Here is a 55,657-nt window from a genome sequence, read left to right on the forward strand (position 1 = left end):
TCTACGCCGCGATGAAACAAAGCTCCAGCAAGGTGCTGGGCATGGCGCCGCCGCTGAAGGAACTGGCCAGCAAGGTCGAGGAACATGTCAAAGGTTTCCTCACGCCGGGCACGCTGTTTGAAGAGTTCGGCTTCAACTACATCGGCCCGATCGACGGCCACGACCTGAACGTGCTGGTGGATACGCTCAAGAACATCAAGAGCCTCAAGGGTCCGCAGTTCCTGCACATCGTCACCAAGAAGGGCCACGGCTACAAGTTGGCCGAAAACGACCCGGTCAAATACCACGGCGTCACCAAGTTCGACCCGGCCAGCGGCCTCTCCGGCAGCAAGGGCAGCGGCAAACCGCAATACACCCGGTGTTTGGCGACTGGATCTGTGACATGGCCAAGCTCGACCCGCGACTGGTAGGCATTACCCCGGCCATGCGCGAAGGCTCTGGCCTGGTGCGTTTCGAGCAGGAACACCCGGACCGCTACTTCGACGTGGCGATTGCCGAACAGCACGCGGTGACCTTCGCCGTAAGCCTCGCCTGCGACGGTGCCAAACCGGTGGTGGCGATCTACTCCACCTTTCTGCAACGCGCCTACGACCAGCTGATTCACGACGTGGCGCTGCAAAACCTGCCGGTGGTGTTTGCCATCGACCGCGCCGGGCTGGTGGGCGCCGACGGCCCAACCCACGCTGGCGCCTTCGACCTGAGCTTCTTGCGTTGCATCCCCAACATGACCGTAATGGCGCCATCGGATGAAAACGAATGCCGCCAGATGCTCTACACCGCCTTCACGCTGGATAGCCCCACGGCCGTACGCTACCCGCGCGGCGTAGGCCCCGGCGCCAGCATCGAAGCCAACATGACTGCCCTGCCGGTGGGCAAGGGTGTGGTACGACGTCAGGGCAGCAAAATCGCCATTCTGGCCTTTGGCAGCATGGTGGCGCCCGCCCTGCAAGCAGCCGAAGCGCTGGATGCCACGGTGGCCGACATGCGTTTTGTCAAACCGCTGGACGTGGAACTGGTGCAAAGGTTGGCCGAAAGCCATGAGTTCATCGTCACGGTAGAAGAAAACGTCATCATGGGCGGTGCCGGTTCGGCCTGTCTGGAAGCCTTGCAAGCACTGCGTCTGCGCACGCCGGTATTGCAACTGGGGCTGCCGGACAGCTACGTCGAACATGGCGACCCGGCGCAATTGCTGGCCGACTGCGGACTCAACGCTGCTTAGGCATCCAGCAGAGCATCACCGCCTACCTCGCGCCACCGCGCCAAGCCTAAAGGACTGCGCATGAACGGCATCGACCTCGCTAACTGGCTCAATCTTCGAGGCACTCCATTCGAGGCCTTGCCGTTATTCATTACCAGCCTTGCCATCGGCTTGCTGATGGGGGTGGAACGCGAGCGCAAACACCACACGCTGGCCGGTATCCGTACCTTTCCGCTGACCGCGCTGTTTGGCACCATTGCCGCCATGCTGGGCGACAGCTATGCCTCCGTACTACCGTTAAGCGTCGGGCTGCTGGCCACCACGGCGTTCGGCTTCCTGCCGCTCTCCAGCCACGAAGGCGATAACGTCGAACCGCGCACCACCACCGTGGTGGCGTTGCTGGTGGTGTTCGGTCTGGGCGCACTGGTCTGGCACGGCCATTCCGGTCTGGCCGTTGCCTGCGGCATCATCACCACCAGTTTGCTGTCGCTCAAACCCGAACTCACCGGCCTGTCGCAAAAGCTGGATCGGCGCGACCTGCTCTCCATCCTGCAATTTGCCGCCCTGTCATTCATCGTGCTGCCGCTGCTGCCCGACCGCACTTTTGGCCCGTATCAGGCCATCAACCCGCATGAAGTGTGGCTGATGGTGACGCTGATTGTCGGTGTCGGCCTGAGTGGCTATCTGGCGGTGAAGATTCTGGGCGAGCGCGTTGGCGGCCCGGTGCTGGGCATTCTGGGCGGACTGGTCTCCTCCACCGCCACCAGTCTGGTCTATGCCCGCGAAGCGCACGAAAACCCGCAGTCGGAACGGCTGGCCACCTCGGTCATCCTGCTGGCCAATCTGGTGCTGTTTGCCCGCCTGACCCTGCTGTGCGCCGCGTTGCAGCCGAGTGCGCTGGGCAGCGTAGCGATGGCAACCCTGCTTAACACTGGTGTGCGGACTGATCGCCACGCTGTTTCCGCTACGCCGAGGGCCACAACGGCCAGAACCAGCCAGAGCTGCAACTGTCCAACCCGTCGGAACTGAAAGTGGCCATCGGCTTTGGCCTGATGTTCGCGGCGGTAATGTTTTGCGCCGCCTGGCTCAATACGGTATTTGGCAGCAAGGGGGTGTATGTCGTGGCGCTGATCTCCGGCATCAACGATGTCGATGCCATCTCGCTAACTGCCTTGAACCTGTTTGGTCAGGCCAAGCTAACCATCCACCAGACCGTCACCACCATGGTGCTGGCCATTGCCGCCAACACCCTGTTCAAGTACGGGCTGATTGCCAGTCTGGGTGGCAAATCGCTGGCCCTGCGTTGCCTGCCCACCTTTGTGGCCACGTTGGTTGGCATGCTGGCAGGGCTGAGTGCCGTCTGGCTGATGAATTGAATTCAATTCCCGACAACTTTACTCAACTATTGGCGCGCGCTATACTTCCCGCCATAACTTACCCGTTTGAAAACACCGCAGAATGAACGCCTCCAGCATCCCTGACGTGCAAAACTCGCGCGACAGCCGCAACCTGCCGATCAACAAAGTCGGCATCAAGTCCATCCGTCACCCGGTACAAGTGGCCGAACGCGCCGGTGGTGCACAGAATACCGTCGGCATGTTCAACATGTACGTACACCTGCCTGCCGAATTCAAAGGCACGCACATGTCGCGCTTCGTGGAAATCCTCAACAGCCACGAACGTGAAATCTCCGTCGCCAATTTCGAATCCATCGTGCGCCAGATGGTGCAGCGGCTGGAAGCCCGTTCCGGTTACATCGAAATGAGCTTCCCCTACTTCGTCAGCAAGACCGCGCCGGTGTCCGGGGTAAAAAGCCTGCTGGATTACGAAGTAACCTATATCGGTGAAATGGTGGACGGCGAATACCGCTTCACCATGAAAGTCATGGTGCCAGTCACCAGTCTGTGCCCGTGTTCCAAGCAGATTTCCCAATACGGTGCGCACAACCAGCGCTCGCACGTCACCATGACCGCCCGCACCGAGCACTACGTCTGGATCGAAGAACTGATCGACATTGCCGAGCGTCAGGCGTCCTGCCAGCTGTACGGCTTGCTCAAGCGGCCAGATGAAAAATACGTCACCGAACGCGCCTACGAGAATCCGAAGTTTGTGGAAGACATGGTGCGCGACGTAGCCGCCGAACTGGATAGCGACGAGCGCATCAGCGCCTACGTGGTGGAATCGGAAAACTTCGAATCCATCCACAATCACTCCGCCTACGCGTTGATCGAACGCGACAAAACCGCCGAGTAAACCGTTTGCTTCTCACGTAAAAAAGGCAGCCCGCATGGCTGCCTTTTTTGTTTCCAGCACAACCAGAGTTGGCCGAATACCGACTACCCAGCATGGGGCTAGCTCACCTCAGCTGTTGTAGCCGTCAGACGGGAAATGCCCTGCAAAATGCTCTGTGCTGTTTCCAGTGGACGCTCCAGCGGAAACAGATGCGAACCTGCCTGCTGGCTAACCTGCATGTTGAAATGGCGACGTAGCCAGGCCACGTCCACCGGCCGCAACACATCGGATTCCTGACCGGTAATCAGCAAGGCCGGTACGTTGAGCTGGCCGCGATAACGGCGGTAATCGTGCGGCAAGGTACGGTAAATGGCATGTTCCACTTGCGGGCGAAACTTGAGCTGACGGCCGCCCTGATGGTTCGGCACCGTGCCGTGCTCGGCATAATCCATCAGGCAATCCGGGTCAAAACGGGCAAACAGCGGTTTGCGCGCAAAATAATCGTATACCCGCTGCACCGATGCCCAATTATCGCGCCGCCGCAGGGTATTGCCGCCCGGCGTGATGCGATCGATGAACCCCAGCTTCTTGGCCAGCCAGATGCTATGCGCCCGCCACGGCGACAACAGCGGCGAATCCAGAATGATCAAACCGCGAAACAGCGCCTAAGCCGCGCCAATGCCGCGTAAAATAACAAAATTCCGCCCAGCGAATGCCCAACCCCGATCACCGGAGCCGTTGCCCGTTGCTCAAGATGAGCCAGCGTCTCCTGCACCAGATGCGGCCAGCAGTCGGTAACCGGGAAATGTGCGCTATGGCCGATGGCATCAATGTAGTCAACCTGATGATGTTCGGCCAACTTGACCAGCAGTTTCCGGTACACTGTGGCGGGAAAACTATTGGCATGGGCAAAGTAGATGGTTTCTCGCATGATGTGTGATAGCCCGTTTATGTTTTTTGTGACCATGATCTTACCGGAAAGCCGCCACCACGGCAGAGCCTGCCGGAACCAAGCGCCCCGCCGATAGTCCACTTCACTATCAGAATGACATGACTGTAACCATGCGTGTGTTGTCCCTTTTTCGCTCTGCTCTGCCCTTGCCAGCGCGGCTACTGGCCGGGTTTGCCCTGCTACTGGGTATGTTGGCCAGCAGCCTCCCGGCCCGGGCACTGAATGCTTCCGACCTGCTGCCACCGGAAAAAGCCTTTCCGGCCCAAGTGACACGCGCAGGCAACACACTGACAATCACCTTCGATGTGGCCGACGGCTATTACCTCTACCGTGACCGCCTGCATTTCAGCAGCGAACCGGCCGGGCTGGTCGGCAACCCGCAATTACCCGCAGGCAAGGTCAAGCAGGACCGCTTCTTTGGCGCACAAACCATCTATCACGGCAAAACCGTGGTCACGTTGCCACTCAAGCCCGGTGCGCCGTCAAGCTTTACCCTTAACGCCAACTTACAAGGCTGTGCCACGGCTAAGCATTTGCTACCCGCCCTACACGCACAAGCTGAAAGTAGGCCAGCGTTCGACGCTACCAGGGCTGGCTGAGCGATGCAGCCCCCGGCAGCCCATCGCCCACCACACACCCCACCTTGGCCACGCAAGGCTGGCTCAGCACGCTCGGCACCTTTCTGCTGGCTTAGCCTTGGCATGGCTTTTACCGCCTGCATGTATCCGCTGCTGCCTATCGTTTCGTCCCTGATTGTTAAGCGAGGGCCATATCCTCACCCGCAGGAGGGGTCTGGCGCTGTCGTTCACCTACGTACAAGGACTGGCGCTGACTTACACCAGCATCGGCATCATTGCCTTAAGCCTTACCGGCAGCCTGCTGACAGTCTGGTTGCAACAACCCGCCGTGGTACTGAGCGCCAGTGCGCTGATGGTGGTGTTTGCGCTGTCGATGTTTGACCTGTTCAGCATCCAGCTACCCGCCGCCCTGCAATCCAGGTTGGCCGAAACCTCCAACCGGCTGTCGGGAGGCAAAGCGGCCACGGTATTTCTGATGGGCGCTTTCTCCGCCCTGATCATCGGTCCCTGCGTCGCACCGCCGCTGGCCTTGGCTTTGGGCTACATCGGCAGCACCGGCGATGCGCTGTTGGGTGGTGCCGCGCTCTACAGCATGGCGCAGGGACTGGGGTTGCCGCTGATCGTGATCGGCACCTTTGGCGGCCATATTCTGCCGCGCGCCGGTAGCTGGATGAATGTGGTCAAGAGCCTGTTTGGCGTCGTCATGCTGGCCTCTGCCATCTGGCTCGCCACGCCGTTTTTACCCGCCATCGCCGTAATGCTGCTGTGGGCAACGCTACTGATCGGCACCGCGGTCTTCCTCAAAACCTTTGAAAACCTGCCCGCCAATGCCCATGTGGCACAACGGCTGGGCAAGGCGCTGGGGTTGATGCTGTTTCTGATCGGCGCTGCGCAGGTCGTGGGCGTACTGGCTGGCGAAGACAACCCGCGCTACCCGCTGCGCTGGCTGGCGAGCAAACCGGTACAAGCCGCCACACTCAGCCAGCCGGATTTCCTCCCCACCACGACCCCAGCCAGCTTCGACTCGATTCTGGCGCAGGCACGCGCGCAGGGTAAACCGGTGTTGCTGGATTTTTATGCCGACTGGTGCATATCCTGTAAAGAGCTAGAGGCCGATACCTTCCCGCATCCGCAAGTCAAACCGCTGATGCAGAAGTTTGTTCGCGTGCGGGCCGACGTGACCGCAGGCACAGCCAACCAGCAGGATCTGCTCAAACGCTTTGGCCTGTTTGGCCCACCGGGCGTCATTCTGTTTGACGGCCGTGGCAAGGAAGTCCAACCGCATCATCGGTTTTACCCAAGCCGATGAGTTTGCACACCAGCTGCAACGCGCGCTGTAATACGGCGGACACGGGCTCACCCCACCACACTTGTTGACTACTGGACGATTCATGGCGGAAAAAGGCTTTCCCAATATCAGCGTAATAGCGGTGTTCCGCGTAGCCGTGGTGGCATTGCTGGTACTGGCCTGTGTGCGCGTCATCCAGCCGTTTCTGGGCGCACTTGCCCGGGCGGCCATTATTGCCATTTCAGCCCGGCCGCTGTTCACCCGCCTGCGTCAGTATTTCAACGGCCGCGGTTAGCTGGCGGCACTACTGGTTGTCAGCGCCTTGGCGCTGGCGCTGGCCATTCCCTTGGGTCTGATGGCGTTGACTCTGGCCGACACCATTCCGCACCTCTCCCGTCTGGCGTATGACCTGACCAACTTTAAGCTACCGGACGCACCACACTGGCTCGGCACCATCCCCATTGCTTAGCCCCAGCCTGCAAAAATTCTGGCAAGGCACACAGTCCGATCTGCCCGGGTTTATCGACCGTATCCGCCCCACCATCAACAGCACCGCGCTCTGGGCCCTGCAACAAGGCGCCAGCATGGGTATCAGCCTGATGGAAATCGTTTTGGCCATCGTCATTGCTTAAGCCTGCTTCTGGTCAACGGCGATGCACTCTGGGATGCCGCTGACCACGCCATCGTCAAACTGGGCGGTGCGCCAGCCGACGACGTGAGCGAAGTCATCGCCCGTACCGTGCGCAGCGTGACCACTGGCATCGTCGGCACGGCACTGGCGCAAACCCTGCTATGCGTGATCGGTTTGCTGATTGCTTAAGCGTACCCGGCGCCATCACGCTGGGCTTTCTGTGTTTCGTCATTGCCGTGGCACAGTTGCCAACGCTGCTGGTCTGGCTACCCGCTGCACTATGGGTGCTTTATATCGGTGAAACAGGGCTCGGCGTTTTCCTCATGCTATGGGGCTTCTTGCTGGTCAACACCATCGACAACTTCCTCAAACCGATGCTGATCAGCCGGGGCGCACAAATGCCGCTGTCGCTGATTTTCATGGGGGTGATTGGCGGCTTGCTGGCCGGGGTATGCTCGGGCTGTTTATCGGCCCCACACTGCTGGCCGTTGGCCTGAACCTGTACCGTCATTGGCTGGAGCTGGATGAAAATGCCAGCGAGCCACCCGCCAGCGTGCCGACGCCACCCAACAATTAATAGCCTAATAGCCGCCTCTCAAGGTTGGCCGAAACGGCCAACCACTGCGTAGCGCCCCCAAGCTGATGGCGGCTCAGCCCTGCCCCTCCGATGACGGCGATTTGCGGCGGCGCGCCAGCAGACGCTCGCATTGCTGGCGTTGCTGGGTAATCTCTTTTAGCACCAGCCGGATATCTTCCATCTGATCGAGCAGTTGCCGCTCGCGCTGTTGCAGCAAACGGATAAACTCCTGCAATTGCGACGCGTTGTTGTCATCGGCATCGTACAGATCAAACAACTCGCGGATTTCCTGTAACGACAAGCCGATACGCTTGCCACGCAAGATCAGCATCAGGCGGATACGGTCACGTGCGGCTGTAAATACGCCGCTGCCCCTGTCTGGCTAAGCTCCAGCAAGCCCTGATCCTCATAAAAACGGATCGTACGCGTGGTCACATCAAATTCGCGGGCCAAATCGCTAATGGTAAAGCTCGGTTCAGCCTTCATGGATACTCTGTCCGCACATGGCAAATAACCTCTATTCTAACGGTGCACGCCTTCGCTTAAGCACGGTAACGTCGCAACGGGTTGATCGCCCATGTTGTTATTGACGTTAACGTCAACGCGAATATAGTGTGTAGCACTGCTCACAACAAGAGGAGACACCCATCATGAGCAAACCCAAAATTGGCGTAGTCGGCGTTGGCACCATGGGCAACGGCATTGCCCGGTCTTTGCCATGCGTGGCTTTGACGTGACCGTGGCTGATGTCAGCCAGAGCATACTGGAACACGGGCTGAGCACCATCCGGCATAGCCCGGGACGGTTGGCAAAGAAAGGCCAGATTGAAGACACCGATATTCCCGCCATCATGACGCGCCTGCGCCCAAGCACACGCCTTGCCGACATGGCCGACCGCGATCTGGTTGTGGAGGCCGTGACCGAGGAAGTCCACACCAAGGAAGAAATCTTCCGCGAGTTGGCCGAATCGGTACGCCCCGACACCGTACTGGCCTCCAACACGTCATCCATTTCCCTGACACGCATTGCCAGCTGGGTGCCGCATCCGGAACGTGTCATCGGCATGCACTTCATGAATCCGGTGCCAGTGATGCAATTAGTTGAAATCGTACGCGCCCGGCAAACCGGCGATGCAGCTTTCAATACCGTACAGGAGTTATCGCGGGTGTTGGGCAAAACACCGGTAAGCGTCAAGGATTACCCGGGCTTCGTCTCCAACCGCGTGCTGATGCCGATGATCAACGAAGCCGCATTCACCCTGTACGAAGGGCTGGCCAGCGCCGAAGACATCGACCATGTCATGCGCCCGGGCATGAACCACCCGATCGGCCCGCTGGCTCTGGCCGACATGATCGGGCTCGACACTTGCGTTTCCATCATGGATATCCTTTACCATGAGTTTCGCGACAGCAAGTACCGTGTCTGCCCGCTGCTGGTACAACTGGTGGCGGCTGGCTTAGCTGGGGCGCAAGACAGGCCGGGGTTCTTCGATTACAGCCAGAACAGCGAAGCCTGATCGCGCCAGCGCAAAACCAGCGCCAGCCACGACAGGCATGACAAGGCCCCAAACGGGCCGGGACGAACAAAACATGGGGGGCATCAATGTCTGACACCGTCATCTTTGAAGAACGCACCACTGCCAGCGGGCACCGGCTTGGCATTGCCATGCTCAATGCGGAAAAATCGCTCAATGCGCTAACGCTGGACATGATCCGGCAGTTGGCCAAACAGCTCGCCAACTGGGAACACGACAGCAAAGTGGTCGCCGTGCTGCTGCGCGGAGCCGAGAGAAGGCCTTTTGCGCTGGCGGTGACGTACGCATGTTGCGTCAGGCCTTGCGCGACAACTGCCAATACCCCAATCCACTTGTCACGACTTTTTTCAGTGAAGAATATGCGCTCGACTACCATATCCATACCTACCGCAAGCCATTGATTGTTTGGGGTAGCGGCATCGTCATGGGCGGAGGGCTGGGGCTAATGGCGGGCGCCAGCCATCGCGTGGTAACGGCCAGCACGCGCATCGCCATGCCGGAAATTACCATCGGGCTTTATCCAGATGTCGCGGCCAGTTGGTTCCTGCAACGCATGCCTGCGCACATGGGCCTGTTTCTGGGGCTGACGGGTGCGCCGCTAAACGCGCATGATGCCTTGTTGTGCAACTTGGCCGACCATCTCGCCAGCGCAGATGGCTGGGACAACATGCTGCAACAGCTGGCCAGCCTCTGGAGTGAAGACGCCGGAAATAATCGGGCCAGCATCACCGCCTTGCTGAACGAGCTGGAAATCGAGGCGCGCAACACCCTGCCCGATTCCAATGTTGCCCGCCACCTGCTGACGGTACACCGCCTGCTCAACCGCGGCACATTGAGCGCTGTGGCCGACGCACTGACCCATGAGTATTTCACTGACCCCGGCTGGTCAATGCCGCACAGACTTTTGCCAATGGCAGCCCCACTTCGGCCGCCATCACCGGAAAGCATTCCAGCGCGCACGCCATCTGTCGCTGGCAGAGGTATTCCGCATGGAACTGACCCTGTCGGTCAACGTCTGCAACAAGCCGGACTTTTCCGAAGGCGTACGGGCGCTACTGGTAGACAAGGACCGTAGCCCTCGTTGGGTTCGGCCAACCTTGCAAGAGGTTGATCAAGACTGGCTCAACAGCCACTTCATTTCGCCGTGGCCGGTAGACGCACACCCACTCGCGGCCCTTGCCGAGTAATTACGGTCACATAGGGTTGGCCGAATTAGCAACGCCCGCTTTCGGCCAACCCTATGGCCTCAGCGCGATTTATCGCGCAATTCGTAACCAGCCGCTTGCAGGCTGCGACGGAATTCGGCCATGGCGATATTCACCAGCTGCGGCTGGCCGGTAAAGCCAAATTCAATATGCATCTGCGGAATAGCTTCGTTGCCAAAGTTGGGCAAACTCGACAACTTCAGTTGCGGATAACGCTGGCTGTACTCCTGCATCAGCGTAATCAGATCGCCTTCCCGCGCGTTGAGCGCAATCACGGTTTCTTCCACCTCCGGCTCGGCGTTATGCAGTTGCGGATAACGCTCATCCAGCACCCACTCGACCATCGGCCATGCCATGGATGGAAAACCCGGCACAAAGTGCACATGACCATGAGAGAAGCCCGCCATTTGATTGACCGGATTGGGAATCAGGGTGGCGCCCTTGGGGAAATTCCCCATGTTGATGCGATGCGGATAGGCTTCCGCACCAAAGCGCCCTTCAATCAGCGCCCGGCTTCCGGGTGGATCTCCAACTCCAGCCCCAGCGCTTCGGCCGCACATTGCCGGGTGTAATCATCCGGCGTGGCGCCAATGCCGCCAAAGCTGAACACCAGATCCCCGCTGGCAAAGGCGCGTTTGAGCGCATCGCGCAAGCGCAGCGGAGCATCCCCGACATACTCCACCCAAGCCAGCTTCATGCCACGCGTGGCCAGCATACGGATCAACGAAGCCATATGCTTGTCCTGACGCTTGCCAGACAACAATTCGTCACCAATGATGATGGCACCTACTTGCATGGATTACTTTCCTGTAAACAAGGTTGTATCGCCATAACGACGGCTTAATCGGCGGGTCGAAAAGAACCAGGGCTACGCGGCGGACAGGCACAAATCCGCCATACACTCAGAGTCGACCAGATGCGCCGCTAGTGGCGCCCTTTACCCTGTAGTGCATAAAAGCCCTGCCCGACCAGTTCTCGCAAAGCCGCATGACATTCTTGCATCGCTCGCCCGGAAGGCACGTACCACAACAACCCGCCGTCTTCGTAACGCACCCAGCCGGTTGGCGCAGGCAGTACCTGTAACCCAGCCTCACGGAAAAAAGGCACGGCGCGGGCCAAATGCCAACCTTGACTCACCAGTACAATACGCCGCACCCCGGAGGCACGCAGCAGCGCGGCGGAATAACTGGCGTTTTGCAGCGTGGTATTTGACCGGGTTTCCACCCAACGCGGCTTGATACCGTAATCTTCGGCCAACATCCGCGCCATGACCAGCCCTTCGGCCTCGCCGCCCAACGGGGCCCCACCCGTCACCAGCAACGGTTTGCCACTCAGGCGCGACAATCGCACGGCGTAACGCAGGCGCGTCAGCGTATCGGCCGACGGTTCATTCTGCCCATACTCCGGGGCCGGTTTCTTGCCGCCCCCCAGCACCACAATCGCCTGATAATCACGCAAACGGGTCACATCGACGACCGGATAACGTTCCAGATAACCATTAAGCCACATGGCCGTGCGCGGGATAGACAGCAAATACCCCAAAAGCAGCGCCATTAGCAATAACGACAAACCCAAGCGCCGATACCAACGTCGCAGCCCGATACCGCACAACGCCAGCAGCAAATAATTGAGCGGCGGCAACAATAAAGCCCCGAAGAGCTGATGAATCAGCACTTCGGGGCTTGGAGTAACGATCATGTACTTAAGCCTTAGCCGCCCAGATAGGCATTACGTACGCGCTCGTCGTCCAGCAGTTCTTGAGCCGGGCCACTCATGGTGATACGACCGCTTTCCATGACATAGCCACGTTGCGACACTTCCAGCGCCAGCTTGGCGTTTTGTTCCACCAGCAACATGGTCACGCCCTCTTTGGCAATCATCTGGATGATTTCAAAAATCTTTTCCACGATGATCGGCGCCAAACCCATGGACGGCTCATCCAGCAGCAACAGCTTGGGTTTGGACAACATCGCCCGTCCCATGGCAACCATTTGCTGTTCGCCACCGGACAACGTGCCCGCCAATTGCTTGTAGCGTTCTTTCAGGCGCGGAAACAGCTCGTAAACACGCTCGATTTCCGTCACGATAGCCTGATTGTCGTTGCGGTAGAAAGCGCCCATGTGCAGGTTTTCTTCCACCGTCAACTTGCCAAAAATGCCACGACCTTCCGGCACCATGGCCAGACCATGCCGAACGAAATTGTGCGAGGCGATAGCGCCGGTGTCCGGCCATCATAGACAATACTGCCACCGGACTTTTTCACCATGCCCACCAGCGTTTTCAGCGTAGTGGTTTTACCAGCACCGTTGGCGCCAATCAGCGTTACCAGTTCGCCTTGGTCGATGTGAAAATCGATACCCTTGACCGCATGAATGCCGCCATAGGCCACTTGCAGGTTTTTTACTTCCAAGAGACTCATGAGTGTGCCGCTCCCAGATAGGCCTCAATTACTTTCGGGTTCTTGCGCACCTCATCCGGCACGCCCTCGGCGATCTTCTTGCCGTAGTCGAGCACGGCAATGCGGTCACACAGGCCCATCATCAGTTTTACGTCGTGCTCAATCAGCAGCACCGTCACGCCACTGTGACGAATCTTGTCCATCAACTGCTTAAGGTCATCCGTCTCTTTCGGGTTCATCCCGGCAGCAGGTTCATCCAGAGCCAACAGTTTTGGCTCGGTTGCCAAGGCACGGGCAATCTCCAGACGACGCTGGTGACCATAAGACAGGTTACGGGCGCGTTCTTCTGCCACATCAGCAATGCCAACGTATTCCAACAGCTCCAACGCCTTGTCGTGAATCGATTGCTCTTCCTCACGGGTACGGCGGTCACGCAGCACGGCACCCAATGCACCAGCCTTGCTACGGATGTGGCGGCCAACCATGACGTTTTCCAGCGCAGTCATTTCAGCAAACAACCGAATGTTCTGGAAGGTACGCGCAATACCGGCGCTGACCACAATGTGCGGCTTCTTCTGGAACAGGTTCTGGCCGTCAAACTCAAACTTGCCCTCGTCCGGCACGTACAACCCGGTCAATACATTGAACAGCGTGGTTTTACCGGCACCGTTCGGGCCGATCAGGCCGTAAATTTCACCCTTGTTGATGGTCAGGCTAACGTTGTTCAGCGCATGCAAGCCACCAAAGCGTTTGTGAATGCCATCAATTTTCAGCAGTACTTCAGCCATGTTGCCTTAACCTTTCTGCGCAGCTGCCGCTTCTTCGGCATCCTTGAACTCGGATTTGCGACGACGCGACGGCCACATCCCGGCAGGACGGGTCAGCATCATCACCACCATGGCCAGACCAAACAGCAGCATGCGGGCATTTTCCGGGTCGATCAGCATACGGCCGAAGGTATTCATCTGCAGCGGGCCAATCACGTCACGCAGGATTTCCGGTGCAATCGTCAACACCACCGCACCGAGAATCACCCCGGGGATATGTCCCATACCACCCAGTACAATCATGGCCAGAATCATGGTCGATTCGATCAGGCCAAACGACTCCGGAGAAATAAACCCCGGAAGGCTGCAAACAGACCACCTGCCACACCACCCGACAGTGCGCCCAGCGAAAAAGCCAGCAACTTGATGTTGCGGATGTTGATCCCCATGGCTGCCGCTGCAATATCATCTTCACGCAGCGCTACCCGGGCACGGCCAATACGCGAATGTTGCAGGCGCCAAGCCATGATCACCACCAGCACGGTCAGCACCGAGGAACAGGTAGTAGTACAGATACACACTGGGGAAAGACAAACCGGCAATCTGCAGTGTGGAACCCAGACCAACGCCGCCCAGCTGAATCGGATCGATCAGGTTAATACCCTGCGGCCCGTTGGTGATGTTCACCGGAGCGTTCAGGTTGTTCATGAAGATCCGTACGATCTCACCAAACCCGAGCGTCACGATTGCCGGTAGTCACCCTTCAGACGCAATACCGGGGTCCCCAGCAGAATGCCGAAAAATGCGGCAAACAACGCGCCTAGCGGAATCGTTATGTAAAACGGCAGATGGATACCGAAGTGCGGCGAGCCCAGCAATGCAAAGGTATAGGCGCCTACGGCATAGAAGGCGATAAAGCCCATATCCAGCAAACCGGCAAAGCCAACCACGATATTGAGGCCGAGCGCCAGCATGATATACAGCAGGGTAAAGTCGACGATACGAACCCACGAATTACCCAACGCGCCGCCCACCAGGAATGGCAGTACGCACAGCGCGATGGCAGAGGCAATAAACACCCCAACCTTCTTATTGGTTTCAAGTGCCTTGGTCACGTTTGTTCTCCCTTGATCAGGCACGGTCGGCCATCTTTTCGCCCAACAGGCCGGACGGACGGAAAATCAACACCAGAATCAGTACCATGAAGGCAAAGATGTCCTGATAGTTGGAGCCGAGGAAACCACCGGTAAGCTGACCGATATAACCAGCACCCAGGGCTTTCGATGATACCCAGCAAGATCCCCCCTGCTACCGCACCGCCCAAGTTGCCGATGCCGCCAAGAACCGCAGCAGTGAAGGCTTTCAAGCCGATCATGAAGCCCATGTAGTAGTGAGCCTGGTCATAGTTGGTTGCTACCATGACACCGGCTACCGCCCCCAGTGCCGAACCCAGCACAAAGGTAGCCGAAATAATGGTATTGACGTTGACGCCCATCAGGTAAAGCAACCGCCGGGTTCTGGCTGGTGGCGCGCATGGCACGGCCAAGCTTGGTCTTTTCCACCATAATCAGCAGCCCGGTCATGATCGCGAAACACAGCCCGATGATGATAATCTGCAATTTGGTGATGCTGGCGCCCATGATAGTGATCACGTCATGGCCGAGTATCGGCGGGAACGGAATATAGTTACGTCCCCAGATCAGGATGGCCACCTGTTGCAGCACAATGGACAGGCCAATGGCAGTAATCAGCGGAGCCAGACGCTGTGCGCCGCGCAATGGCCGGTACGCCACGCGCTCCAGCACGTAGCCCAGCAACATGCAGGACGGAATGGCAACCAGCATGCCAATCAGCACCAGCGCGGGGCCGGGCAGGCTGACACCGGCACCAATCAGTGCATTCACCACCGAGATAGTGACCATGGCACCAAACATAACGACTTCGCCATGGGCAAAGTTGATGAGCCCCATGATCCCGTACACCATGGTGTAGCCCAGCGCGATCAGCGCATAAATGCTACCCAGGACCAGACCATTGAGGATCTGTTGCAGAAAAATGTCCACGTGGGAAATCTCCTTTGATTGAACGACCCGGCAGCTCACGGGGGGTTTCCCTCTTGAAACAGCTGCCTGTGTTGTTTGCCTAGACGTGCCTTGTTGTTGGCTTCTGTCTTATAGCCGCACGGATTATGCGTGTGGATTCAATCGACTGTCAATCTTAAAAACTTGTTAAACCGGGGCAAAAACACATCTATTTTTTGTCACTCTAACACAATGATTTTTATAGTTTTTCCTGAAAAACAGCATAAAAATCCTGATAGATAACATGGAATATATCGAAACGGTTTTACCCCGAACCCAAGCAGTGGTTTCTTGTGTTTCGAACAGAAAAACGGCGATGAATTTTCACATTCGAAATACATTGTTCGCATAAACTCAGATACGAACCACCTCCGGCCTGCCCCCTTTCATATGTATACAATCGACAGTACACGTAATAGCAAATAGTGTTCCATGTCGAATCTGGCCCAAACCACCGTCCCTGCGGTTCTGCAATAGGCAAGAATTACCAATTTGCATCGACATTACCGTTGCAAAACTCATTCCTGCTTTACCACATTCAACAAAACTGTTGCAAACACGCGGCAATGGCACGCTTAACAAAGAACGCCAGTCGCTACTTTACTCCCACTGGCAGCAGTAAATGCACTGTTATAGCGCCAAATGCCCCACAACGAAACAAAAACGCCACCCACAGGCGGCGTCTGGCATTGACCACAACAATACGGTCAGCTTTGTGCTGACACGGAAACAAAGCGTACCGAATCACCCGCCTGTATCTGTAACGCTTCAGCCCTGGGCTGAAGTTAACTGCAGGGATTCTTGCGGCAACGCCAACTCTGCCAGAATTGCTCTAAAACCCGATCGCGAAGTATTGGAGATCAGATACGTTTGGCCTTCTTCGTTTGCAGGAGGTTCGGCCAACTTGACCGAGCCAAGCTGGCTCTGGCGGACGGCACGGATTTCTGTGAGATAGGATTGCAACGTAGGGCCAGCATCGAAAATATCGACGTAGCCTTCATAGCGAAACCCCTCTGACACCAGCAGGGCTTCGGCTGGCTGAGTGTTTTCATGGCTTTTGCCGATGACGGCTTGCGCGGCTGGAGGCAAAAAGTCGATGTACACCGGATGCTTGGGCATCAATTCAGCCACAAACGATTTCTGCCCTACCCCGGTCAGATAATCGGCCTGAGTGAAATCAATAGAGAAGAAATGGCGCCCCAACGCTTCCCAGAACGGTGAGCGCCCGGCATCGTCAGACACGCCACGCAGCTCGGCCATGACTTGCTTGCCAAATAACTGTGGAAACTGCGCCATAAACAGAAAACGGCTCTTGGAGAGCAAACTGCCATTGCGCTGGATACGATAATCCGGACGCAGGAACAGCGTGCACAATGCGGAACAGCCGGTGTGGTCGTTAGACAAAAACAACGTATCATGCCGCGAGTACACACCCAGTTCTTGCGACGCGTGCACGATGGTGCCGACCCGGTAGTTATACCGGGGCGCTTTCAGACCGACAGCCGCCTCGATGGCGCAGATACCCGCCACCACGCCACAAGCCGTATCTTCCAGCACAAAAACATAACCTTGATCGGCGCGCTCCAGCTCGCTGGCCATGGATAACTCGGAACGGCGAATACGCCGCGCCAGATTTTCTTCATCAACCGGCAACGAGGTCAGGCCAATTCCGGCATTTTTCGCCAAGGCCATCAAGCCGGGTAAATCCTGTTGCGCAACAGGCCGAATAACCATCATGCGGAACACCTCCCGGCATCTTGTTGCAAGCCGACCATACGCACCCGGCCATCGCGGTTTAGCCCCAACATGCTGGCCGCCTCCGGCCCCGGGATGACCACGCCATCCTGCACCGCCACGCGGGTTGCCGTTGCGGCAAAATCACCAGATTTCTGATTACTCACCAAACATGTCACGGCAGCAGCCGGAAGGTTGGCCGAAACCTTTATCGGTAACTGACGTTGATGTTCCATGGTGTACAGCCGATCCAGTTCGGCGGTAAGCACGGCTCCGCCATCAAAGATATCGATGTAGTTATCCGCTTCAAATCCTTCCCTGCTCAGGAACTGACACGGCAACTCAAAGTCAGGATGAATCTGCCCGATAACATGCTGGGCTTCATCCGGTAACAGCGGGACATAAATCGGATAGCTCGGCATCAGCTCGGCAATAAAGGTTTTGCTGCGCGAAACAAAAGCCTGCTCTACCTGCAGAAAGTCCATGTTGAAAAAACGCCGACCAATTGCATCCCAGAACGGGCTTTGCCCGGCGGCATCATGAAGCCCCGGCATTTCAGCAATGATGCGTCGCCCAAAACGTTGACGTTGGGCGCCAATAAACAGCAAGCGGGCGCGCGACAGCAACTCCGCAGCAACCGGTGGCTGCGCCGGATCAACATAAAACCCGCACAACTGCACCATGCCGGTCAGGTCATGGCACATATTAAGAACATGCACCCGGTTATTGACCTGAAGAGCGCGCGAAGCGTGCACAAAGGTTTCACTGCGGTAGCTGTAAAACGGCTCGTCAGAACCGGCTGAGGCATTGATTGACGCTGTCCCCACTACCTCGCCAGCCGATTCCAGCACGAACATATAATATTCACACCCGGAATCGCCAATGGCTTCATGTTCAAACGAAGAAACCGACTGCTGGATACGTTCAAACAGCTTGTCACGGTGGTTGGGCAAGCTGGTCACACTAATCCCGCTAACCACCGCCATGCGCTCAATGGCTTAAGCAAATCAGAAGTGCGAACAGGACGCACGGATAACATGAAACCACTCCCGGTTGCGTGTAATAGTCGGTACTTTACCGACATCCTTATTCCCGCCACATGCCAGACAGCCATGCAGCGCGCCAGTCATTCAACAAACAAAACAGTCAGACAAAAAACTGACGCTGCTCACCTGTCCTGCAGGCGACAGCGTCTGGCAATAAGGGCGTACCGTAACGGCACGCCCTTCGAACCGCACCGCGCTCAGGCAGCAAGCATGGCGGCAATCGCTGCATCAAAACGCTGCAAGCCTTCGTCGATATCTTTCTCGTCGATAATCAGCGATGGCGCCGGGCGGATCACGTTGGCACCAGCCACCAACACCATCAATTGCTGTTCTTCCGCCGCTTTGAGGAAATCCTTGGAACGTCCGGCAAATTCGTCAGCCAAGACACAGCCCAGCAATAGACCCATGCCGCGCACTTCCTTGAATACCTTGTATTTGCTGTTGATGGCATTCAGCCCGGCAACAAAACGTTGATTCCGTTCACGCACACCATCCAGCACGGCCGGGGTATTCACCGTTTCAACCACCTTGAGCGCCACCGCACACGCCAGCGGATTGCCACCATAGGTCGAACCATGGGTGCCGATACCAAAGCTCTTGGCCGCTTTCTCGGTAGCCAACATCGCGCCGATCGGGAAACCGCCGCCAAGAGACTTGGCCGAAGACAGCAGATCCGGCGTAACGCCATAGGCCTGATGGGCATACAGATAACCGGTACGCCCCACCCCGGTTTGCACCTCATCAAAGATCAGCAAAGCATTGTGCTGATCACACAGGTCACGCGCGGCTTGCAGGAAGGCCTGGTCAGCTTAAGCAACACGCCGCCTTCACCCTGAATCGGCTCGATCACCACCGCACAGGTCTTGTCCGAGATGGCAGCCTTGAGCGAATCGATATTGTTGAATTCCACATGGGAAATGCCAGCCGGTACCGGGGCAAAACCTTCGGTGTATTTGGGCTGACCGCCTACACTGACGGTAAACAGCGTACGACCGTGAAAGGAATTCTTGCAGGAGATGATTTCATTTTTCTGCGGGCCGAAATGATCTACCGCATACTTGCGCGCCAGTTTGAAGCAGGCTTCGTTGGCTTCGGCGCCGGAATTACAGAAGAACACACGATCGGCAAAGGTATTTTCGGTCAGCAACTTGGCCAGACGCAGCGTCGGCTCAGTGGTGAACACGTTGGAAACATGCCATAGCTTGCCAGCCTGTTCGGACAGCGCCTCCACCAGCGCTGGGTGGCAATGCCCCAAGGCATTGACGGCAATACCGCTTAAGCAAAATCAATGAACTCCCGACCGTCCTGATCCCACACGCGTGACCCCAAGCCCTTGACCGGAATAAAGCTGGCTTGGCCCGTAGTTGGGGACCATGACATGGTCAAAGTCGGCACGCGTGATAGAAATGCTGCTCATCTGATGGTTTCCTTCCTACTAAGAATGCTGAATGTATGGGGCATTTCAGAACTCTGAAACGGATTCTAATTGAAGCAATACGGGTAACCATATCCTGCTTGCGACATGGCTGTACACAATAATGGGTACCCCATGCGCGCGGAGCGCCGCACTGAATCGACACCCGGTTTCCGTCAGAGCATGTCGATAATTATTACCTGTCCCGCCACAGTGGTCGCTCAGGTTTACGTACCACGCTACATGCGTTTAATGATCGCCCAAGGCCAAGTTTCCCAATATTACCGCAATACGCCCCTCCACTTCCTCCCCAGTCTTGTGCAAGGTTGGCCGAAATGCGCCAAAATCGCTCTCGCCCCGCCAACAACAAAAAAGCCCGCCGAAGCGGGCTTTTGCTTAACAGCAATCCGTCTGGCGGATTACTGAGCTTTCAGGCCGAAGGAATCAGCCGTCTCACGGGCAGTCTTGGATTCGTCATCCAGCAGTGCCTTGATAGACAGACGAATGCGACCACGATCATCCATCTCGATGGCCTTGACCTTAACCACCTGACCTTCTTTCAGGTGGTCGGACACATTCTTGATGCGCTCATTGGCGATCTGGGAAATGTGAACCAGACCATCCTTGCCCGGCAGAATGGAAACGATGGCGCCAACATTGTTGTCGAGGATCTTGACCACGGTGCCTTCGTACACCTTGCCCACCTCAACTTCCACCGTGATTTCTTCGATGCGCTTCTTGGCCGCTTCAGCGCCTTCAGTGCTGACCGAAGCGATGGTGATGGTGCCATCTTCACCGATGTTGATTTCGCAACCGGTGTCTTTGGTGATGGAACGAATGGTTTCGCCACCCTTACCGATCACATCACGGATCTTGTCCGGATTGATCTTCATCACGTACAGGCGCGGAGCATGAGCGGACAGCTCTTGCGGGCCTTCCACGGCTTCCTTCATCAGGCCGAGGATATGCAGACGACCGGCTTTAGCCTGATCCAGTGCTACCTGCATGATTTCCTTGGTAATCCCCTGAATCTTGATATCCATCTGCAGCGCGGTAACACCTTCGGCAGTACCCGCCACCTTGAAGTCCATATCGCCGAGGTGATCTTCATCACCCAGGATATCGGTCAGCACGGCAAAACGGTTGCCTTCCAGAATCAGGCCCATGGCGATACCTGCCACGTGCGCCTTCAGCGGAACGCCAGCGGACAGCAGCGACAGGCAGCCACCACATACCGATGCCATGGAGGAAGAACCGTTGGACTCGGTAATTTCCGATACCACACGCATGGAGTAACCGAACTCGGTTTCCGGCGGCAGCACAGCTACCAGCGCGCGCTTGGCCAGACGGCCGTGACCGATTTCACGGCGCTTCGGCGGGCCCATGCGGCCAGCTTCACCAGTGGAGTACGGCGGGAAGTTGTAGTGCAGCATGAAGCGTTCGGTGTATTCACCAGCCAGCGCATCAATGATCTGCTCATCCTGTTTGGTACCCAACGTGGTCACTACCAGTGCCCGGGTTTCGCCACGGGTAAACAGGGCAGAACCGTGGGTACGCGGCAGTACATTGTTACGGATGGAAATCGGACGCACGGTACGCGTATCACGACCATCAATGCGCGGCTCGCCAGCCAGAATCTGGCCACGTACGATCTCTGCTTCCAGACCCTTGAAAATACCCTTGATTTCGTTAGCCTTGAGGGTATCGGTATTTTCATTGATCAGCGCAGCTTTGACTTCAGCCAGGCTTCATCAATGGCAACGGTACGGGCCTGTTTTTGGCGCAGGCGGAAGGCGTTAGCCAGTTTTTCGCCAGCGATGCCGCGCACCTGAGCAATCAGGGCTTCATCTTTGGTAAGCGGCGCCCAGTCGAACATCACCGGATTGACTTCATCAGCCAACTCGTTGATGGCCTTGATGGCAGCTTGCATTTGTTCGTGGCCAAATACCACGGCACCCAGCATGACAGCTTCCGGCAGCTCTTTGGCTTCCGATTCCACCATCAATACAGCGCGTTCAGTACCAGCCACCACCAGATCCAGGTCGGAAGTAGCCAGTTCAGACTTAGTCGGGTTCAGCAGGTATTGACCATTGGCGTAGCCAACGCGCGCCGCACCGATCGGGCTTAGGCAAACGGCAGGCCAGAAATAGCCAACGCAGCGGAAGCACCGATCATGGCAGGGATATCGGAATCCACTTCCGGATTCAGCGAGACAACCGTGGCCACGATTTGCACGTCATGGAAGAAGCCTTCCGGGAACAGCGGACGGATCGGACGATCGATCAGGCGGCTGGTCAGGATTTCTTTTTCCGACTGTTTGCCTTCACGCTTGAAGAAGCCACCCGGGATCTTGTTAAGCAGCATAAGTACGTTCCAGATAATCAACGGTCAGCGGGAAGAAATCTTGGCCCGGCTTAACCGATTTGCCACCTACCACCGATACCAGCACTACGGTGTCTTCTACGCTAACGAGTACGGCGCCAGAAGCCTGACGGGCTACTTCGCCGGTTTCCGTGGTAACGGTTTGATTACCGTACTGGAAAGTCTTGGTAATTTTATTGAACACAGGGTTTCCCTTAATAAATTAATTTTCTCAAGCCGAAAAAACAACGGGAACCCCTAAAAATTCAGACTGGATACCAGATCGGAATTTCTAGAGGCTCCCCCCGTTGCCACACTAATAGCTTGATGGATCAGCATGAAAAAGTCGCAGCGTTGCTGCGACTTCTCCAGAACCTGAACCGATTACTTGCGCAGACCCAGACGGCTGATCAGTGCACGATAGCTGTCAGCATCGGTACGCTTGAGGTAATCAAGCAGACGACGACGACGGCTAACCATCTTCAACAGGCCACGACGGCTGTGGTGGTCTTTGGTGTTGGCTTTGAAGTGCGGGGTCAGATCATTGATGCGGGCAGTCAGCAGCGCGATTTGCACTTCAGACGAACCGGTATCGCCTTCCTTGCGTTGGAAGTCTTTAACGATTTCTGCTTTTTGAACGGCGGTCATTGCCATGGAAGTAACTCCAAATCAGGTAAGGGCTGTAACACCCGACAAGTGCGGCGAGCCGAAACCCATCCACACTTCGCTAAACGGCAGATCAGACTTTAACGTCTTTCACTGCCAAGAGCCGGAGAGGGTGCAATATCGTATGATCCCGCAACTCCCCTAGCCCCAGAAATTCCCGCGTCAGCTGATGGTAGACACGGAAACGCGGCATTCTCTCATACTTTTCATCAAAGCGCACGGCCTGTCCGTGGTTAAATCTGCCTGCATCTTCCTCGGACAACACGATTTCGGGCAAATGCCGCACCAAAACATCCGGCGGCATCAGCAAAGCCTCACGCTCCGGCATGGTCAGGGCTTCCAGTGCTTCAAGAGTAATCGCCTGCTGCAAACTGAAGCCGCCGGTGGCCGTACGTCGCAAGCCAGTCAAATGCGCACCGCATCCAAGCACTTCGCCAATATCTTCGGCCAACGTACGGATATAAGTACCCTTGCTGCACACAACGTCGATCACGGCGTCTGCGCCATCCAGACTGACCAGCTGCAGCGAATGGATGGTGATCTGCCGTGCCTCACGCTTGATCTCAATGCCCTGACGAGCATATTCATACAGCGGCTTGCCTTGATGTTTGAGAGCCGAATACATGGGAGGCACCTGCTCGATCTCGCCAACAAACTGTGACATCACCTGCAACAACTGCTCGCGATCAAACACTATCGGGCGTTCGCGTACGATCTCACCTTCGATATCGCCAGTCGTGGTGACAACACCAAAGCGCACGTGAGCGCGGTAGCCTTTGTCCGCATCCAGCAAGTACGAAGAAAACTTGGTCGCCTCACCCAGACATACTGGCAACAAGCCGGTAGCAAGGGGATCAAGAACTCCGGTATGCCCGGCTTTGGCGGCATTGAACAGCCAACGCGCCTTTTGCAAGGCCCCGTTGCTGGATATATCGTACGGCTTGTCAACCAGCAGCACGCCATCAATCTGGCGCTTTTTGCTGCGCGGCTGCTGCGTCATTCTTCCTCGTCCTTGCTCTCGCCAAACTTCTCGGCATCTTCCTTGGCAATCTTGCTGATCAGCTGATCCATATGGAAGCCACGCTCAACCGATTCGTCATAGACAAAATGCAACTGAGGAGTGGTAAAGATTTGCAGACTACGTCCCAGCTCGCTACGCAAATAACCGGCCGAATGCTCCAGCGCCTCTTGCGTTACCTCACGGGTCTTTTCATCCATTACCGTATAGAAAATCTTGGCATGCGAATAATCGCGGGTTACCTGTACTGCTGTAATGGTAATCCAGCTTAGCCCGCGGGTCTTTCAGACCCTTGCGCACCAGCTCCGCCAGTTCCCGCTGGATTTGCTCGGCAATTCGGTCGGCACGGGAGAAACCTTTTCTGGCTCTGGCCATAATCAAAAATCCTGATTCAATTCATGCAAAAAGCGAGCGCCACCGGCCTGTCAGGCCAGAGAGCGCTCGCCGGGTAAGGTATCAGATCAGAGGGTACGCGCCACTTCGACGATTTCGAACACCTCGAGCTGATCGCCTTCCTGAATGTCGTTGAAGTTCTTCAGCATCAAGCCACATTCGTAGCCTTGCTTGACTTCCTTCACGTCATCCTTGAAGCGTTTGAGCGATTCCAGCTCACCGGTATGCACGACCACATTGTTACGGATCAGACGTACCATGGCAGAACGTTTCACCATGCCATCCGTCACCATACAACCTGCAATATTGCCGACCTTGGAGACAGAGATGACCTGACGGATTTCTACCGTACCAATCACTTGTTCCTTCTTCTCTGGCGACAACATGCCGGACATGGCGGCTTTCACCTCGTCTACCGCATCATAGATGATGCTGTAGTAACGGATATCCACGCCTTCGCTTTCGGCCAACTTACGTGCAGCCGCATCGGAACGTGTATTGAAGCCGATGACGATGGCCTTGGATGCGATAGCCAGGTTGATATCGGATTCAGAAATACCACCCACGCCGGAGTGCAGCACGTCCACTTTGACTTCGTCGGTAGACAGCTTCTGCAGGCTTTGTGCCAAGGCCTCGTAAGAACCTTGCACGTCGGCCTTGATGATGATCGACAGATGCTGGACTTCGCCTTCGGTCATCTGGGCAAACATGTTTTCCAGCTTGGAAGCTTGCTGCTTGGCCAAGCGTACATCACGGAACTTGCCCTGACGGAACAAGGCAATTTCACGCGCCTTCTTCTCGTCGGCCAATGCCATGGCATCTTCACCTGCCGACGGAACATCCGACAAACCAAGGATTTCTACCGGAATGGAAGGGCCAGCTTCGTCAATCTGCTTGCCGTTTTCATCGATCATCGCCCGAACACGACCAAACGCCGTGCCAGCCAGAACGATGTCACCCTTCTTCAGCGTACCGCTTTGTACCAGCAAGGTTGCCACCGGACCACGACCCTTATCGAGTCGAGCTTCAACGATCACACCCTTGGCCAGAGCATCCTTCGGCGAGGTCAATTCCAGTACTTCGGCTTGCAACAATACGGCTTCCAGCAGGCTGTCGATGCCCTGACCGGTTTTGGCCGACACTTCGACAAACATCGAATCGCCACCCCAGTCTTCCGGCACAACTTCCTGAGCCACCAATTCCTGGCGGATACGCTCCGGATTGGCACCCTGCTTATCGATCTTGTTCACCGCAACCAGAATCGGCACACCGGCGGCCTTGGCATGGTGAATAGCCTCAATCGTCTGCGGCATCACGCCATCATCGGCTGCCACCACCAGAATCACGATATCGGTTGCCTTGGCACCACGAGCACGCATAGCGGTAAACGCTTCGTGACCCGGGGTATCCAGGAAGGTGACCACACCGCGCGGCGTTTCCACATGATAGGCACCGATATGCTGGGTAATACCACCGGCTTCACCCGCGGCTACCTTGGCGCGACGGATGTAATCCAGCAAGGAGGTCTTACCATGGTCAACGTGACCCATCACGGTAACTACCGGCGGACGCGGCAGTTTGACCACTTCGGTCACTTCACCTTCGGCTTTTTCCAGATAAACTTCCGGATCATCGGCTTGGGCTGCTTTCGGAATATGGCCCAATTCCTCCACCACGATCATGGCGGTTTCCTGGTCCAGCACCTGGTTGATGGTAACCATCATGCCCATCTTCATCAGCGCCTTGATCACTTCCACGGCCTTAACGGCCATTTTGTGCGCCAGATCGGCTACGCTAATGGTTTCCGGCACCAGCACTTCATGCACGATCGGCTCGGTCGGCACATTGAAAGCATGCTGATTGGCCTGCTTGTTCTTGCCACCTTTGCGGCTTTTCCAGTCATTGCCGGTATCACCGCCCTTGACGCGCAGACCGCGGCCTTTCTTGCCATGATCATCCCAGCGATCGCCACCTTTTTTGCCTTTTTTGTCAGCAGGGCGAGCACCAGCCGGAGCATTGGAAGGTGCCGGTTGTGCAGTAGCACCGAGGAGCCGGACGCGGGCCTACACCAATAGGACGCTGACTAGGCGCACCAGCACGGGGACCTGTGCCTTGGCCTGCCGGGCGGCTACCCGGTTGACCGGAACGCTGCCCAGCCTGAGCCGGACGCGCGCCACGATTTCCCTCGGATCCCGGACGGCGATCATCACGACGAGCTTCTGCCGGGCGGGCTTCAGCCTTCGGCTCAGGGGCCTTGACCGGAGCTGGCTGCTGAGCAGCCAAACGAGCTGCCTGTCGACGCTCTTCACGCTCAATTTTCTCGCGCATCAGTGCGGCCTGACGCGCGCGGAATTCTGCCTGACGACGTTCTTCAGCTTCGCGGGCAGCAACTTCTTCCGGCGACAAAATCGACGCCACAGTTGGCCGAACCACTTCCGCCTTGGGCTTGGCGGCAGGCTTCTCGGCTACAACCGGCTTTTCTGCTTGGCTTCGACTTTGGCTTCCTGCTTAGGTGCCGGAGCGGCCTTGGCTTCTTGCTTGGGCTCAACCTTAGGCTCGACTTTGACTTCCGGCTTAGGCTCAGCCTTTGCCTCAACCTTAACCGGTTCAACCTTGGGCTGCGGAGCAGGCGCCGCCTCAACGGGCGCAGCTTCCACGGCTTTTTCTACCTTGACCGGTTCTACTGCGGCGGGAGCCGGAGCAACAACCTCATCCGGACGAACCACAACGCGCTTCTTGCGCGTTTCAACTCGAACGGTGCCGCCATCGGCCTTTTTGATTTCACTCGTCTGTTTGCGGCTCAAAGTTGCCGTGCGATTTTCATCACGAGCGCCATGCGAACGCTTCAGGTAGTCAAGAAGCTGGGACTTATCTTGCTCAGAGAGCGTATCTTCCGGTGCGTGCTTGACCACACCCGCTGCACGAAGCTGCTCCAGCAGTCGTTCAGGAGTGAGTTTCAGCTCACCGGCAAACTGTTTTACATTCGTCAATACCATGCGTCTTCCCAAATTCCGTCTAATACTTCCCGAAGAAGCTTTACTGGTTAAACCAGTGTTCGCGCGCTTTCATGATGATGGCACGTGCAGCTTCAGCTTCAATACCGGTCATTTCCACCAGATCGTCCACGGCCAGATCGGCCGAGGTCATCACGCGTGGCAACACCGTTTTCGGCCAGCTTGCGAACTGCTTCCGCATCCAGCCCTTCGATATCTTTCAAATCGTCACTGGCCGATTCGACTTTCTCTTCCGAGGCAATCGCTTGGGTCAGGATGGCATTACGAGCACGGCTACGCAAATCGTTTACCAATGCTTCATCGAACCCTTCGATTTCCAGCATCTCGGCAATCGGCACGTAGGCAACTTCTTCCAGCGTGGCGAAACCTTCCTGCACCAGCACAGAAGCCGTGTCTTCATCAACGTTCAGATGCGTGACAAACAAGTCGCGCACCATGGCGTCTTCGGCCTGATGTTTTTCTTCCGCCTCGGCCACAGTCATGATGTTCAGGTACCAACCTGTCAATTCGGCCGCCAACTTGACGTTCTGACCACTGCGACCAATCGCCAACGCCAGCTGATCTTCCTCCACCACCACGTCCATGCTGTGGTTGTCTTCGTCGATCAGGATGCGATTCACTTCTGCTGGAGACAGGGCATTGATGACGAACTGAGCAGGTTCCGGCGCCCACAATACGATGTCAATGCGTTCGCCCGCCAATTCCTGCGTCACAGCCTGCACACGCGAACCACGCATACCGATGCAAGTGCCTTGCGGATCAATACGTGCATCGTTGGCCTTGACTGCGATTTTGGCACGCAGGCCCGGATCACGCACGGCTTCTTTGATTTCCAGCAAGCCTTCTTCGATTTCCGGCACTTCCAGTTCAAACAGCTTGATCAGAAAATCGGACGAAGTACGCGACAGAATCAGTTGCGGGCCACGGCCCAGACGATCAATACGCAACAGATAAGCCTTGACCCGGTCACCTACACGCAGATTTTCTTTCGGGATCATCTGTTCGCGCGGCAATACAGCTTCCAGCTTACCGCACTCGACAATAGCGTTGCCACGCTCCGGGCGCTTGACGGTACCGGACACCAAGTGTTCACGACGCTGCAGGAAGTCGTTGAGCAGCTGCTCGCGTTCTGCATCGCGGATACGCTGCAGAATAACCTGCTTGGCAGTTTGTGCGCCGATACGGCCAAACTCTACTGCTTCCATCGGCTCTTCGATGACACTGCCAACTTCCAGCGCGGCATCCTTCTCCTGCGCATCGGTCAAGCCAATTTCACGCGATTCGGATTCCAGCAAATCATCTTCAACAACCGTCCAGCGACGGAAGGTGCTGTACACACCAGTCTGACGATCGATCTCGACGCGCACGTCCATCTCATCATCAGTAAATTTCTTTTTGGTGGCCGAAGCCAAAGCCATTTCAAGGGCGGAAAATACCACGTCCTTGCTTACATTTTTTTCACTCGCCGAGGGCGTCAACCAGCAACAAAATCTCGCGACTCATGCATTCCTCCGAATTTTTGTCCTTTGCGTGGCAAAAGGCCGTTTAGTCATTAAAACTCAGGCTCCAGCCGGCCTTGTCGATATTGGCAAACGGAATCACCACGAGGCGGCCATCCACCTCAATTTTCACGGAGCCATCTTCGACCCCGGCGAGACGTCCGGCAAATCTCTTCTGCTGCTCAACGGGCATCCGCGTCTTGATCTTGGCCAGCTGACCGGCAAACCGGACAAAATCTGCCTCTTTCTTCAACGGGCGATCCAACCCCGGAGAAGACACTTCCAGCCGTTCGTAATCGACATTTTCCACCATGAAGAGACGCGTCAGGTGATTACTTACAGATACGCAATCATCCAGCGTCACGCCACCGGGCTTGTCGATAAATACGCGAAAACCGCCGCCTTGCGTCAACTCGAAGTCAACCAGCTCGTAACCGAGACCTTGCAAGGTGTTTTCTAGCAGCAAATGAACATCCATGCTTTTTCCACAAATAAAAAATGGGCGAAACGCCCATCCCTAAACATCCAGATTGTAACCTATTCGCTTAAAAAAGAAATGTCGACGATGGCATCGTCTTGCATCATAGCACTCCCTGACGAGGGGCTTTGCGAGCGACGCATGGTTACGGTACATTACCGCAATCCAAACGACCGTTTGGATTATTTAAAACAGCTTGGCAAAAGTCGGCTTAAGCAACACTAGAACCACTATTAGAAGTGGCCCACCTTGCACGAACCACCGGTGCGGCACCCAAAAAAAACCAACACGATGGAGAAGCCTTTAGATGGAAAAGGTTTGGCTAAAAAACTACCAACCCGGCGTTGCGCACGAGATTGACGTCAATGATTTTCAATCGGTCGTCGAAGTGTTTGAGCGCAGCGTGGAAAAATTCCGCGACCGCCCGGCCATGGCCAATATGGACAAGGTGTTGAGCTATGGTGATCTGGACACCCTTTCGGCCAACTTCGCGTCTTACCTGCAAAACACCCTGAAGCTGGAAAAAGGCGCCCGGGTGGCCATCATGATGCCAAACCTGCTGCAATACCCGGTTGCCGTGTTTGGCACGTTGCGGGCGGGCTGCACGGTGGTCAACGTCAATCCGCTCTACACGCCACGCGAGCTGGAGCACCAGTTGAACGACGCAACGCCGAAACTATCGTCATACTGGAAAATTTTGCCAGCGTCCTGCAAGACGTCATCCATAAAACCCGCATCAAGCAGGTTGTTGTCACCTCGATTGGCGACCTACTCGGCTTTCCCAAACGGCTGATCGTTAATTTTGTAGTCAGCAAGATCAAGAAAATGGTGCCGACCCGGAGCCTGCCCGGGCATATCCGCTTCAATGATGCGTTGAGCGACGGGGCACGCCAAACCTTCCGGCGCGTGAACATCGGTCACGACGACATTGCCTTCTTGCAATACACCGGCGGCACAACCGGTGTTTCCAAAGGCGCCATGCTGTTGCATCGCAACATCGTGGCCAACATGTTGCAAGCTGGTCAGTGGGTGAAACCGGTGGTCCGGGAAGGACAGGAAATCATTGTGACCGCCCTGCCGCTCTATCACATCTTTTCACTCACCGCCAACCTGATGGTATTCACCGAGATTGGCGCACTGAATGTGCTGATCACCAATCCCCGCGACATTCATGGCTTCGTCAAAGAGCTGAAAAAATACAAGGTCACGGCCATGACCGGCGTGAATACGCTGTTCAACGCCCTACTGCATGATCCTGCCTTTGCCACCGTGGATTTTTCCAGCTGGAAACTGACGCTCGGTGGCGGCATGGCGGTGCAGAAAGCGGTGGCAGAGAAATGGAAGCAGGTTACCGGCGTACCGCTGATCGAAGCTTACGGTCTGACAGAAACCAGCCCTGCCGCCTGTATCAACCCGATGGACTTAAAAGAATATAATGGCACCATTGGCGTACCAGTACCGTCCACCGATATTGAAATCCGCGATGCCAATGGACAACCGGTAGGCCCGGGCGAACAAGGCGAGCTGTGCGTCAAAGGCCCGCAGGTCATGAAAGGCTACTGGAACCGACCGGACGAGACAGCCAAGGTCATGGACGCCAATGGTTTTCTTTCCACCGGCGACATGGCTGTCATTACCCCGGACGGCTTTGTGAAACTGGTTGATCGCAAGAAGGACATGATCCTCGTTTCCGGTTTTAACGTGTATCCTAACGAAATCGAGGACGTGATTGCGACGCATCCGGGCGTGGTGGAAGTGGCCTGCATCGGCATGCCGGACGAGAAATCCGGTGAGGTGGTGAAGGTGTTTGTGGTCAAGAAAGACCCGGCACTGACGGAACATGACATCATCGCCCACTGCCGCGCCAACTTGACCGGTTACAAGGTACCCAAGTACGTGGAGTTCCGTACCGAGCTGCCGAAAACCAACGTAGGGAAAATCCTGCGTCGAGCCCTGCGTGATCAAAGCGTGGCCGTACAGGCCTGAGAACACCCAAGGCAAGACCGGAAAAGCCCGCCCTTGATGCGGGCTTTTCTATTTTGATCACTGCCGCGTGGCCCTGTGCGCCGGGCGGGATATAAAGGGACAAGCATCATGCTGATGTTGCCATTCTTCAAATTGATGGCTGAAAAGAAGGCCAGTGACATCTTTTTTACCACCAACGCCGCCCCGCAGATCAAGATAGATGGCGTCACCCAGTCGATCAACGACAAGCCTCTCCCGGCTGAGGTGGTCAAGCAACTGGCGTACAGCCTGATGGATGAAGAGGAAATCGCCCGCTTCGAAACCGAGCTGGAGATGAACTTTGGCCGACGGGTGGAAGGACTCGGCAACTACCGTATCAACATCTTCCGTCAGCGCGGGACGGTGGCCATGGTGGTACGTCACATTGCGCCGAAGATTCCGTCGCTGGCGGACCTGAAACTGCCGGAAGGGCTGCAAACACTGATCACCAACAAGCGCGGGCTGATCATCGTGGTGGGCGCCACCGGCAGTGGTAAAAGCTCCACCGTGGCGGCACTGCTACAGCAGCGTAACGAAACCCAGACGGGCCACATCCTGACGGTGGAAGACCCGATCGAATTCATCTTTGAGCACAACAAATCCATCGTGAACCAGCGCGAGATCGGCCCGGACACCCACTCCTACGAAAGCGCACTGAAAAATGCCATGCGCGAAGCGCCGGATGTGCTGATGATTGGCGAAATCCGCGATGCGGAAACGATGCGCCATGCCATCAACTATGCGCAGTCTGGTCACTTGAGCATTTCCACGCTGCACGCCAACAACAGTTACCACATGCTTAACCGGGTGATCAGCTTCTTCCCGACCGATACCCGTAGCGCACTGCTGATGGACTTGTCGGTATCGCTGCGCGCGGTGATTTCGCAACGTCTGGTATCCACCGTGGATGGCAAGCTGATTCCGGCGGTGGAGCTGCTGATCAACACGCCGCACATCACCGAATTGATCCGTAACGGTGAAGTCAACCAGATCAAGGAAGCGATTGAAAACAGCATGAGCGAGGGTTCGCAAACCTTCGAGCAATCGCTGTTCAAGCTGTACAAACAAGGCAAGATCACGCTGGACGAGGCGCTGAAGAATGCCGACTCGCCAACCAACCTGTACTGGCTGATCAACCACGGTCAGGAAAAGACCGACGCCAAAAAGCAGGCCGATCACAAACCGGCTGCGGCGAAAACGGCGCCTTCGGCCAACTTTGATGACTTCAAGCTCGACCTGTAACCCACCACGATTATCATGATTACGCTATACGGCATTCCCAATTGCGGCACGGTCAAAAAAGCCCGTGTCTGGCTGTCAGAGCAGCAACGCGACTACACCTTTCACGACTTCAAGAAACAGGGCATTGACGCCGCGCATCTGGAGCGCTGGGCGTCCACCCTTGGGCAGGACAAACTGATCAATCGCCGGGCACCACTTGGCGCAAACTGAGTGACGAGGACAAGGCGCGCGCCAGCACATTGGCCGGTGCTCTCGCGCTGATGCAGGCCCAGCCTTCCGTAATCAAACGCCCGGTGGTGGAATACGCCGATCAGATATTGGTTGGTTTCAATGAAGCCAGCTGGACAGAGGTGTTTGGCCAATGACTGCGACACTGCAACTGACTCAGGAACTGATCCGCCTCGACTCCATCACCCCGCGCGATGCCTGCCAAGAACGCCTGATTGCCCGGCTGGAAGCCTGTGGTTTCACGGTGGAACGCATGCGCCATGGCGATGTCGATAATTTCTGGGCGCGCCGCGGCACAACGGCGCCGGTCGTCTGTTTTGCCGGGCATACCGATGTGGTGCCGACCGGCCCGGCCGAGCAATGGGACAGCCCGCCGTTTGAACCAACCATCCGTAACGGCTTGCTGTATGGCCGCGGCGCCGCCGACATGAAGGCCTCGCTGGCAGCGTTTATCACCGCGATTGAAAACTACGTTTCGGCCAACCCTGAGCATGACGGATCGATCGCATTGCTGATCACATCCGATGAAGAAGGCGTGGCCACCGACGGTACGGTGCGCGTGGTCGATACGCTGGAAGCGCGCGACGAACGGATTGATTACTGCATTGTGGGGGAACCCACCTCGGAAACCACGCTGGGCGACACCATCAAGAATGGCTAAGCGCGGCTCGCTGTCCGGCCATCTGATCGTACATGGCATTCAGGGACACATCGCCTACCCGCACCTGGCGAAGAATCCGGTACATCTTGTTGCGTTAAGCGCTGACCGAACTGGCGGCTGAAGTCTGGGATAACGGCAACGACTTTTTCCCGCCTACCAGCTGGCAGATTTCCAACATCCATGCTTAAGCACCGGTGCCACCAACGTCATTCCGGGAACCTGCGAAGTCAAATTCAACTTCCGTTTTTCCTCGGAAAATACCGCCGATACGCTCAAGGAACGGGTGTATGCCATTCTCGACAAACACGGTCTGGCTTACGAGTTGCACTGGTCGTTGTCCGGACATCCGTTCCTGACCGAACCGGGCAAACTCACGGCGGGAATCACTGCCGCGATTAGCGAAATCACCGGCCAGACGGCGGTGTTGTCCACAACAGGTGGCACCTCGGATGGCCGCTTCATCAAACGCATTGCGCGCGAACTGGTGGAGTTCGGCCCGGTCAACGCCAGCATCCACAAGCTGAATGAGTGCGTGGAAGTGGATGCGATCGAACCGTTGTCCCGCATTTACTGCCGCACCTTGAAATACCTGTTGGGCTAATTCCCCATTCCCGTCGGCGCACCACACGGCGTGCTGACGGGCTTTCGGCCAACTATACGCCACGCCTCTGCTCCGGCATGACAGTGGCGGTGCATCTGTACTCTTTTTTCAGTACAAATCTGTCGATTGTTCCGACTACAGCGGCGCAGTACTAATAACACCTTACTTTCTGACAGGTATTGTGTATGGCTACTGCCCTTCCACCCAGCGGCAAAATTCATCCGCGTCTGACCTCTGGCCGCTTCAACACCATTCGTGTAAGCATCGTGCTGTTGTCGCAACTGGTTTATTTCCTGTTGCCCCTGGTTAAGCTGGCACCATCGGCCCGCCGTGCTGTTCGACCTCGACCGCCAGATTTTCTACGTTTTTGGCGCCATGTTCTGGCCGCAGGATTTCGTGTTTCTGGCGGCCATTCTGGTACTGAGCGCACTGGGGCTGTTTTTATGGACGGCGCTGGCTGGCCGACTCTGGTGTGGTTACGCCTGCCCGCAAACGGTTTATACCCAGATCATGATCTGGATCGAGCGCTTCACCCTTGGCGATCACAAACAACGGCAACGACTGGCGGCTGCGCCCACCAGCCTGCACAAAGCTCTGCGGTTGGGGTTGACGCATGGCGTGATGATTGGGTTCTCGTTGCTCACCGGGTTTACTCTGGTGGCTTACTTCACCCCGGCTCCGCAACTGCTGACGGAACTGCTGCATAACGACCTTGGCCCGTGGCAAGAGTTCTGGTTACTGTTCTACGCCGGGTTCACCTACCTGCTGGCAGGCTTTCTGCGGGAAAAAGTCTGTACCCACATGTGTCCCTATGCCCGCTTTCAGGGCGCCATGTTTGACCGTAACACCCTGATCATTTCCTACGATGCCAAACGCGGCGAACCGCGCGGGCCACAGCACAAGCAGGCCGACGGCCAAAGCAAGGCCGGGCACTGCATCGATTGCGGCATTTGCGTGCAAGTCTGCCCTACCGGCATCGACATTCGCCAAGGCTTGCAATACACCTGTATCGGCTGCGCCGCCTGTATCGATGCCTGCGATAACGTCATGGACAAGATCGGCGCGCCGCGCGGGCTGATCCGCTACACCAGCGAAGCCACGCTGGAACAGCAACTGCCGGAACCGGGTTTCGGCCAACGTTTACGCCAACCGCGCGTCCTGTTCTACCTGCTGCTGGTGGGGAGCGTGCTGGCTTTGTCGCTGATGAGTTTGCTCAATCGTCCCACCTTCAAGGCCGACATCATGCGCGACCGGGCCTCGCTGGTGCGCGAAACCAACGATGGCTGGCTGGAAAACAGTTACAGTATCCGCCTGACCAACGCGACCGAAGCACCGCAACGACTGACGCTGGACGTGGAAGGGCTACCGGGTATCCGGCTGGCCGATGGGCCGCGCGTGGTGACGCTCCCCCCCACCCAGACAATTACCTTGGGCGTACGGGCGCAGGTCGAGCCACAACATGCCGACAAGGGCGCTCATGATATTCATTTTGTCGTGCGCTCACTCACCCACGACGGCGTAATCCGGCGCGAGCAATCCAGTTTCATCGGCGAGTGAACGCACGTGGCAACCACCCAACCCTCAAACTGATGGCACCGCATGAGCAAGTCATTACATCTGGCACAGTTATTCCGTTACGCCATCGAGCAGGGCCATCTGGTGCGTGGCGACCGCATGCCGTCGTTGCGCAAGGCCTGCCAGGATCATCAGGTCAGCCTGACCACGGCACAGCGCGCCTATGACCAGCTGGAACGGGAAAACTACATTGCCGCCGTGCCGCGTTCCGGTTTCCGGGTACTGGGGCGGCCGGACAAGCCGCACCCGGCGCTGCCGCCAGCAGACAGCCCGATCGGCATGGAGCATCTCACCACGGCACTGCCCATGCCGTGGGGCTGCCCGTTCATGAACTCGTCGCTGATCAACACCACGCCAATGAACAAGGCGCTGACACAGGCGCTGAAGGACTACCGCACGGCGCTAATCAGCCACGATACCGATGGCCACGACGGCCTGCGCCGGGAACTGGCACTGCGTTACCTGACGCAAGGCACGCGACTGGAAGGTGAAGAACTGCTGATTACCTGCGGCTGCATGGAGGCACTATCGTTGGCCATCCGCGCGGTGGCCAACGTCAGCGCCTGCCGCAGCATGCTGGTGGTGACGCCAGCGTTCCCGGCCATCCGGCAGCAGCTGGAGCAGGTGGGATTGCAGATGCTGGAAGCAGATTGCGACCCGGAACACGGGCTGGATATGGCGAAACTGGAACAACAGATCGAACAGCACCAGCCCGGGGCGCTGATCGTCATGGCCAACTTCCAGCATCCGGTTGGCCGTACCCTGCCCGACAGCCAGAAAGCCGCACTGGTGGAACTGGCCGACCGGCACCGCCCGGCCATCATCGAGGACGACACCTACCGCGAACTGTATCTGGGCGAACAGGCACCGTTACCGCTTAAGGCGTTTGACCAGCGCGGCACGGTGCTGCATTGCTCGTCGTTCAGCAAATCGCTGGCGCCCGGCTACCGCGTGGGCTGGATTGCCGTAAGCCGCTACCGCGACACCATCCGTGGGCTCAAGCTATACAGCTCGCTCGGTACGCCGCTTCCCAGCCAGATGGCACTGGCTCGCCTGCTGGCTTCCGGTCATCAGGAAGAAATGCTGCAACGGCTACGCCACACGCTACGACAACGGCTGACCGCATTGCAGCAACAGTTGGCCGAACACTTCCCGGTCGGCACCCGGCTGATTACCCCGCAAGGCGGCTACGTCATGTGGCTGGAATTGCCGCATGGTCTGAATACCAGCCAGTTGCTGCCGATGGCCATGCAGCAAGGCATCCATTTTGCGCCATCGCCGCTGTTCTATGCGCGGCCGGATGCCCCGGTCAACGCGCTGCGTTTGAACTTCAGTTTTTACGATCCGCTGCGCCATGGCAGCGGCATCATTCTGCTGGCCGAACTGATCAAGCGCTATTTGCTTAAGCCTGAACGACACGACGTTGCTCCCGATCCGCGCGCAGGGCGGTTCGGCCAACCTTATTTGTTCAGGCCACGCCGCTCGTATACGGCTTGCGCCAGCGTTCCCAGATCGACATATTCCAGCTCGCCGCCCACCGGCATGCCGCGCGCAATACGCGTGACCTTGATGCCTCGGTCCTTGAACAGCTCGGCAATCATGTGCGCGGTGACCTCGCCTTCGGCGGTGAAATTGGTTGCGATCACCACTTCCTGCACCACGCCATCCAGCACCCGGTCCATCAACTTGTCCAGATTGACATCGTGCGGGCCGATGCCATCCATTGGCGAAATACGCCCCATCAACACAAAGTACAAGCCTTCAAAGCACTGCGCCTGCTCCAGCACCAGCAAATCCGCTGGCATTTCCACCACGCACAGCTGATCCTGACGCCGTTCCGTATCGGCGCACAGATTGCACAGCGGAGTCTCGCTGAAGGTGTTGCAACGCTGACAGTGCATCAGGTTGGACAAGGCACGGTCCAGCGCGCGCGCCAGTTTTTCCGCACCGGCCTTGTCGCGCTGCAACAGGTGAAACGCCATCCGCTGGGCAGACTTGGGGCCCACGCCGGGCAACACCTTGAGAGCCGAAATCAGTTGGTCGAGCGAAGGGGGATTTTTCATGGCAAGCGAGCAAGGAAGGCGGCGGAAAAAGAAAAAGGTTGGCCGAAACGGATGTTCGGCCAACCTGCGGGGCGTGACGACTCAGAACGGGAATTTCATACCAGCAGGCAGATTCAGGCCGGAGGTAAAGCCAGACATGCGCTCCTGCGAGGTGGCTTCCACCTTGCGCACAGCATCATTGACCGCCGCGGCAATCAGGTCTTCCAGCATTTCCTTGTCGTCCTTGGCATCGGCCAACAGGCTGTCATCCAGCGCAATGCGCTTGACGTCATGTGCACAGGTCATCACAACCTTGACCAGACCGGCACCCGACTGGCCCTCGACTTCGACATTGGCCAGTTCTTCCCGGGCCTTCTTCATGTTTTCCTGCATTTGCTGGGCCTGCTTCATCAGGCCTGCGATACCGGCTTTACCGAACATTGTTTACAACTCCTGGACAGGTTGAATGGTTTCCGTGAGCAACGTGGCGTTAAATTCACGCACAAATTGCTGCACAACAGGATCATTTTGCAGGCACTCGCGGGCAGCTTGCTGCTGCTCCTGACGATAGCGAGCCTCTTGCATGGCCGGGGTTTCTCGCCCCAGCTCTTCAATCGTGACCACCAGCTCCACCGGCTGGCCAAACGCATCGGACACGGCGTGACGCAGTTTTTCCTGATAGTCGCGCCCAGTCAGATGGCGAAAACTTTCCGGCACCGCCAGCGCCAAACGCCGCGGCCCCCAATCCTTGAGCACGGCATTGTGCGCCAACATGCGCGCCGCGCCCAACCGTGGCGCCAGCCGTGCCACCAGCGCCGACCAGTCACCATCAAAATCCGTGGGGCCGGTGACGTCTTCCACCGGCTCCATGGCCTCAACCGGCAGGGTTTCGATGTACTCACCTTCCGGAGCATCATCCCAAGGGGTATCCAGCGGCCCCTCATCCGCGTCGTCGTCATCGTCTGCCGTATCTTGCGGCGCAACCGCCACAGGTACTGCGGGCACCGCCTCTGCAACCGCCACACGCGGTGTAGGTGGTGGTGGCGTTAGCGCAGGCTCAGGCTCGGCTTAAGCGCCGCTTCATCAGCAGCGCTCTCGGCGCCATTCCCGGCTGGCCGCCCCTGCCGTCCCGAGAGCCGCGCCAGCAGTGCCTTGGCCGCCGCCGAACCTTCCGGGCTGACATCAGACGACGGCATACCCAATTCCGGCCGCGGCGTGGGCACAGGACGGCCAGTCACCGCGGTAGGAGCAGCGACAGCCACGGTTTCGCCCAGCATGTTGGCCGGATGAAACGCCAGCAGGCGCAGCAGCGTCATGGTGAAACCGGCATGCTCATCCGGTGCCAGCGCCAAATCCTTGCGACCATGAATCGCGATCTGGTAATACAGTTGCACATCCTGCGGCGCCATGGCGGCGGCCGGGCAAAGATGGCCTCGCGTTCCGGCTCGTCATCAGCAATCGCCAACGGCACGGTCTGGGCCAATGCCACCTGTTGCAACAGCACGGCCAGTTCGGCCAACGTGCCATCAAAGCCGATCCCGCGTTCCGCCAGCTGATTGGCTTCTGCCATCAGGCAGCCCATCACCTTGCGCCAGAGCTTCCAGCAAGGCAAACAGATAACGGCGATCCACCGCCCCCAGCATGGCCCGCACGCCGTCTTCGCGGACCTCACCCATGCCATAAGCGATGGCCTGATCGAGCAGCGACAGCGCATCACGCATCGATCCCGCCGCCGCCCGTCCCAGCAGCGCCAGCGCCGGAGCCTCGTAACTGACTTGTTCCGTTTCCAGTACATGCGCCAGATGGCCGGAAATCTGCGGTGGCGTCATGTTGCGCAACGAAAACTGCAAGCAGCGCGACAGCACCGTTACCGGCACTTTTTGCGGATCAGTCGTCGCCAGAATGAACTTGACGTGCGCCGGTGGCTCTTCCAGCGTTTTCAGCATGGCGTTGAAGGCACTTTTCGATAGCATGTGCACTTCATCGATGATGTAAACCTTGTAGCGCCCGGCGGTCGGTGCGTACTGGGCGTTTTCCAGCACTTCACGGATATTGTCGATACCGGTGTTGGACGCGGCATCGATTTCCAGCAAATCCACAAACCGGCCAGCGTCGATCTGCAAACAGGCGGAACACTCGCCGCACGGCTCGGCGCTCGGCCCATGTTCGCAGTTCAGGCTCTTTGCCAGAATACGGGCGATGGTGGTCTTGCCCACCCCGCGCGTCCCGGTCAGCAAATAGGCGTGATGCAGCCGCGACTGCTGCAGGGCATTGGAAAGCGCGCGCACCACATGCTCTTGGCCGACCAGATCGGCAAAGCGCTTGGGACGCCATTTGCGGGCAAGAACTTGATAACTCATGGGGGCGGATTCTAATGGCAATTTACATTCAAGGCGACAGCTTTTGCAGCACTGCCCACGCTCACGGCGCTACCGCACTCTGGCTGGCAACTGCCTGTGCCGACAGGTAACGCAGCCGGATTTCCCGCGCCAGCTCGTCGGCCACCTTGGCATACAGGGTGCTCTTGTTATAGCGCGTGATCACGTAGAAATTATTCAGGCCCAACCAGTATTCCGTCACCCCCGGCTGGGTTTCCAGCGGCACCAGCACCGCCTGCACATCATCGGCCAACGGCGACTGCGGCATGACGCCGCGCTGGCGCAATTCGCCCACCGTGTAATGCAGGTTGAATTTATCCGACACCAGCTGGTCGATCTGCGGGCCGGGCATCACTGCCGCTTAAGCACCAGCACATCATCGCCATGACGCCAGCCATGCAGCTGGAAATAATGGGCCACGCTGCCGATGGCATCAGCCGGATTGTTCCAGATATCGCGATGGCCATCGCCGTCAAAATCCACCGCCCACTTGCGATAGCTGGACGGCATGAATTGCGGCCAGCCCATCGCCCCGGCATAGGAGCCCTTCAACTGCAGCGGATTGATGCCCTCTTCCTTGGCCAGCTTGAGAAATTCGGTCAACTCACCACGAAAATACTCAGCACGACGCGGGTAATCAAAGGCAATGGTGGTCAGCGCATCCGCCAGCCGGAAGCTGCCGGTATTGCGGCCATAATTGGTTTCAATACCCAAAATCGCCACCACCATTTCCGGTGCCACGCCATAGGTGGCTTCTGCACGCTGCAGGGTTTCGTGGTGGGCTTGCCAGAAAGCAACGCCATTGCGAATCAGGCGCTCATTGTAAAAATTGCCGCGAAACTGATACCACGGCCGCGACGTGGATGGCCGGTCCAGCACGTTCAGGATGGCTTGGGCGAGACATTGGCAAACACCACCTCCAGCTCTGCCCGGTTGAACTGACCGCTGGCAACCTGTTCGTCGATATAGCGCTGCACATCCGGTCGGGCCAGCAACTCTGCATCGGCACGCACCAGCGCCGACGTCAGCATGACGGCCATACCCGCCACCATCAAAAATCGTTTCATCTAACACGTCTCGGTTGAGGGAAAAGCAGGCCGTGTTCGGCCAACCCTGCTTCACCCTCCATTATTCGGAAGCTTGCGACACCCAGCAGCGGCACGCGGCAATCAGTAGGACAAGGCACTGGAAACCAGCTTGGCGGTAATGTCGACAATGGGGATGACCCGCTCATACGCCATGCGCGTCGGGCCCACCACGCCCAGCGTTCCCACCACCGGCCGTTGATACGATAAGGCGCTGTCACCACCGAACATTCATCCAGCGTCACCACGCCGGATTCGTCGCCAATAAAGATATTGACGCCCTGTGCCTGCTGCCCCTGATGCAGCAGATTGAGCAACTCGGTCTTGCGCTCGAACACGGCAAACAATTCGCGCAAACGTGACAAGTCTTCGGAGAGGTCCCGCACATCCAGCAGGTTGGTACGGCCCGCCACCACCACGGCATCACCCGGATGCTCCAGCGCCGACTGGCCCATGCGAATGGCCGCCGTCATCAAGCCGGTGATATCACCCTGCAACTGGTGCAACTCCGTTTCCAGACGATGGGCAATGTGGGACAAGCCCTGCCCGGCATAATGCTGATTAAGGAAATTGGCGGCTTCGACCAGCTCGGAAGACGAATAATCACGCTCCATCACCAACAGGTGGTTTTGCACGTCGCCGTCCAGCGTCACCAGAATCATCAACACCCGCCGCTCGGACAGGCGCAAAAACTCGATCTGGCGAAAAGCCACATCGGAGCGCTGCGGCGTCATCACCACGCTCGGCAAAATGCGTGAGATCCGACAACAGCGACGAGGCGGCGGCCACAATGCGCTGCGGGCTATCGGGACGCAAACCGGACTGCAACTCACGCACGGCCACCTCTTCCAACGGCTGAATGGTCAGCAGGTGATCGACAAACAACCGATAGCCCTTGACCGTCGGCACCCGCCCGGCCGAGGTATGCGGCGACACAATCAGCCCCATCTCCTCCAGTTCGGCCAACATGTTGCGAATGGAAGCCGACGACAAATCCAGCCCGGACACCATGGATAGCGTTTTGGAGCCAACCGGCGATCCATCGGCGATATAGCGTTCGATCAGGGTTTTCAGGAGACGTTGGGAGCGCTCATTCATCATCACACCATTTTACACGTCACTGATAACAAGGAAAGTGGCCACACTCGCGCCAGTTTCAAGCCGCATCACAGATAAATCAGCCCGCTTCCCCCGTCAAGTTCCGTGGCCGGGCCAACACAGCTCCGTCGCCGTCCACGTATCAGCGTCTGCCGCTTTATGCGATAATCAGCGGCTGTTGAGTATTGGCCCGATTATCCCTTTTGGAGACAAAATGGCAGAGCGTTCCGAAGACAAGAGCCGCGCCTTGGCGGCTGCCCTGAGCCAGATTGAAAAGCAGTTTGGCAAGGGTTCGATCATGCGCATGAGCGACAATCAAATCACCGAAAACCTGCAGGTGATTTCTACCGGTTCGCTGGGGCTGGATCTGGCCCTGGGCGTCGGTGGCTTGCCACGTGGCCGCGTCGTAGAAATTTACGGGCCGGAATCCTCCGGTAAGACCACCCTGTGCCTGCAAGTGGTTGCCGAAGCGCAAAAGCTCGGCGGCACCTGCGCCTACATTGACGCGGAAAACGCGCTGGACCCGATCTACGCACAGAAACTGGGCGTAAAAGTGGAAGACCTGCTCATCTCCCAGCCGGATACCGGTGAACAGGCGCTGGAAATTGCCGACATGCTGGTGCGCTCCAGCGGCGTTGACGTCATCGTCGTCGACTCGGTAGCTGCCTTGGTACCCAAAGCCGAAATCGAAGGCGAAATGGGCGACAGCCACGTTGGCCTGCAAGCACGCCTGATGAGCCGGGCGCTGCGCAAGCTCACCGGCAACATCAAACGCACCAATACGCTGGTCATCTTCATCAACCAGATCCGCATGAAGATTGGCGTGATGTTCGGCAACCCGGAAACCACCACCGGCGGCAATGCCCTCAAGTTCTACGCCTCGGTGCGCATGGATATCCGCCGTATCGGCGGCATCAAGAAGGGTGAAGAAGTTGTCGGCAATGAAACCCGCGTGAAAGTGGTCAAGAACAAGGTGGCGCCGCCGTTCAAGCAAGCCACCTTTGACATCCTGTACGGCGAAGGCATCTCGCGCGAGGGTGAAATCATTGATCTGGGCGTAGAACACGAACTGATCAACAAATCTGGCGCCTGGTACTCCTACAATGGCCAGAAGATCGGCCGTGGCAAGGACAACACCCGCGAATGGCTGAAAGCCAATCCGCAAGTCGCGCAGGAAATCGAACGCAAGGTGCGTGAGCTGGTTGGCGTCAAGGTGCAAATCACCGAAGGCGAGCCGGATGATGACGCGCTGACCGACGATACCTTCGACGTTTAAGTCCGCCTGCCAGCAGCGTGAACACATCATGTCTTCACGCTGCCGTCCCGCCCACGACCAATCTGCATGGAAAAAAGCCTGAAAGTCCGCGCTGTCGACCTGCTCTCGCGCCGGGAATACTCACGCAAAGAGCTGGAACGACGGCTACTGCCACACGCCGAAAGCCCAGAACAGCTCATGGCGCTACTGGACGAGTTGGCCGAACGCAACTGGCAGTCCGACAGCCGCTTTGCCGAACAACTCACCCGCGTCAAAGGCAGCAAATATGGTAGCCGTGCTTACTGGCGCAGGAAATGCGCGAGCGCGGCGTCTCCAGCGAGGACATCGCCTCGGCACTGGCCGAACAGGACGATCTGGCCACCGCTCGACAGCAATGGCAACGCAAATTCGGACAGCGGCCGACTACTCCGCAAGACAAGGCTCGGCAAATCCGCTTTCTGGCAGCGCGCGGTTTTCCGATGGACATCATCCGCCAGGTCCTGCTCGATAGCTCTGACGATTTTCCGTTGGACGAAGCATGATGCGCCGTGCGATATAACCACGACATGGCGATCGCACCGTTTCGGCCAACCTTGCACCGCCCCAAACGCCTGGATGAGCCAACCCCACGAGCCACACCGGGGACCATGACATCAGCAAGGCCACAATCGCTAGAAACAATGGCAATAAGGCTCTGGCAAAAGGCACCCGCCGCCATGCAACCCTTGCCAGCCAAGCCTCAGCTTGACACAATCAGGCCATGACACTGGGCCAATCCCCATTGCGACCGGCCAAGATTTCTGAAATAGACCACAACGACATGAAAACTTCCGAGATTCGCCAGAAATATCTGGATTTCTTTGCTTCCAAAGGACACCAAGTCGTGTCCTCCAGTTCGCTGGTTCCCCCGGGAAGACCCCACCCTGCTGTTTACCAACGCCGGGATGAACCAGTTCAAGGACGTCTTCCTCGGTTTCGACAAGCGTCCATACAGCCGCGCCACCACCGCACAGAAATGCGTCCGTTTAGCGGCAAGCACAATGACCTGGAAAACGTCGGCTACACCGCCCGTCACCACACGTTTTTCGAAATGCTGGGTAACTTCAGCTTCGGCGATTACTTCAAGCACGATGCCATCCACTACGCCCGGGAATTCCTGACCGACCCGAAATGGCTCGGCCTGCCCAAAGACAAACTGATGGTCACGGTGTACGCCTCCGATGATGAAGCCTACGACATCTGGCACAAGGAAATCGGCGTTCCTGCCGACAAGATCGTACGCATCGGCGATAACAAGGGCGCGCCCTACGCCTCCGATAACTTCTGGCAAATGGGTGACACCGGCCCGTGCGGCCCGTGTACCGAGATTTTCTACGACCACGGCGACCATATCTGGGGCGGCCCTCCGGGAAGCCCGGAAGAAGACGGCGACCGTTTCATCGAAATCTGGAACAACGTCTTCATGCAGTTCAACCGCGACGAAACCGGCACCATGCATCCGCTGCCCAAACCGTCCGTGGATACCGGCATGGGGCTGGAACGCATCTCCGCCGTCCTGCAAGGCGTACACGCCAACTATGAAATCGACCTGTTCCAGAACCTGATCCGCGCGGCGGCTCGGGAAACCGGCGTAGCGTTCAGCATGGACGTGCCATCGCTCAAGGTGATCGCTGACCATATCCGCGCCTGCTCGTTCCTGATTGCCGATGGCGTCATGCCATCCAACGACGGCCGCGGTTATGTCCTGCGCCGTATCATCCGTCGAGCCATACGTCACGGGTACAAACTGGGCCAGAAGGGGTTGTTCTTCTACAAGCTGGTACAGGATCTGGTCAACGAAATGGGCGATGCCTATCCGGAATTGCGCCAGAAACAGGCCGAAGTGGAAGATGCCCTGAAACAGGAAGAACTGCGCTTTGCCGAAACGTTGGACAAAGGCATGGCGTTGCTGGAATCCGCGCTGGAAGGCGGCAAGAAACAACTGGATGGCGATACAGTGTTCAAGCTGTATGACACCTTCGGCTTCCCGGTTGACCTGACTGCCGACATCTGCCGTGAGCGCGATATTGTCGTTGATCTGGACGGTTTCGAACACGCCATGGCTGAACAACGTAAACGTGCACGCGCCGCTTCGTCGTTCAAAATGGCTGGCAACGTCGAATACAACGGTAAAGATACCGTCTTCCGTGGCTATGAAAACGCCAGTGTGGATGCCAAAGTGCTGGCACTCTACAAAGGACATGAAGCTGTTAATACGCTGAATGCTCGGCGACGAAGGCATCGTGGTCTTGGATAACACGGCATTTTATGCCGAAGGCGGCGGCCGTGTCGGCGACGTGGGCGAGCTGTCGTCTAATGCCGGTGTCGGCGCGCTGTTCGATGTCACTGACACGCAAAAAGTCCAGGCCGCCGTGTTTGGACACAAAGGCAAACTCATCAGTGGCAGCCTGAGCGTGGGCGATACCGTTGCCGCCACCATCGATCTGCACAAGCGCCGGGCTACGGCCCGCAACCACTCGGCCACTCACCTGTTGCACAGTGCGCTGCGCCATGTTCTGGGCGACCATGTTGCCCAGAAAGGCTCAATGGTCAACACCGAACGCACGCGTTTCGACTTTGCCCATAACGAGCCGGTCAGCGCCGCTGATCTGCAGGAAATCGAACGCATCGTCAACCGCATCATTGCTCATAACGTCGAAGTTTCGGCCAACCTGATGTCGTACGACGATGCAATCCGCTCCGGTGCCATTGCCCTGTTCGGCGAAAAATATGGCGATACGGTACGTGTATTGAAGATGGGGGAATTCTCCACCGAACTGTGTGGCGGGACGCACGTCAAGCGCACCGGTGACATCGGTTTCTTCAAGATCGTGTCCGAATCCGGTGTTGCGGCTGGTGTACGGCGTATCGAAGCCGTTACCGGTGAAGGCGCGGTGACCTACGCCCAAGCACAGGATAGCTTGCTGAAAGAAGCGGCTTCAGCGCTCAAGGCACAAAGCTCCGACGAAGTTGTCAGCCGCCTCAACGCGCTGCAAGATCACGTCAAGGCAGTAGAGAAAGAGCTGACCCGCCTCAAGGCCAAGCTAGCCTCCTCGGCTGGCGACACGTTGGCCGAAGCCGCCGTTGAGATTCAGGGCATCAAGGTGCTCGCCGTTGAGCTGGAAGGCGCCGACAACACCGCCCTGCGCGAAACGCTGGACAAGCTGAAAGACAAGCTTAAATCCGCCGCGATCGTACTGGCAGCCAAAACTGACGGTAAGGTAGCACTGGTGGCTAAACGTTACCGCAGATCTCACCAGCAAAGTTAAAGCTGGCGAACTGGTTAATTTCGTCGCCCAGCAAGTAGGCGGTAAAGGCGGCGGTCGACCAGACATGGCACAAGCCGGTGGCACGCAACCAGAAAATCTAGCAGCCGCCCTAGAGCGTACAAGCCCTGGCTTAAGCAAGCTGTAATCGCGCAAAACCAGCTAATCAAAAAGCTGCATGGGAAACCATGCGGCTTTATTTCATCCAGCAAGCAGCGACTACTTGCTGCGCCCCACCAACACAATACCGGCAATCACCAACCCCGCCCCAACCAGCTGTAACGGGGTCAGACTCTCTCCCAAAATCAGCCATCCCAAACCCATGGTAATCACCGGGCCAATAATCGCCACGGACGATGCGCGCCCAGCCCCCAGACACCGTATCGACTGGTTCAAACACCACACAGGGATAACAGTACTGATCAATCCCATCGCCAGCCCAATGCCATACACAGGCCAAGGCAAGCCGAGCAATCCCGCTGACGAAACCATGGCAAAGTGCGCAAATACCGCCGGGCACGACACCAATGACGCCAACGCGGCAAAACGGGTAGCCCCCCAATAAGCAATCACCTCCCCGGAGCCCACCAGATAGATCGCATAAGTCACCGTACTGGCTACCACCCGGGCCATCCCCTGCCACAGCCTCACACTTTGGCCCGCTGTTGCAACATCCCGGCTGAACGTAACCACCATACCAAGATAAGCCACGGCCACACCCCACCAGACCTTTGAAGAATAGCGCTTACCCAGAAACAGACAGGAAATGAACAACACCAGTGTCGGATACAAGAACAGAGTCAGCCGTTCCAGCGACGCACTGATGAATTGCAAGCCAACAAAGTCCAGATAACTGGACAAGTAGTAGCCCAGCAACCCAAGCATAATCAGTCGCGACCAATCCCCCAGCGTCTTGCCACGCCACGCATCCGGCTGAACAGGCCACAACATCCAGACAAAAAACGGCATTGCAAACAGCATACGCAACATCAGCAGCGTTTCCGCACCGACAGCATAGCGGTAACCGATTTTCACAAAAATGGCTTTAGCTGCGAATCCGCCTGCCGCAAGAATGGCAAACAACACTCCCCGCCCTTCTGCCAGAGCTGCGTGACTGGTTTTATTGGCAACACTTGCCGTCATCGTTATTCCATCCCGGAAAGAAGACTACATTATCGATACTTTATCAACGGATAAAAAGTTTACTTCCACATGGCCACCTGCCCTGATCGGTATTTAAAAATGATGCTCCATCGCGATTAGTTTGCAGCAAATCTCAACCTTATTGACTCACATCAATATGCCTTATGAGTAGTTATCAATAATGATCCCTTAAGTTCAGGAAGGATGTTTAGCCAACGAGTAGGCACCTGTGTCACATGATGACAAGCAACCCAAAAGGTAATGCAGGTCACTCGCTTCGGGGCTAAACGGCTTTTACTTGCAGAGGGATAGCCATGGCTTTAGTGCTTTATGACGACGGCAACCACAAATGTGTCGCCTTTACCGAACTGGTGCAAGGAGATGGGATCCGGGCAAACCAGTTTGCCATCGTCGACCAAGGTGATGGCATGCTGCTGGACCCGGGTGGCAACCTGACTTACAAGCATCTCATCGCCGAGATGGCAGACTATTTCCTGCCATCCCACACCCGGTATGTTTTTGCCTCCCATGCCGATCCGGATATTGTCGCATCAGCCAACGGCTGGCTGCTGATTACCGATGCGCAAATCATGATTGCCCAAGAATGGGTGCGCTTCTTACCGCACTTCTGCGTCCGCGGGGTAACGGAAGGCCGCCTGATTGCCATCCCACCGAAAGGTATGGATGTCACGTTGGGTAATGCCACACTGAAGATCATTCCAGCCCACTACCTACATACCGTCGGCTTTTTCCGTGTATACGACCCGCTCAGCAAGATCTTGTTCTCAGGCGATGTCGGAGCATCACTGATGGATGGTCATGATGCTTAAGCAAACCCATTGAAGATTTTGAGCACCACCTGATCGATAGCCACATGCAGGGCTTCCACCAGCGCTACATGACCAATAACAAAGCCTGCCGTTTATGGGTACAAATGGTGCGGCAACTGGATATCGAGTGGATCGTCCCTCAACACGGCGGATCGTTCAAAGGCAAGGAAATGGTTAACCGCTTCCTGGATTGGCTTGAACAGCTCGAATGCGGTACCGACCTGATCAGCGAAGCTGATTTCACCTTAGTGTAACGTCGTACACCACCACCCTCATCATGAATGAACTGAAGTCACTATCAGAAATACTGACCAGCACACCAGAGAATTTACTGGTGCTGCTGGCTTTGGTATTGCTAGCTGGGCTGGTCATTGGCGGCGTGCGGCATTATCGGCACAAGCAACGCGCCGCCACCGACCACGATACCGACCTGACAGATGAAGAAGCCGCATCCCAACCCAGTAATGACGATGAATCACTGTCTTACAAAGTGGATGATGTGGATGCTCTGACCGAGGTCGATGTATTCATCCAGTTTGGCTACCTAGATCAAGCGGCATCGGCCTTACGCTGGTATGTGGATAGCATCGCTCCACACTCAGGGCGCGAACTGAAACGACTTGCTTAAGCCTCTATCTACAACTAGGGCAACTGGACGACTATGCAGAAATACTCGAACGCCTGCATGATCTGGCACTACTCAATCGTGACGAACTCGAGCAATCGATCCTCGAAGGCTTAAAAGTAGACCGTAATAACCTGGCATTACGAGTTCTGGCAGAACAAAGGCTGGCGCTAGGCGTAAGCGAGATGAATGCCAAGCTGGGAGAGGCTCTGCCGACGCTCAGTACCGAAGAACTGTTGCAACAAGCGGCGGCCAGCCCGGCTCAGTCGCCACCAAGCGTGCAAATCGAGCCAACCGCCCCCCAGACATTAAATCCGGTACCGCTAATCGAAGGGCGTGCATCAATCACCACGCTAAGTCAGCAAGAAACAAGCATCATCAAGGCTTTTATCCCCGCAGCACGTCAGGCTCGGCTACTGCTGTCTTGTCACGCCTATCAGGATGCACTACCAGCTCTACAACGACTGCTAAACGACCACCCCCGCTCACTTTCTCCCTTACTGGATGTTCTCCGCGTCCACTACATGGGGCGCAATCTGCCAGAATTTACCCGTCACCTATGGTCATTCCACATGGCTTTGGGCCAATACGGTCAGCAACTAAAAGAACGACTCCTGCAATTAGGGTTGCAACTGGGAACCAATCCTGCATTGAGTGCACTGGCTTTGTGTCCAGATCGGTTACATCTGGAAGTGATTGGGCGCGAATATGGCTACATTCCCACCTGTGATCCAGAGGTAGAAAAACTGTCATTAATCGAAGTCGTTTCGGCCAACCCTGAGCAGCTCGCCTACCAGACTGATGCCCTGAGCGAGGCTGACCATTACATCGAATACGGTCAGGTCGACATGGCAATTTCTACTCTGGAAAACGCCATCATGGCGCACCCGGAAGAAGCACAATACTACCCCCCCTGCTGGACTTGTATGAGCGGCTGAACGATTTGGAACGCTTTACCGTACTGACCCGTCGGATCAAGGACAGTGCACAACGCCCTCCTGAAGAAATTACAGCCATGATGAGTACGTTCGTCCAGCGCATGCAACAACGTATCCCACAGCGGTCAATGGCAGCTTGAGAGACCATCCATGATTTCAGATCTCACACAGCAAAAAGTCATCACCGTTCTGCCGGTTGGCATGGATAGCCGTAAATTATCGGTATTCCGCATGGCTTTCCGCATGCATAGTGCTCACGTTTACCAACTGGTCGATGACGCCCAAAATACAGAGCCGCAGCTAGCGATCATTGATGTAGATAGCATGGATGGCTGGGAAGCATGGGAAAACTTTCGCCAAAACTATCCACAATTACCGGCACTCATCGTCACCACTACGCCACCAGTGCAGGCTCCGGCCCCTGTTCTCAAAAAACCGGTACGAGTGGAAACGCTGTTCCCGCAAATGCGGGAATTGCTCCTGAAGCCGGTGACTATCGCTCAGCCGCCGCAGAAACCATTGGTTGCACCTGCGCCACAAAAGATTGAACAACCGCGACACCTTACAGACGTAGTCACCAACGAGACTAAGGAAGCCGTAACGCCCCGCGTTACTATCGCGCCCACACCTCCAGTGGTAGCGAAGGAGACTGTTGTACAAAAACCGGCGGTCTCTACCGCTGTTGAGCCCCCTACACATCCTGCCACAATCACGCTTGAACGCTTCGATCCTCACGCGGGTCTGTTTGGTTTGATCACTCGCCTGTATCGGCAAAAAACAGCGGCCTTAATTGGCATAGACGGTAAGCCATTGATATTCATCGTCCCTGCACTGGAAAAGGCGCTCTTGTTACAACCGCTAGAGGCTTTACAGCCTCTTTGTGAGAACACGACTGCCAGTTTCTACCATCAAGAGTTGAAACCGGATGATGTTCTTCCTGCCGATGCCTCTGAGATGCGGTTGCAAAGCCTGATCTGGCAGTTGGCTATCTGGACCAGCCGGGGCCGATTGCCTCGCGGGATTGGTGCAGACACCCCTATCCGGTTGCGCTTCTGGCCCAATCTGACACGTTTGCTTACCATACCTGATGCCATGCGGATCACCGCATTCCTAACCAAAACACCGGTAAATCTGAAAATCATTACTCGGATGTTAAAGGTTGAGCCGACGCATCTGTTTACTTATCTGACAGCGGCTTACGGGATTGGCATTCTGGATCTGCCCACTCGTTCGGCAACGCTGTCCGTTATTTCAAGTCAACCGGTTCGCCCCGCTCGGCCAGCAAGCCCGGAGCTAAGCCATACCGTTACCGGTGCACCAACCTCGTGGTGGCATGCTATCGCGGCTATTAAAAAAAGTGATCGGTTTATAACTTATTTCCAGAGATACTCATGCGAGCATACGATAACAAAATCATTTTTGCTGGCCCGGTTGGAGCGGGTAAAACAACCGCCATCGGCTCAATCAGCGATATCGAACCGGTCACTACCGATGCAACTGCCTCGGATATGACCCTGAATCGCAAGGGTTACACCACCGTAGCAATGGATTATGGCGTGCTATATCTGGACGACAAAACCAAGGTCCACTTATATGGCACCCCGGGCCGGGAACGCTTCGACTTTATGTGGGAGATTCTCAGCAATGGTGGTATTGGCATGATTCTACTTCTGGACAACACCCGCCCCAATCCGATCAAGGATTTGCAGTTTTTTATCAATGCATTCAAGGATCTGATAAAAACAGCACCACTGGTGATTGGTGTCACGAAGACAGATATCAAACCCACTCCATCCACTGAAACCTATGCAGCCTTGCTGGAAAAATTCGAAATGAGGCCACCAATTTTCGAAATAGATAGCCGCGAAAAAGAAGATGTAAAACGATTAGTACTGGCCCTGCTGTTTTCAATAGATCCGGGGCTGGAAGGGTAAATCATGAGCGACACCCTCAAGCTGAAGGGGGCCCTTTATCCGATGGTTACACCGGCAGGGGCCTACTATGCAGTCTCTAGCCAAGAGCAGGATGCGGCACGAATGCTGCTGACTCAAATATTGCGTATTGGCCATTCAGTCCCCCTGACAGAAGAACTGTTGGCCGAATGGAGTGGCGACGAAGCAGAGAAGGGACTACAAACGCTATATCGTTTGCAACGTCTAGACTTTGTCAATGGCACTGAACAGCCGCGGCCCCCGCGCCAATCTGGAAAGTCAGCTACCGGAGCTGCTAAGTAATCTTTCAGATACTCAGCACGCTCTGCTGGCCGATGACAACGGGTTATACTATGCTACCGCAGGATTTTTGCATGAGTCTGCAGAGGAAATTGCGGCCTTGGCTGGTGACATCATTTCACTGAGTCGACGTCACACCTTATTGCTCAAACAGAACCTTAATCTTACCAGTACCTCCGGGCTATTAGTAATCCGGCTGGTCACAGCGAATTGGCTTTCTACCCATTACATGTTGGCCAACAGTCGTTTGTACTGGTAGTTGGAGGAACGCCTCAGCTACAAGATCACCATTTTGTCACGCTCGTCGAACTATTGACCCGGCGTTACGCCTAGACCACATAACCCAATGTGGCAATAGATTCTGCCACGGGTAGACACATAATCTGGAGAAAACAATGCGCGAACAGATGCTCAAATCCATTCTGAGTGACCTCAACGGAGCTTCTGCGGATATCGAAGCCTCCGCAATCATTTCCTCTGACGGCCTGACGATGGCCGCCCTGCTCCCACAAGACGTGGATGAAGACCGTGTAGGCGCTATGGCTGCAGCCATGCTGTCACTTGGTGAACGCACAGCCCGAGAGCTTGCCCGGGGGGAACTGGAACAAGTCATGGTCAAGGGCGATAGTGGCTACATCCTGATGAGCTACGCAGGCAAGGATGCGGTGCTGACTGTAATTGCCCGCCGCGAAGCAAAACTCGGGCTGATATTCCTGGACACCAAACGCGCATCGAAGAATATCGCTGAGATTCTATAAACAGTCGAGACATAAAACCAGCAAGAGCCTCTCACTCACAACTGAGAGTTCGGGGCCTTGCTGATTTTATTTTCTGACTGACCCTAGGGTCAGTCAGAAATAGATGACTACATAGTAGGCGTAACTACTCAATCACGAGATTGAGGATTATCGCTCTGTAATGCAGAAAGATTAGATTAATCTGAGAATATCAAGAGCATGTAAAGCAAAAGCCCGCATTATGCGGGCTTTTTGAATTTGGCTCCCCGAGAATGTCTTACTACGAACCACTCACGCCGCGTTTAACCTGCCTCCTCGCTTTACCCGCCGTGCCGCATAGTCTATAGAATCCACCCCTTATCCCGCATGCCTAGATGGCTTTCAATGCCATCATGGCCACAAAGCGCGACCTTACCAAACCCCTCGAAACCGTCTCATTCCGCTGCAATCCATGCCGTCATACCTTCGACGCCATGCCTTTGCGTATTGATGACGCGCCCGAGAGCGAGCACCACCCGTTCAGTTACGTGGGAGTGTGCCCGTTGTGTGATGCCGAGTGCCCGCAGGCGCCCTTCCACAAGGCGCTGGTGAAGGCTTGGGCAAATGCCACAGGACCGAGGACGCCAGCAGGAAAGGCTTCCACAGCAAAGAATCTGGATGGGCATCCCACTCCGGAAGAGGCACTGCGCACTCGCTTCAATGCCATGAAGCACGGCATGTCGGCCGAGACTGCCCAGTATTTTCCCTGCCAGGCCGGGCAAATACCCAGCCTGCCAAACCTGCGATATTGATCGGGACTACTGTTCCGAACAGCCAGCGTGCGTCAAACAGACGCAGCTTTTCATGGTGCACCACGCTGCATTCGAACAGCGCAACCCGAAACACCTGACGCCGATCTACTCCAGCATCCAGGCGAGCATCACCGCCATTATCCAGCAGATACTGCAAACGATCATTGCCGACGGCGTGAAGCTGGAGGCTCCAGCCCTGGGCGGTCGACCGCGAAGGCAATGTCGTGATCGGCGAGTACAAGGATCTGGCCACGGGGCAGACCAAGCGGATCATGGAAGTGAAGGCGCACCCTCTACTGAAGCCGCTCCGGGAGTTCCTATCCGGGAACAACATGTCGCTGTCCGACATGGGAATGACACCCAAGGCGATCGAGCAGGAAGAGCAGCAGATGGGCCGCCTCAAGCAGGCGATGGTCCGCCCACCCTGTCCCTCGAGGAGTTCGCGCAGAAACAGAACGAATCTCTTGCCGCTCTGCGCGAGCTGGCCGAGCGTGCCAATGCCCGCAAGCAGAATGACCCCGTGTTGATTGACTATCAGCAGCAGAACGGTGGTGGGAAGTGAGCAGCGACCGTACCAGCGCCGCGCAGCGCATCAAGATCCAGCACCGGGCCGAGTCCGAGGTGATGCGTTATGCTAGGCCGGACCCGATGACGGGAATCAAGCCGCATGCTTTGTGGGCCAAGCACGTTCACAACGTGGATCTTGACCCGATGCAGGTGCTGAAGATGCAGGAGATGGACGATCACGAGAACACGGTCGACTTCTCATGCTTGAGCGGACGGGCAAAACCGCGGTGAAAGAGATGTACGCCCCGGAGATACTGGCCACCACGCCCTACCAGGAAGAAGGCATCGTGGCACCACGGCTGCAGCAAAGCCAAACTAACATCACCTATCATCTGGACGCCATCCGGCGCTCTGACATCCTGACCGGATGGATTGCCTACAAGAGCGGCTATTCGCCAGATTGCCGACCTGAAATACCAGTTCACCAACGGTAGTAAGGCCAGCTGCTATGGGATCATGTCGCAGATCGACGGTGACGGTATCTCGATCGCCTCCCTCGAGGAAACCGACGACATGCTTAAGCAGACCGCCTCTTTTCCAGATTCCTTCCCATGTTGGGCTCCGCGCGCCGTCTGGGCGTAGATAAAGGCGTGAGCTTCAAACCACAGATCAGGATTACCGGGGTACACAAGGGTGCTGACGTACTCTCCCACCTGATCGAAACCGGCGGTTACCACATTCTGCCGCCGGTCGATGTGTATCTGGGCATCGAGCTGGGCATTTTGAACGAAGCATTCGTGCTTGAAATGCAGAGCCAGCTGCCCGAGGCGGAATATATCCGGCAGTTCCTGTGCATCAACGCTTCGGCGCAGAACTTCATCTGGGAAAAGCACATCCGGAGGGCCATGGCGGTTGGGCTGTCTGCCGGGCTACAGCTTTCCGGGCCGGTACCGGGGAACCGGTACCGCAAACGCGGACTGTTGTCGTTTGGCTATGACCACTCCGGCCATGGCGAGAGCGCGCACGCTTCCTGCTCTGCCCTAGTGGTGTGCGAACAGATCGGCAACTTCGTGACCTTCCCGTTCGTGAAGACGTGGCCAGCCGGTACCGACGATGCGGTGGTAGGCCGTGATCTGATCGGGCTGTGGGACTACTTCCGCCCAGACTACGCCATGGGCGATGCCTACGGCGTTGGCTTGCTCACCAGCGTGAACGACATGCTGTTCTCCGCCGGGTTGATTGATATCGACCGCCGCAGCATCGGTGATGGGCAGAGCACGGCCAGCACCTGGCAGCACTGGGCCTTCGCCCCGATCC

61 protein-coding genes and 13 pseudogenes (2 of these 74 running past the window's edge) are annotated in these 55,657 nt (G+C 56.7%); 41 read left to right on the forward strand and 33 right to left on the reverse strand.

Annotated elements, in window-relative coordinates; genetic code table 11:
• The 4 genes and pseudogenes from dxs to folE2 form a co-directional block, all read left to right on the forward strand.
• Window positions 1-1,269, forward strand: a pseudogene (dxs, locus tag GKE73_RS01135) (1-deoxy-D-xylulose-5-phosphate synthase); it begins 592 nt to the left of the window's first position.
• 10 nt (window positions 1,270-1,279) lie between these two features.
• Window positions 1,280-2,227, forward strand: a complete 948-nt coding sequence (locus GKE73_RS01140) for an MgtC/SapB family protein (RefSeq protein WP_280954675.1) — start codon at window positions 1,280-1,282, stop codon at window positions 2,225-2,227.
• Window positions 2,228-2,229: 2 nt separating this feature from the next.
• Window positions 2,230-2,574, forward strand: coding sequence for a DUF4010 domain-containing protein (locus tag GKE73_RS22045; RefSeq protein ID WP_312854333.1), 345 nt, complete (start codon window positions 2,230-2,232; stop codon window positions 2,572-2,574).
• Between the two features lie 82 nt (window positions 2,575-2,656).
• Window positions 2,657-3,451, forward strand: coding sequence for a GTP cyclohydrolase FolE2 (folE2, locus tag GKE73_RS01145; RefSeq protein ID WP_230368751.1), 795 nt, complete (start codon window positions 2,657-2,659; stop codon window positions 3,449-3,451).
• Window positions 3,452-3,549: 98 nt separating this feature from the next.
• Here the strand turns inward: folE2 and GKE73_RS01150 are convergent, their stop codons facing one another.
• Together GKE73_RS01150 and GKE73_RS01155 are read right to left on the reverse strand one after the other, a co-directional pair.
• Window positions 3,550-4,080 carry an alpha/beta fold hydrolase gene (locus GKE73_RS01150; protein WP_230368752.1) on the reverse strand — a complete coding sequence of 177 codons (531 nt, stop codon included), beginning with the start codon at window positions 4,078-4,080 and terminating at the stop codon, window positions 3,550-3,552.
• Window positions 4,077-4,361 carry an alpha/beta fold hydrolase gene (locus GKE73_RS01155; RefSeq protein WP_230368753.1) on the reverse strand — a complete coding sequence of 95 codons (285 nt, stop codon included), beginning with the start codon at window positions 4,359-4,361 and terminating at the stop codon, window positions 4,077-4,079. The genes GKE73_RS01150 and GKE73_RS01155 overlap by 4 nt, the downstream gene beginning before the upstream one ends.
• 119 nt (window positions 4,362-4,480) lie before the next feature.
• Between GKE73_RS01155 and GKE73_RS01160 the strand changes: the two genes are divergently transcribed.
• The 6 genes from GKE73_RS01160 (at window position 4,481) to GKE73_RS01185 (ending at window position 7,376) form a co-directional block, all read left to right on the forward strand.
• Window positions 4,481-4,981: a protein-disulfide reductase DsbD N-terminal domain-containing protein gene (locus tag GKE73_RS01160; RefSeq protein WP_230368754.1), complete on the forward strand. Its 501-nt coding sequence runs from the start codon at window positions 4,481-4,483 to the stop codon at window positions 4,979-4,981.
• A 154-nt stretch (window positions 4,982-5,135) separates the two neighbouring features.
• Window positions 5,136-6,269: a protein-disulfide reductase DsbD gene (dsbD, locus tag GKE73_RS01165; RefSeq protein ID WP_230368755.1), complete on the forward strand. Its 1,134-nt coding sequence runs from the start codon at window positions 5,136-5,138 to the stop codon at window positions 6,267-6,269.
• An 82-nt stretch (window positions 6,270-6,351) separates the two neighbouring features.
• The gene (locus tag GKE73_RS01170) at window positions 6,352-6,543 is read left to right on the forward strand and encodes a hypothetical protein (RefSeq protein WP_230368756.1); all 192 of its coding nucleotides are present in this window, start codon (window positions 6,352-6,354) and stop codon (window positions 6,541-6,543) included.
• Between the two features lie 27 nt (window positions 6,544-6,570).
• Complete coding sequence (locus GKE73_RS01175) at window positions 6,571-6,717, forward strand: hypothetical protein (RefSeq protein WP_230368757.1); 147 nt, start codon at window positions 6,571-6,573, stop codon at window positions 6,715-6,717.
• Complete coding sequence (locus GKE73_RS01180; RefSeq protein WP_230368758.1) at window positions 6,710-6,880, forward strand: hypothetical protein; 171 nt, start codon at window positions 6,710-6,712, stop codon at window positions 6,878-6,880. Before GKE73_RS01175 ends, GKE73_RS01180 begins: the two co-directional genes overlap by 8 nt.
• 160 nt (window positions 6,881-7,040) lie before the next feature.
• Complete coding sequence (locus tag GKE73_RS01185; RefSeq protein WP_230368759.1) at window positions 7,041-7,376, forward strand: AI-2E family transporter; 336 nt, start codon at window positions 7,041-7,043, stop codon at window positions 7,374-7,376.
• Window positions 7,377-7,529: 153 nt separating this feature from the next.
• Here GKE73_RS01185 and GKE73_RS01190 read toward each other — a convergent pair whose 3' ends face one another.
• Together GKE73_RS01190 and GKE73_RS01195 are read right to left on the reverse strand one after the other, a co-directional pair.
• Entirely contained in the window at window positions 7,530-7,787 is a 258-nt protein-coding gene (locus tag GKE73_RS01190) for a MerR family DNA-binding protein (protein ID WP_230368760.1), read from the reverse strand.
• Window positions 7,787-7,942 carry a MerR family DNA-binding transcriptional regulator gene (locus GKE73_RS01195; protein WP_230368761.1) on the reverse strand — a complete coding sequence of 52 codons (156 nt, stop codon included), beginning with the start codon at window positions 7,940-7,942 and terminating at the stop codon, window positions 7,787-7,789. Before GKE73_RS01195 ends, GKE73_RS01190 begins: the two co-directional genes overlap by 1 nt.
• Before the next feature lie 232 nt (window positions 7,943-8,174).
• On the opposite strand from GKE73_RS01195, the gene GKE73_RS01200 reads away from it, so the two are divergent.
• The 3 genes and pseudogenes from GKE73_RS01200 (at window position 8,175) to GKE73_RS22050 (ending at window position 10,177) form a co-directional block, all read left to right on the forward strand.
• Window positions 8,175-8,972, forward strand: coding sequence for a 3-hydroxyacyl-CoA dehydrogenase NAD-binding domain-containing protein (locus GKE73_RS01200; RefSeq protein ID WP_230368762.1), 798 nt, complete (start codon window positions 8,175-8,177; stop codon window positions 8,970-8,972).
• A 191-nt stretch (window positions 8,973-9,163) separates the two neighbouring features.
• A pseudogene (locus GKE73_RS01210) lies at window positions 9,164-10,065 on the forward strand (enoyl-CoA hydratase/isomerase family protein).
• The gene (locus tag GKE73_RS22050; protein ID WP_280954676.1) at window positions 9,980-10,177 is read left to right on the forward strand and encodes an enoyl-CoA hydratase/isomerase family protein; all 198 of its coding nucleotides are present in this window, start codon (window positions 9,980-9,982) and stop codon (window positions 10,175-10,177) included. Before GKE73_RS01210 ends, GKE73_RS22050 begins: the two are co-directional and overlap by 86 nt.
• 59 nt (window positions 10,178-10,236) lie before the next feature.
• Here GKE73_RS22050 and GKE73_RS01215 read toward each other — a convergent pair whose 3' ends face one another.
• The 20 genes and pseudogenes from GKE73_RS01215 to rimP all read right to left on the reverse strand — a co-directional run bounded on the left by GKE73_RS01215 (window position 10,237) and on the right by rimP (window position 29,064).
• A complete protein-coding gene (locus tag GKE73_RS01215) occupies window positions 10,237-10,755 on the reverse strand; it encodes a molybdopterin-binding protein (RefSeq protein ID WP_230368764.1) in 519 nt (172 codons plus the stop codon).
• The gene (locus GKE73_RS01220) at window positions 10,698-10,991 is read right to left on the reverse strand and encodes a molybdopterin-binding protein (RefSeq protein ID WP_230368765.1); all 294 of its coding nucleotides are present in this window, start codon (window positions 10,989-10,991) and stop codon (window positions 10,698-10,700) included. Before GKE73_RS01220 ends, GKE73_RS01215 begins: the two co-directional genes overlap by 58 nt.
• Window positions 10,992-11,119: 128 nt before the next feature.
• Complete coding sequence (locus GKE73_RS01225) at window positions 11,120-11,893, reverse strand: YdcF family protein (protein WP_230368766.1); 774 nt, start codon at window positions 11,891-11,893, stop codon at window positions 11,120-11,122.
• An 11-nt stretch (window positions 11,894-11,904) separates the two neighbouring features.
• Window positions 11,905-12,614: pseudogene (locus GKE73_RS01230) on the reverse strand (ABC transporter ATP-binding protein).
• Window positions 12,611-13,381: an ABC transporter ATP-binding protein gene (locus tag GKE73_RS01235; protein ID WP_230368767.1), complete on the reverse strand. Its 771-nt coding sequence runs from the start codon at window positions 13,379-13,381 to the stop codon at window positions 12,611-12,613. The pseudogene GKE73_RS01230 and the gene GKE73_RS01235 overlap by 4 nt, the downstream one beginning before the upstream one ends.
• Window positions 13,382-13,387: 6 nt before the next feature.
• Window positions 13,388-13,887, reverse strand: a pseudogene (locus GKE73_RS25205) (branched-chain amino acid ABC transporter permease).
• Window positions 13,832-14,104, reverse strand: a complete 273-nt coding sequence (locus GKE73_RS01250) for a hypothetical protein (protein ID WP_376767248.1) — start codon at window positions 14,102-14,104, stop codon at window positions 13,832-13,834. The pseudogene GKE73_RS25205 and the gene GKE73_RS01250 overlap by 56 nt, the downstream one beginning before the upstream one ends.
• Window positions 14,101-14,475, reverse strand: a complete 375-nt coding sequence (locus tag GKE73_RS24445) for an ABC transporter permease subunit (RefSeq protein ID WP_230368771.1) — start codon at window positions 14,473-14,475, stop codon at window positions 14,101-14,103. Before GKE73_RS24445 ends, GKE73_RS01250 begins: the two co-directional genes overlap by 4 nt.
• On the reverse strand, window positions 14,472-14,855 hold the full coding sequence (locus GKE73_RS26370) for an ABC transporter permease subunit (protein ID WP_280954677.1): 384 nt from the start codon (window positions 14,853-14,855) through the stop codon (window positions 14,472-14,474). The genes GKE73_RS24445 and GKE73_RS26370 overlap by 4 nt, the downstream gene beginning before the upstream one ends.
• On the reverse strand, window positions 14,761-15,423 hold the full coding sequence (locus tag GKE73_RS24450) for a branched-chain amino acid ABC transporter permease (protein ID WP_446686319.1): 663 nt from the start codon (window positions 15,421-15,423) through the stop codon (window positions 14,761-14,763). The genes GKE73_RS26370 and GKE73_RS24450 overlap by 95 nt, the downstream gene beginning before the upstream one ends.
• A gap of 786 nt (window positions 15,424-16,209) precedes the next feature.
• Window positions 16,210-17,178 carry an arginine N-succinyltransferase gene (astA, locus tag GKE73_RS01265; protein WP_230368772.1) on the reverse strand — a complete coding sequence of 323 codons (969 nt, stop codon included), beginning with the start codon at window positions 17,176-17,178 and terminating at the stop codon, window positions 16,210-16,212.
• Window positions 17,175-18,161: an arginine N-succinyltransferase gene (gene astA, locus GKE73_RS01270; protein ID WP_230368773.1), complete on the reverse strand. Its 987-nt coding sequence runs from the start codon at window positions 18,159-18,161 to the stop codon at window positions 17,175-17,177. The genes astA (GKE73_RS01265) and astA (GKE73_RS01270) overlap by 4 nt, the downstream gene beginning before the upstream one ends.
• A gap of 257 nt (window positions 18,162-18,418) precedes the next feature.
• Window positions 18,419-19,601, reverse strand: a pseudogene (locus GKE73_RS01275) (aspartate aminotransferase family protein).
• Between the two features lie 453 nt (window positions 19,602-20,054).
• A pseudogene (gene pnp / locus GKE73_RS01280) lies at window positions 20,055-22,201 on the reverse strand (polyribonucleotide nucleotidyltransferase).
• 179 nt (window positions 22,202-22,380) lie between these two features.
• Window positions 22,381-22,650, reverse strand: coding sequence for a 30S ribosomal protein S15 (gene rpsO, locus GKE73_RS01285; protein WP_230368774.1), 270 nt, complete (start codon window positions 22,648-22,650; stop codon window positions 22,381-22,383).
• Window positions 22,651-22,735: 85 nt separating this feature from the next.
• Window positions 22,736-23,662 carry a tRNA pseudouridine(55) synthase TruB gene (gene truB, locus GKE73_RS01290; protein ID WP_230368775.1) on the reverse strand — a complete coding sequence of 309 codons (927 nt, stop codon included), beginning with the start codon at window positions 23,660-23,662 and terminating at the stop codon, window positions 22,736-22,738.
• A pseudogene (rbfA, locus tag GKE73_RS01295) lies at window positions 23,659-24,055 on the reverse strand (30S ribosome-binding factor RbfA). The gene truB and the pseudogene rbfA overlap by 4 nt, the downstream one beginning before the upstream one ends.
• An 86-nt stretch (window positions 24,056-24,141) precedes the next feature.
• Window positions 24,142-27,069: pseudogene (gene infB, locus GKE73_RS01300) on the reverse strand (translation initiation factor IF-2).
• 40 nt (window positions 27,070-27,109) lie between these two features.
• Window positions 27,110-28,590: pseudogene (nusA, locus tag GKE73_RS01305) on the reverse strand (transcription termination factor NusA).
• Between the two features lie 42 nt (window positions 28,591-28,632).
• A complete protein-coding gene (gene rimP / locus GKE73_RS01310; protein ID WP_230368776.1) occupies window positions 28,633-29,064 on the reverse strand; it encodes a ribosome maturation factor RimP in 432 nt (143 codons plus the stop codon).
• Between the two features lie 307 nt (window positions 29,065-29,371).
• Here rimP and GKE73_RS01315 point away from each other — a divergent pair.
• The 9 genes and pseudogenes from GKE73_RS01315 to GKE73_RS01340 form a co-directional block, all read left to right on the forward strand.
• A pseudogene (locus GKE73_RS01315) lies at window positions 29,372-31,050 on the forward strand (long-chain-fatty-acid--CoA ligase).
• Between the two features lie 108 nt (window positions 31,051-31,158).
• Window positions 31,159-32,310, forward strand: coding sequence for a PilT/PilU family type 4a pilus ATPase (locus tag GKE73_RS01320; protein ID WP_230368777.1), 1,152 nt, complete (start codon window positions 31,159-31,161; stop codon window positions 32,308-32,310).
• A 15-nt stretch (window positions 32,311-32,325) separates the two neighbouring features.
• Window positions 32,326-32,520, forward strand: coding sequence for a thioredoxin domain-containing protein (locus tag GKE73_RS24455; protein ID WP_312854334.1), 195 nt, complete (start codon window positions 32,326-32,328; stop codon window positions 32,518-32,520).
• A 29-nt stretch (window positions 32,521-32,549) separates the two neighbouring features.
• Complete coding sequence (locus tag GKE73_RS24460) at window positions 32,550-32,675, forward strand: ArsC/Spx/MgsR family protein (protein ID WP_312854335.1); 126 nt, start codon at window positions 32,550-32,552, stop codon at window positions 32,673-32,675.
• Window positions 32,672-33,199 (forward strand): M20/M25/M40 family metallo-hydrolase, encoded by a 528-nt coding sequence (locus GKE73_RS25210; protein ID WP_376767249.1) that lies wholly within the window; start codon window positions 32,672-32,674, stop codon window positions 33,197-33,199. Before GKE73_RS24460 ends, GKE73_RS25210 begins: the two co-directional genes overlap by 4 nt.
• Window positions 33,192-33,458 (forward strand): annotated as a pseudogene (locus GKE73_RS25215) (peptidase dimerization domain-containing protein); the annotation flags it as partial. The gene GKE73_RS25210 and the pseudogene GKE73_RS25215, both read left to right, overlap by 8 nt.
• Before the next feature lie 24 nt (window positions 33,459-33,482).
• Window positions 33,483-33,800, forward strand: a complete 318-nt coding sequence (locus tag GKE73_RS25220; RefSeq protein ID WP_376767403.1) for a M20/M25/M40 family metallo-hydrolase — start codon at window positions 33,483-33,485, stop codon at window positions 33,798-33,800.
• A gap of 330 nt (window positions 33,801-34,130) precedes the next feature.
• Window positions 34,131-35,357 carry a cytochrome c oxidase accessory protein CcoG gene (ccoG, locus tag GKE73_RS01335; protein WP_230368778.1) on the forward strand — a complete coding sequence of 409 codons (1,227 nt, stop codon included), beginning with the start codon at window positions 34,131-34,133 and terminating at the stop codon, window positions 35,355-35,357.
• Window positions 35,358-35,399: 42 nt separating this feature from the next.
• Window positions 35,400-36,638 (forward strand): annotated as a pseudogene (locus GKE73_RS01340) (aminotransferase-like domain-containing protein); the annotation flags it as partial.
• Between the two features lie 197 nt (window positions 36,639-36,835).
• Here the strand turns inward: GKE73_RS01340 and recR are convergent.
• The 8 genes and pseudogenes from recR to GKE73_RS01385 all read right to left on the reverse strand — a co-directional run bounded on the left by recR (window position 36,836) and on the right by GKE73_RS01385 (window position 41,978).
• Window positions 36,836-37,438 carry a recombination mediator RecR gene (recR, locus tag GKE73_RS01345; RefSeq protein ID WP_230371374.1) on the reverse strand — a complete coding sequence of 201 codons (603 nt, stop codon included), beginning with the start codon at window positions 37,436-37,438 and terminating at the stop codon, window positions 36,836-36,838.
• Window positions 37,439-37,519: 81 nt separating this feature from the next.
• Entirely contained in the window at window positions 37,520-37,858 is a 339-nt protein-coding gene (locus GKE73_RS01350; protein WP_230368779.1) for a YbaB/EbfC family nucleoid-associated protein, read from the reverse strand.
• Between the two features lie 3 nt (window positions 37,859-37,861).
• A pseudogene (dnaX, locus tag GKE73_RS25225) lies at window positions 37,862-39,777 on the reverse strand (DNA polymerase III subunit gamma/tau).
• A gap of 61 nt (window positions 39,778-39,838) precedes the next feature.
• Window positions 39,839-40,147 (reverse strand): lytic murein transglycosylase, encoded by a 309-nt coding sequence (locus GKE73_RS22060; RefSeq protein ID WP_280954678.1) that lies wholly within the window; start codon window positions 40,145-40,147, stop codon window positions 39,839-39,841.
• Window positions 40,147-40,674, reverse strand: a complete 528-nt coding sequence (locus GKE73_RS22065) for a lytic murein transglycosylase (RefSeq protein WP_312854336.1) — start codon at window positions 40,672-40,674, stop codon at window positions 40,147-40,149. The genes GKE73_RS22060 and GKE73_RS22065 overlap by 1 nt, the downstream gene beginning before the upstream one ends.
• 2 nt (window positions 40,675-40,676) lie before the next feature.
• Entirely contained in the window at window positions 40,677-40,862 is a 186-nt protein-coding gene (locus GKE73_RS01370) for a hypothetical protein (protein ID WP_230368781.1), read from the reverse strand.
• Window positions 40,859-41,593 carry a hypothetical protein gene (locus tag GKE73_RS25230; protein ID WP_376767404.1) on the reverse strand — a complete coding sequence of 245 codons (735 nt, stop codon included), beginning with the start codon at window positions 41,591-41,593 and terminating at the stop codon, window positions 40,859-40,861. The genes GKE73_RS01370 and GKE73_RS25230 overlap by 4 nt, the downstream gene beginning before the upstream one ends.
• On the reverse strand, window positions 41,484-41,978 hold the full coding sequence (locus GKE73_RS01385; protein WP_230368782.1) for a hypothetical protein: 495 nt from the start codon (window positions 41,976-41,978) through the stop codon (window positions 41,484-41,486). Before GKE73_RS01385 ends, GKE73_RS25230 begins: the two co-directional genes overlap by 110 nt.
• Window positions 41,979-42,192: 214 nt before the next feature.
• Between GKE73_RS01385 and recA the strand changes: the two genes are divergently transcribed.
• The 5 genes from recA to GKE73_RS22080 all read left to right on the forward strand — a co-directional run bounded on the left by recA (window position 42,193) and on the right by GKE73_RS22080 (window position 46,686).
• Complete coding sequence (gene recA, locus GKE73_RS01390) at window positions 42,193-43,254, forward strand: recombinase RecA (RefSeq protein ID WP_230368783.1); 1,062 nt, start codon at window positions 42,193-42,195, stop codon at window positions 43,252-43,254.
• Between the two features lie 293 nt (window positions 43,255-43,547).
• Window positions 43,548-43,775, forward strand: a complete 228-nt coding sequence (locus tag GKE73_RS01395) for a regulatory protein RecX (RefSeq protein ID WP_280954679.1) — start codon at window positions 43,548-43,550, stop codon at window positions 43,773-43,775.
• A gap of 278 nt (window positions 43,776-44,053) precedes the next feature.
• A complete protein-coding gene (alaS, locus tag GKE73_RS21560; RefSeq protein ID WP_280954680.1) occupies window positions 44,054-45,529 on the forward strand; it encodes an alanine--tRNA ligase in 1,476 nt (491 codons plus the stop codon).
• Window positions 45,516-46,541 carry an alanine--tRNA ligase-related protein gene (locus GKE73_RS22075; RefSeq protein WP_312854337.1) on the forward strand — a complete coding sequence of 342 codons (1,026 nt, stop codon included), beginning with the start codon at window positions 45,516-45,518 and terminating at the stop codon, window positions 46,539-46,541. The genes alaS and GKE73_RS22075 overlap by 14 nt, the downstream gene beginning before the upstream one ends.
• Window positions 46,542-46,551: 10 nt before the next feature.
• Window positions 46,552-46,686 carry a DHHA1 domain-containing protein gene (locus tag GKE73_RS22080; RefSeq protein ID WP_280955070.1) on the forward strand — a complete coding sequence of 45 codons (135 nt, stop codon included), beginning with the start codon at window positions 46,552-46,554 and terminating at the stop codon, window positions 46,684-46,686.
• 71 nt (window positions 46,687-46,757) lie between these two features.
• Here the strand turns inward: GKE73_RS22080 and GKE73_RS01405 are convergent, their stop codons facing one another.
• The gene (locus GKE73_RS01405; RefSeq protein WP_245393809.1) at window positions 46,758-47,681 is read right to left on the reverse strand and encodes a DMT family transporter; all 924 of its coding nucleotides are present in this window, start codon (window positions 47,679-47,681) and stop codon (window positions 46,758-46,760) included.
• Window positions 47,682-47,995: 314 nt separating this feature from the next.
• Between GKE73_RS01405 and GKE73_RS01410 the strand changes: the two genes are divergently transcribed.
• From GKE73_RS01410 to GKE73_RS01470, 14 genes are all read left to right on the forward strand, one after another.
• Window positions 47,996-48,511: an oxygen-binding di-iron domain-containing protein gene (locus GKE73_RS01410; RefSeq protein WP_230368785.1), complete on the forward strand. Its 516-nt coding sequence runs from the start codon at window positions 47,996-47,998 to the stop codon at window positions 48,509-48,511.
• Window positions 48,512-48,555: 44 nt separating this feature from the next.
• Window positions 48,556-48,765 (forward strand): oxygen-binding di-iron domain-containing protein, encoded by a 210-nt coding sequence (locus GKE73_RS01415; protein ID WP_230368786.1) that lies wholly within the window; start codon window positions 48,556-48,558, stop codon window positions 48,763-48,765.
• Window positions 48,766-48,788: 23 nt separating this feature from the next.
• Window positions 48,789-49,139: a hypothetical protein gene (locus tag GKE73_RS01420; RefSeq protein ID WP_230368787.1), complete on the forward strand. Its 351-nt coding sequence runs from the start codon at window positions 48,789-48,791 to the stop codon at window positions 49,137-49,139.
• Window positions 49,140-49,321: 182 nt separating this feature from the next.
• Complete coding sequence (locus GKE73_RS01425) at window positions 49,322-50,074, forward strand: hypothetical protein (protein ID WP_230368788.1); 753 nt, start codon at window positions 49,322-49,324, stop codon at window positions 50,072-50,074.
• Window positions 50,075-50,224: 150 nt separating this feature from the next.
• On the forward strand, window positions 50,225-51,586 hold the full coding sequence (locus GKE73_RS24470) for a response regulator (protein ID WP_230368789.1): 1,362 nt from the start codon (window positions 50,225-50,227) through the stop codon (window positions 51,584-51,586).
• Window positions 51,529-52,008 (forward strand): GTP-binding protein, encoded by a 480-nt coding sequence (locus GKE73_RS01435; protein WP_230371376.1) that lies wholly within the window; start codon window positions 51,529-51,531, stop codon window positions 52,006-52,008. The genes GKE73_RS24470 and GKE73_RS01435 overlap by 58 nt, the downstream gene beginning before the upstream one ends.
• Window positions 52,009-52,011: 3 nt before the next feature.
• Complete coding sequence (locus tag GKE73_RS01440) at window positions 52,012-52,308, forward strand: hypothetical protein (protein ID WP_230368790.1); 297 nt, start codon at window positions 52,012-52,014, stop codon at window positions 52,306-52,308.
• On the forward strand, window positions 52,244-52,564 hold the full coding sequence (locus GKE73_RS25235) for a roadblock/LC7 domain-containing protein (protein WP_376767250.1): 321 nt from the start codon (window positions 52,244-52,246) through the stop codon (window positions 52,562-52,564). The genes GKE73_RS01440 and GKE73_RS25235 overlap by 65 nt, the downstream gene beginning before the upstream one ends.
• A 136-nt stretch (window positions 52,565-52,700) precedes the next feature.
• Entirely contained in the window at window positions 52,701-53,063 is a 363-nt protein-coding gene (locus tag GKE73_RS01445; RefSeq protein WP_230368791.1) for a roadblock/LC7 domain-containing protein, read from the forward strand.
• 452 nt (window positions 53,064-53,515) lie between these two features.
• A complete protein-coding gene (locus tag GKE73_RS01450) occupies window positions 53,516-53,833 on the forward strand; it encodes a hypothetical protein (RefSeq protein WP_230368792.1) in 318 nt (105 codons plus the stop codon).
• Window positions 53,834-53,885: 52 nt separating this feature from the next.
• On the forward strand, window positions 53,886-54,395 hold the full coding sequence (locus GKE73_RS01455) for a hypothetical protein (RefSeq protein WP_230368793.1): 510 nt from the start codon (window positions 53,886-53,888) through the stop codon (window positions 54,393-54,395).
• Window positions 54,392-54,631, forward strand: a complete 240-nt coding sequence (locus GKE73_RS01460; RefSeq protein WP_230368794.1) for a hypothetical protein — start codon at window positions 54,392-54,394, stop codon at window positions 54,629-54,631. The genes GKE73_RS01455 and GKE73_RS01460 overlap by 4 nt, the downstream gene beginning before the upstream one ends.
• Complete coding sequence (locus GKE73_RS01465) at window positions 54,628-54,834, forward strand: hypothetical protein (protein ID WP_230368795.1); 207 nt, start codon at window positions 54,628-54,630, stop codon at window positions 54,832-54,834. Before GKE73_RS01460 ends, GKE73_RS01465 begins: the two co-directional genes overlap by 4 nt.
• 117 nt (window positions 54,835-54,951) lie before the next feature.
• Window positions 54,952-55,657 carry the 5' portion of a hypothetical protein gene (locus tag GKE73_RS01470; RefSeq protein ID WP_230368796.1) on the forward strand. It continues 302 nt past the right edge of the window, so only the first 706 of its 1,008 coding nucleotides appear in the window; its start codon is at window positions 54,952-54,954; its stop codon lies beyond the right edge, outside the window.

Source organism: Paludibacterium denitrificans (assembly GCF_009707705.1).
In the GTDB taxonomy this organism is placed as follows: Bacteria; Pseudomonadota; Gammaproteobacteria; order Burkholderiales; family Chromobacteriaceae; genus Paludibacterium_A; species Paludibacterium_A denitrificans.

What these genes read in the sequence shown, in the direction of transcription:
- GKE73_RS01140 (WP_280954675.1), top strand. Translation starts at nt 1,280, where the DNA reads ATGAACGGCATCGACCTCGCTAACTGGCTCAATCTTCGAGGCACTCCA.
- folE2 (WP_230368751.1), top strand. Translation starts at nt 2,657, where the DNA reads ATGAACGCCTCCAGCATCCCTGACGTGCAAAACTCGCGCGACAGCCGC.
- GKE73_RS01155 (WP_230368753.1), bottom strand. Translation starts at nt 4,361, where the DNA reads ATGCGAGAAACCATCTACTTTGCCCATGCCAATAGTTTTCCCGCCACA.
- GKE73_RS01160 (WP_230368754.1), top strand. Translation starts at nt 4,481, where the DNA reads ATGACTGTAACCATGCGTGTGTTGTCCCTTTTTCGCTCTGCTCTGCCC.
- GKE73_RS01170 (WP_230368756.1), top strand. Translation starts at nt 6,352, where the DNA reads ATGGCGGAAAAAGGCTTTCCCAATATCAGCGTAATAGCGGTGTTCCGC.
- GKE73_RS01185 (WP_230368759.1), top strand. Translation starts at nt 7,041, where the DNA reads ATGCGTGATCGGTTTGCTGATTGCTTAAGCGTACCCGGCGCCATCACG.
- GKE73_RS01190 (WP_230368760.1), bottom strand. Translation starts at nt 7,787, where the DNA reads ATGCTGATCTTGCGTGGCAAGCGTATCGGCTTGTCGTTACAGGAAATC.
- GKE73_RS01195 (WP_230368761.1), bottom strand. Translation starts at nt 7,942, where the DNA reads ATGAAGGCTGAACCGAGCTTTACCATTAGCGATTTGGCCCGCGAATTT.
- GKE73_RS01200 (WP_230368762.1), top strand. Translation starts at nt 8,175, where the DNA reads ATGCGTGGCTTTGACGTGACCGTGGCTGATGTCAGCCAGAGCATACTG.
- GKE73_RS22050 (WP_280954676.1), top strand. Translation starts at nt 9,980, where the DNA reads ATGGAACTGACCCTGTCGGTCAACGTCTGCAACAAGCCGGACTTTTCC.
- GKE73_RS01215 (WP_230368764.1), bottom strand. Translation starts at nt 10,755, where the DNA reads ATGTGCGGCCGAAGCGCTGGGGCTGGAGTTGGAGATCCACCCGGAAGC.
- GKE73_RS01220 (WP_230368765.1), bottom strand. Translation starts at nt 10,991, where the DNA reads ATGCAAGTAGGTGCCATCATCATTGGTGACGAATTGTTGTCTGGCAAG.
- GKE73_RS01225 (WP_230368766.1), bottom strand. Translation starts at nt 11,893, where the DNA reads ATGATCGTTACTCCAAGCCCCGAAGTGCTGATTCATCAGCTCTTCGGG.
- GKE73_RS01235 (WP_230368767.1), bottom strand. Translation starts at nt 13,381, where the DNA reads ATGGCTGAAGTACTGCTGAAAATTGATGGCATTCACAAACGCTTTGGT.
- GKE73_RS26370 (WP_280954677.1), bottom strand. Translation starts at nt 14,855, where the DNA reads ATGGGCGTCAACGTCAATACCATTATTTCGGCTACCTTTGTGCTGGGT.
- astA (WP_230368772.1), bottom strand. Translation starts at nt 17,178, where the DNA reads ATGATGGTTATTCGGCCTGTTGCGCAACAGGATTTACCCGGCTTGATG.
- astA (WP_230368773.1), bottom strand. Translation starts at nt 18,161, where the DNA reads ATGGCGGTGGTTAGCGGGATTAGTGTGACCAGCTTGCCCAACCACCGT.
- rpsO (WP_230368774.1), bottom strand. Translation starts at nt 22,650, where the DNA reads ATGGCAATGACCGCCGTTCAAAAAGCAGAAATCGTTAAAGACTTCCAA.
- truB (WP_230368775.1), bottom strand. Translation starts at nt 23,662, where the DNA reads ATGACGCAGCAGCCGCGCAGCAAAAAGCGCCAGATTGATGGCGTGCTG.
- rimP (WP_230368776.1), bottom strand. Translation starts at nt 29,064, where the DNA reads ATGGATGTTCATTTGCTGCTAGAAAACACCTTGCAAGGTCTCGGTTAC.
- GKE73_RS01320 (WP_230368777.1), top strand. Translation starts at nt 31,159, where the DNA reads ATGCTGATGTTGCCATTCTTCAAATTGATGGCTGAAAAGAAGGCCAGT.
- GKE73_RS24455 (WP_312854334.1), top strand. Translation starts at nt 32,326, where the DNA reads ATGATTACGCTATACGGCATTCCCAATTGCGGCACGGTCAAAAAAGCC.
- GKE73_RS25210 (WP_376767249.1), top strand. Translation starts at nt 32,672, where the DNA reads ATGACTGCGACACTGCAACTGACTCAGGAACTGATCCGCCTCGACTCC.
- recR (WP_230371374.1), bottom strand. Translation starts at nt 37,438, where the DNA reads ATGAAAAATCCCCCTTCGCTCGACCAACTGATTTCGGCTCTCAAGGTG.
- GKE73_RS01350 (WP_230368779.1), bottom strand. Translation starts at nt 37,858, where the DNA reads ATGTTCGGTAAAGCCGGTATCGCAGGCCTGATGAAGCAGGCCCAGCAA.
- GKE73_RS22060 (WP_280954678.1), bottom strand. Translation starts at nt 40,147, where the DNA reads ATGCCCGGCCCGCAGATCGACCAGCTGGTGTCGGATAAATTCAACCTG.
- GKE73_RS01370 (WP_230368781.1), bottom strand. Translation starts at nt 40,862, where the DNA reads ATGAAACGATTTTTGATGGTGGCGGGTATGGCCGTCATGCTGACGTCG.
- GKE73_RS01385 (WP_230368782.1), bottom strand. Translation starts at nt 41,978, where the DNA reads ATGAATGAGCGCTCCCAACGTCTCCTGAAAACCCTGATCGAACGCTAT.
- recA (WP_230368783.1), top strand. Translation starts at nt 42,193, where the DNA reads ATGGCAGAGCGTTCCGAAGACAAGAGCCGCGCCTTGGCGGCTGCCCTG.
- GKE73_RS01395 (WP_280954679.1), top strand. Translation starts at nt 43,548, where the DNA reads ATGCGCGAGCGCGGCGTCTCCAGCGAGGACATCGCCTCGGCACTGGCC.
- alaS (WP_280954680.1), top strand. Translation starts at nt 44,054, where the DNA reads ATGAAAACTTCCGAGATTCGCCAGAAATATCTGGATTTCTTTGCTTCC.
- GKE73_RS01405 (WP_245393809.1), bottom strand. Translation starts at nt 47,681, where the DNA reads ATGACGGCAAGTGTTGCCAATAAAACCAGTCACGCAGCTCTGGCAGAA.
- GKE73_RS01410 (WP_230368785.1), top strand. Translation starts at nt 47,996, where the DNA reads ATGGCTTTAGTGCTTTATGACGACGGCAACCACAAATGTGTCGCCTTT.
- GKE73_RS01415 (WP_230368786.1), top strand. Translation starts at nt 48,556, where the DNA reads ATGCAGGGCTTCCACCAGCGCTACATGACCAATAACAAAGCCTGCCGT.
- GKE73_RS01420 (WP_230368787.1), top strand. Translation starts at nt 48,789, where the DNA reads ATGAATGAACTGAAGTCACTATCAGAAATACTGACCAGCACACCAGAG.
- GKE73_RS01425 (WP_230368788.1), top strand. Translation starts at nt 49,322, where the DNA reads ATGAATGCCAAGCTGGGAGAGGCTCTGCCGACGCTCAGTACCGAAGAA.
- GKE73_RS24470 (WP_230368789.1), top strand. Translation starts at nt 50,225, where the DNA reads ATGATTTCAGATCTCACACAGCAAAAAGTCATCACCGTTCTGCCGGTT.
- GKE73_RS01440 (WP_230368790.1), top strand. Translation starts at nt 52,012, where the DNA reads ATGAGCGACACCCTCAAGCTGAAGGGGGCCCTTTATCCGATGGTTACA.
- GKE73_RS25235 (WP_376767250.1), top strand. Translation starts at nt 52,244, where the DNA reads ATGGCACTGAACAGCCGCGGCCCCCGCGCCAATCTGGAAAGTCAGCTA.
- GKE73_RS01445 (WP_230368791.1), top strand. Translation starts at nt 52,701, where the DNA reads ATGCGCGAACAGATGCTCAAATCCATTCTGAGTGACCTCAACGGAGCT.
- GKE73_RS01450 (WP_230368792.1), top strand. Translation starts at nt 53,516, where the DNA reads ATGCCTTTGCGTATTGATGACGCGCCCGAGAGCGAGCACCACCCGTTC.
- GKE73_RS01455 (WP_230368793.1), top strand. Translation starts at nt 53,886, where the DNA reads ATGGTGCACCACGCTGCATTCGAACAGCGCAACCCGAAACACCTGACG.